This is a genomic window from Phyllobacterium zundukense (assembly GCF_002764115.1).
GTDB lineage: Bacteria > Pseudomonadota > Alphaproteobacteria > Rhizobiales > Rhizobiaceae > Phyllobacterium > Phyllobacterium zundukense.
The window spans coordinates 113,940-170,304 of the sequence record NZ_CP017940.1 but is presented as its reverse complement, the minus strand read 5'-3'; the positions used below and the strand labels follow the sequence as shown (position 1 = coordinate 170,304).

The window sequence follows — 56,365 nt, the reverse complement described above, 5'->3', positions numbered from 1 at the left end:
AAGAAGGTTATGTGCGCGGTCGAAGCTTCGTTCACCCGCTACTTGGCGTGAGCTTTACCGTCCCCGACGGGTTCGTCATCGACAATAGTGCTGATGCCGTCATGGCAACCGGACCGGGCGAAGTCGCGATCCGCTTCGATGGAACGCAAGTCTCCGGCAACCCTTCAATGACGGACTACATGCGCAGCGGCTGGGTAACGGGTCTTGATGAGGCGAGCGTCACGGCCACAACCTTTAATGGCATGCCTGCAGCAAGTGCCAAGGCCAGGGCTGACCGCTGGGAGTTCGACATATTTGTCGTCAATGCCGGCAATCGAATCTATCGCTTCCTTACCGCGGCGCCAACGGGCAGTACCGCGCTGACGCCTGCCTCGCAAACGGTCATCCAGAGCTTCCGACTGCTGACATCCCAGGAAAAGGCCAGCATCAAGCCTCTGCGCATCCGTGTTGTTACAGTAAAACCCGGAGATACCCTCGTTACCCTGTCGAGCCAGATCATGGGGACAGACCGCAAGCTTGATCTCTTCCGTCTGATCAACGCACTGCCGCCCGGCGGCACCGTTTCGGTCGGCGACAAAGTCAAGATTATCAGCGAATGACAGTAAAAAAGCCCGGCAATGCCGGGCTCTTTTATTGGATTGGATGAATCCGCTATTATGCGGCTTCTTCCTGCTCGTCTTCAATGACAACGTCGGCATCGGCTTCTGCGTCAGCCTCAGTCTTGGCACCGCGCTTCGGTCCCTTTGCAAGATTAACTTCGATCAGGCGTACAGCTTCGGTTTCTGACATCTTGTTGACGGCGGAAATTTCACGGGCCATACGGTCAAGCGCTGCTTCATAAAGCTGGCGTTCCGAATAGGATTGTTCCGGCTGATTGTCAGCGCGGAAAAGATCGCGGACAACTTCCGAAATCGAGATGAGGTCACCTGAATTGATCTTCGCATCATATTCCTGCGCACGGCGGGACCACATGGTGCGCTTGATACGGGCGCGACCCTGCACCACCTTCAATGCACGATCGACATAGTCTGTCTCGGAAAGTTTGCGCATACCAATGGCTGTTGCCTTGGCAACCGGAACCTTCAAGCGCATCTTGTCCTTCTGAAAATCAATAACGAACAGTTCCAGCTTGTGGCCCGCAACTTCCTGTTCTTCAATATTGACAATTTGACCTACGCCGTGTGCCGGATATACAATAAACTCGCCCGTCTTAAATCCAATACGCTGGGCGGTTTTTTTCTGCTGAACTGCTGTCATGCGCTTAATTACTCCTTGCTGCGCCCGGCAAAACGCACCGGCTAAACCAATCACTGGAAACCGGAACCCGGTTTGTCGGCCGCCAATATTTTCACGCAAAAGCAATCCGGACAAAGCAGCGGGATGGAAAAACAAACAACCATACCCTGAACTGATAGGTCCGAAAAAAATCTAGCCGATTGGTGATTTATGCTTTAGCGCCACGAAATTGACGTCCAATGATCAACATATCCCGGCACAATAACACGAAAAGTGATTAGAATCAACTTTTTGCTGCACTTGCTCAAAAATAGGCTGATTGCAAGACTTGCATATTGAGACAAATCAAGCTTGGCAATGTTCAGATTCGAAGAATATTTCAGTCGCCCTCACCAGGCGCCGGCGAAAAGAACTTTTCAAACTTGCCTTCGACACCGTCCATCTCCTTGGCATCGGCGGGCGCGTCGCGCTTTGCAGATATGTTCGGCCATTTTTCTGCATATTCCGAGTTCAACTGCAACCAGCTGTCGAGGCCCGGCTCGGTGTCCGGCTTGATAGCTTCGGCCGGGCATTCAGGTTCGCACACGCCGCAATCGATGCACTCATCCGGATGGATGACAAGCATGTTCTCACCTTCGTAAAAACAATCGACGGGACAGACCTCAACGCAATCCATATATTTGCAGCGGATGCAATTGTCGGTCACAACATAAGTCATTTACTGGCTCCTGAAGACACCACTATCAGCGTGTCAGCGGTTGAGGTAACGATTTGACGCCGGGCTGACAAGGGGGGAAAATAAGCTGCGGCACCAGAACGCGGCCTGCATCATGTCCAAACGCCGAAGTTGGTCTTCGTCACACCCGACATGGGCCATTACCCAAGTACTCACGGCGCCATTCATCGCATTGCGATGCCTGAGCGACAAGCAATCATTGTCCCTTGCTAGCGCATATTGTGAAATAATATTTTAGGCTGGTGGTCAATATTGGAGATTATTTCGACGAAAGCCCTGATTTTCGCAAACGCGCAATCTTAATCATCTGAATTGTCATCATCCCCCAGCATCAGACGATCTACCTGCCGCCGTTCACGCTTCGTCGGGCGGCCGCTGCCGGAGTCGCGCTTGGGCAACCCATCGAGGCGGTTCAGGTGGTCTTTCGGTGGAGGGGGAGGAGACATATCCTCATATAATGTCTGCGCCTCTTCAGCCGGACCGCGGCGCGTTCCGGCTGACAAGACTTTGTAAACCAGGATGCGCCGATCGAGGGTAATCGTCAGCACATCACCGGACTTCACACCCAGTGACGGCTGATCGATCTTGTCTTTGTTGAACCGGACGCTACCGCTTGACACAAGCTTGGCGGCCAAGGACCGGGATTTAACGACCCGCGCGAAGAACAGCCATTTGTCGATGCGCTGCCTTTCCGCTCCCGTCATTTAAGGCCGTTCCAGTTACTTCTTCAGTTGTTCCTTCAGCGCCAGCAACTTGGCGAAGGGCGAATCCATATCGATCTTGACCGGGCGTTCTTCACGTTCAGGACGCTTAGCCTGGATCTGCGGTTTGCCTGTGGGCTTGCTACCGTCTTGCTTGAACCGCTCGTTGCCACCTGGCTTGCCCTTGCCGCGAAAATGCTCCTTGCGCTCACCGCGTTCATTCTGCTGGTTTGCATTTCGCTCCGGCCGGGGTGCTCGCTGCTCGCCCTGAGTATTGCGTGCCTGACCGCCTCTCGGATGTTCGCGCTTTTCGTGATTGCCCCGATTGTTGCGGCCTTCAAAGCGCGCCTGGCGCCAGAGTAGTATCGGCTTTGGCGTGTCTTCAAGGACTTCGGGAGCAATAACGGCAGGTTCTTCCGTGGGCTCGCTGGTATCGACCACTCGTTCTGGCACGGCTCCAGCGGTTATTTCCGCAGTTTCCGGTACGGCCGGCGATACTTCGGATACTTCTGCACCAGCTTCCACAGACACCGTTTCCGTCGCGGCCTCATCGCTTTCCTGCTGAACGGCAGGCGCTGGTGCTATATCAAGTTCGGAGAGTTTCGCGGCAACGATCGCCGCATCGGTAGCTTCCTGGCGGTAGCCGAGATTTTTCAGGATCTCTTCCATATCGTCGGCAGTCGCACCGAGAATTGACATCATCGCCGGTGTGACCACAAAACGCGTGCCATCATAGGCACCATCCGGCCGAGTGCCCGTACCGGGCTTCCACGCGAGTGCGGACCGGATAAGATCCGCCAGGCGCTCGAGAATGTCGATACGTACCGCTCGCCGTCCAAGGAGCCGATAACCGGCCAGACGATAGAAAGCTGGATCAAAGCCCGGGTCAGTCACAACAGATGTACGGCCGGCCGACAGGACTTGCACCACATCGCCGTAGCCCGGACGATCTTTTGCATCTTCCTTGAGCGCCCACAAAAGCGTCAGCAGCGCCGCTGGAGCGGGTTTGAGCAATGCAGGCAGGAATACATGATACGCACCAAAACGGACGCCAAGGCGGCGGAGAGCCGCGCGAGAGTCCTGATCGAGATCGCGGACATCTTCCGCAACGTCCCGGCGTTGCAAGACACCGAAATTCTCGACCAGCTGGAAGGCCAAACCCTTGGTGATGCCGATGAGTGCGTCGGCATTGGCGAGATCGACAAGCGGCTTCAGCACGGATTCGATGTGATGTGCCAGGAAACGATCGACCCGCGCCGCAACCTTGTCGCGAGCCGGACCGGTCAGTTGCTCGTCGGCCAGCAACACCGCACGGGGCTTGAGTGCCTGTTCGCCCGAAACGACAGACGCAACCGGAGCGCCGATCCAGCGCAAGGTCCCGTCCGAGCCCAGAGCAAAATCGCCATTCGCCGAAGCGGCAAAGCGTTCTGCACGGGTTTCAAACTCCGTCGCCAGGGCTTTCTGTGCGGCCGCCTTAATGGCTTTCGCATCGGTTCCATCGACTTGGGCATCCGTCGTGAAACGGAACCCATCCAAACGTCCAACATGGTGCCCTTCGACAACAACGTCCCCGGCAGGGCTAATTTCGGCTTCTAGCATTGTATTCTCTCTCAGGCGCCTCATAAGCACGCTTGTCCTGCGGTCTACGAAGCGTTTCGTCAACCGTTCATGCAGTGCATCTGATAATCTGTCCTCTATTTCACGCGTCTTTTCTTGCCAATGTGCCTGATCTGCCAGCCATCCGGGCCGATGAGACACAAAAGTCCAGGTTCTGATCTGGGCGATGCGCCGCGACAACGCGTCAATATCGCCATCGGTGGAATCGGCCCTGCGGACCTCTTCGGCCATGTAGTTCTCATTCACATGCCCCGACTCAGCAAGATCGGTATAGATCGACGCGATGATATCCGCGTGCTGCGCCGGCGCGATTTTGCGATAGTCTGGTAGCGCGCAGGTGTCCCACAGCAGTGCCACACGTTCCGGCGTGCTGGCAAGTGGTGCCACGTCGGGATCACGCGACAAAAACTCAAGTGCCTGCTGATCGACAGCCGGGAGAGCCCGCGTTAGCCCTTCAATCGGTGCGGGTGTATCGATAGATCGCTTCAGCGCATCGAGGCTGGAATAGTCGAAACGTGCCGTTCGCCATTGCAGGATTTTGACGGAATCAAACGCATGTGTTTCGACGCGCTGTACCAGTTCGTCGGAGAAGCCAGACACCTGGCCGGTCACGCCGAATGTGCCATCACGCAAATGCCGGCCGGCGCGACCAGCGATCTGACCGATTTCTGCTGGCGACAGATCCCGAAACTGATAGCCATCGAACTTGCGGTCTTGAGCAAAGGCGACGTGATCCACATCGAGGTTAAGACCCATGCCGATAGCGTCAGTCGCAACCAGGTAGTCGACGTCACCCGATTGGTAGAGATCGACCTGGGCATTACGCGTGCGCGGACTAAGCGCACCCATCACAACGGCCGCACCGCCATTCTGCCGCCGAATAAGCTCGGCAATCGCATAAACCTCTTCAGCCGCAAAGGCGACAACAGCTGTACGCGGGGGCAGCCGGGTGATCTTCTTCGACCCTGCATAGGCCAGGTTTGATAATCTGGGGCGGGTTATGACTGAAATCCCCCGCAAAAGCTTCTCCAGAATTCCACGCATGGTAGCGGCGCCAAGCAGCAAGGTTTCCTGACGGCCGCGAAGATGCAAAATCCGGTCGGTGAAGATATGGCCACGCTCCAGATCATTCGCGAGCTGCACTTCATCGATCGCGATGAAGTCCATATCTGTCTGGCGCGGCATGGCTTCGACCGTGCAGACTGCGTAGCGGGCACCAGGCGGATTGATCTTTTCTTCGCCTGTGATCAGCGCAACATTCGCTACTCCCACCCGTTCCGCTACACGATTATAAACCTCGCGTGCCAAAAGCCGCAGCGGCAGGCCGATCATGCCTGTCTGGTGCGCCAGCATCCGCTCGATGGCGAGATGCGTTTTCCCTGTATTGGTCGGCCCCAGGACGGCTGTGACATCGCGGCCCGTCAAAACGAGGGGAAGTTCGGGAGTGGGCATAAGGTTCATCAATTACATTCCAATACCGGCGCGACGGCCTGACCAAACGAGCGAGGCGAGCCGGGCATGCGTTCCGAATAGCATTTTCAGCATCCGACAGAAAGTATGCGGGACCCTTCAGATAAACAATCGCGAACTGATTCACGGAGTGTTCCATTAGGAAATAGAACGCGAGCAGAACGAATCAGCTACGAATCAGCGTTAGGAGGAGATTCCTGATTTGTTCACGGCCATATGTAGCTTTTCACGACCGGAGTCGCACTACATGCTGAATCGCCGATTGGCATGCCGGTGTGATTATCTGGCCCATTTTAACCTTTGAAATTTTGATCTCGCAAAGTTGTTGCTGCTGACTGAGAAATTAATGAAATCGTAACGATTACTTATAGTTAGTTAACGGATGTTTGCTTTTGGCCATCAACTCCGTCAACATTTTGATCAAAACCGGAACGAATCGGCGACGAATCAGCGCCCGGTGAATTTTCATGCTTTGTTCACCGTCACATTTTGCATCGAAGCTCCAAGAATCATAGAAACCGGCTGGAGAGCGAGCCCGGCTAGGACAAGATTCATTTGATCCTTTACCAGCATTCCTCCCCAGATTTGGTAATTCAGGGTCAACAGAAAGTTAAAAGCGCCGCGCATCGTTGGGATGAGCGGCGCTTCATATCTGGTCTTCGATCAGCTGAAATATTGTCCGCCATTTGCCGAGATCGTCGAGCCAGTGATGAATCCCGCATCGTCGGAAGCGAGAAACACGACACAGCGCGCTACTTCCTCGGGCTCGCCCAGACGCCCGACCGGGATCTGTGGTATGATGCGCTCGTTAAGCACCTTCTCGTCGATCGCCCGCACCATTTCGGTTCCGATGTAACCGGGGCAAATGGCATTGACGGTAATTCCCGCGCGTGCGCCTTCCTGCGCCAGCGCCTTTGTAAACCCGATATCACCAGCCTTCGCCGCCGAATAGTTGACCTGTCCGGCCTGCCCCTTCTGCCCGTTGATGGAAGAGATGTTGATTACTCGCCCGAATTTACGATCGCGCATGCCGGTCCAAACCGGATGGGTCATGTTGAAGAGACCGGTCAAGTTGGTATTGATCACTTCGCTCCACTGACCCGGGGCCATCTTGTGGAACATCGCATCCCGGGTGATGCCGGCATTATTCACTAGCACGGCTACAGGGCCGAGATCGGCCTCTATTTTGGCAATCCCAGCAGCGCATTCCTCATAATTCGATACGTCCCATTTATAGGTAGCGATTCCCGTTTCCTTGCTGAATTTCTTCGCCGCGTCATCATTGCCGGCGTAGTTTGCCGCGACCTTGTAGCCAGCCGCTTTCAAAGCCACGCAAATGGCAGCGCCAATACCACGTGTTCCACCTGTCACGATTGCCGTTTTTGTCATTGTGCCCTCCCTTAAACGGATTTCTCTCAAACGAAGTGTGGTGATAAAAGGATAGAAGTGCACGGTATGGTTGCAATGCCACCACCCGCCGCTGAAAAACCGGCTCAACCATAATTGAGCCGGTTGAAATGATCATCAGTCCTTGATGCGCTCCACACAGAGCGCGACACCCATGCCGCCGCCGATGCAAAGCGTTGCGAGGCCCTTTGTCCCGTTACGGCGCTTCAATTCGAATAGCAGAGTATTGAGAACGCGGGCACCCGAGGCGCCAATGGGGTGACCGATGGCTATGGCGCCGCCGTTGACGTTGACGATATCCGGATTGAAGCCAAGGTCCTTGTTGACCGCGCAGGCCTGCGCAGCGAAAGCTTCATTTGCTTCAACGAGATCGAGATCCTCCGGCTTCCAACCGGCTTTTTCCAGCGCCTTGCGCGATGCGGGGATTGGGCCCGTTCCCATGATTGCCGGATCAACACCAGCCGTAGCCCAGGAAACGATTCGCGCCAGAGGCTTGATTCCACGGCGTTGGGCTTCTTCCTCGCTCATCAAGACGACGGCGGCAGCACCATCATTAAGACCCGATGCGTTACCAGCAGTCACCGTGCCATCCTTGTCGAAAGCGGGCCTCAGTTTTGCCAGTGAATCCAGTGTCGCGCCGTGCCGGATATATTCATCGTCGGCAACGACGACATCGCCTTTGCGTGTCTTGACCGTAAACGGGACAATTTCGTCCTTGAACTTTCCGGCTTTCTGCGCTGCCTCGGCCTTGTTTTGCGAGCCCAGGGCGAAATTATCCTGCTCTTCGCGGGTCAATTGCCACTTGCGTGCAATGTTCTCCGCCGTAATTCCCATGTGGTAGCCGTGGAATGCATCGGTCAGGCCATCCTTGATCATCGTATCGATCATCTTGAAATCACCCATCTTCACACCGCCGCGAAGATGCGAACAATGCGGCGCCATCGACATGGATTCCTGACCGCCCGCGACGATGATCTCCGCATCGCCTGTTGCGATCTGCTGCATGCCAAGTGCCACTGCGCGCAGACCCGAACCACAAAGCTGGTTGAGTCCCCACGCCGTAGCCTCCTGCGGAATACCTGCAGCCATCGCGGCCTGGCGAGCCGGATTCTGCCCCTCGCCCGCGCCCAGCACCTGACCCATGATCACTTCATCGACGTCTGCAGAATCGACACCCGCGCGATTGAGCACTTCCTTGATGACGGCGGCACCCAGTTCGTGTGCCGGGACATTGGCGAATGCGCCATTGAATGATCCAACAGGAGTGCGGGCGGCACTGACGATAACGATCGATTGGGTCATGGACGTTTCCTCATATTTGTCATGCTGAATTCATACAGCACATTCCCGGACAGAATTCCCTCCCAGCAACCGTTTGACAAGGCCCATTTAAGTCTAAGGCGAAATTATCCATTTCGCACTGCAGCATAGACGCCCATGCACTGCGTTGGATGCGCTGCACAAATCGCTTTGAATTGAAGCACTTTGCCCCTATCCTCCGAGGTCTATCCGTAAGCCGGCACGCAAATTCGGTAATAGGCATGAGGTTGGGGGAGTTGAGCAATGGCAAGTAAAACTGGCGATATCGTCATCAAGAAATACGCCAACCGGCGTCTCTACAACACCGGCACCAGCACCTATGTGACGCTCGAAGATTTGGCCGATATGGTGAAGCGGAATGAGGATTTTACGGTACAGGATGCAAAGACCGGCGAAGACATCACCCATTCAGTCCTGACCCAGATCATCTTTGAATTGGAGAACAAGGAGGGGCAGAACATGCTGCCAATCCCGTTCCTGCGTCAGTTGATTGCCTATTATGGCGATCAGATGCAAGTCGTGCTGCCAACATTCCTTGAACAATCCATGTCTGCCTTTGCCAAGGAGCAGGAGCGCATGCGCGAGCAGTTGACAGCAGCCTTTGGCAAGACACCAATGGATATGATGAATGTCAGCGCTCCGATAAAGCTTGTCGAGGAACAGGTTCGCCGAAATACGGAAATGCTGCAGCACGCGATGCGCATGTTCACACCTTTCCCGCTTGGCAAAACTGGCGGAGCGACAGAATCTGAAGACGCGCCCGTCTCTGAAAAGCCAACCAGGGATACCGGGCTGGATGAGTTGAAAGAACAGATCGCTGCCATGCAGCGCAAGCTCGACTCTCTCGACAAATAACGATCAAGCATCACCAGCGTGACACAAAACCCGGCGCCGCCTTCGGCAGCCGCGGGCAATAGAAAGCATGAAAGAGAACATCATGGCCCAGATTACACTTTCCAAAGCCAACACGATCATCAAGGCCGCCCTTGCCAAGGGAACGGAACTTGGGTTGCGCCCTTTATCGGTCGCCGTACTGGATGCAGGCGGTCACCTCAAGGCGTTCCAGAAACAGGATGGTGCGTCCATGCTGCGGTTTGAAATTGCCTTCGGCAAGGCCTTCGGCGCTCTCGCCATCGGCGCCGGTTCGCGCACTGTGGAAAAATTTGCCAAGGAGCGTCCGCATTTCGTGGAAGGTCTGGTTGCCGCGTCCGGCGGGCATGTTATTGCGGTGGCCGGGGGCGTTCTCGTGAAAAATGCCAAGGGCGAAATTCTTGGTGCCGTCGGCATTACTGGCGACACATCCGACAATGATGAAGTGGCAGCAATTGCTGGCATTGAGGCTGCGGGCTTTGTTGGAGATGGCGGCCAGAGCTGAATTTATTCATCGAGCGTTCCTTCGGATTGTCCGAGGGAACGCACCAGGCAAGGAACGAAAATGACGGGATCGGCCAAAGCTACAGTCTTCATTGACAATGATCGGGTCATCGTTACCGAGTATCGTTTTGGCGTTGGCGACAACACCGGCTGGCACCGACACGGACATGACTATGTCGTCGTCCCACTGACGGATGGCCGCGTGAAGCTCTTGACGAACGAAGGCGAAGCCTTCGCCGACATGAAGAAGGGCGTGCCGTATTTCCGCTCGGAAGGCGTCGAGCATGATGTCATCAACGCCAATGATGGCGAATATGCTTTCATCGAAATCGAGCTGAAATAGCTTCGCACAAAGAATCTCTGCAATTCGTGTCAAAATGCGTTCTGATAAGCCGTCATTGCATCGAGCGCATGTCTTTCGCGCTTTAAACCCGAAAGGAACTGCCATGAACTACACGATTTTGGCTTACGAAACAGCAGAACGCATACGCAGCCCGAACCGATCCCAGCAAGCAGGAAAACTATCGCGCCGGATGGATGGCTTATTCGCAAGTGCTCCGCGAAGCCGGTATAATGGTTACCGGCGCCGGGCTCCAGGCTCCCGACACCTCGACGACGGTGAAGTTGCATAATGGCCAGCGCATGGTTCAAGACGGACCATATGCCGACACGAAGGAGCAATTGGGCGGGTTCTACGTCATCAACGTCCCCGATCTCGACACAGCGCTTGGCTGGGCAGCCCGCTGCCCTGCAGCCATCGCTGGTGGCGTGGTCGAGGTGAGGCCCAATATTCAGATGCCAGGCTGATATGGAAGATAGTGACGCGCGCCGCGTTATCGAAATGGCGGCGCGTGACTCCTATGGCCGGTTGATCGCATTCCTCGCTGCTCGCTCGCATGACGTTGGAGCAGCCGAAGACGCGCTCGCCGACGCTTTTGCCTCGGCTCTGGAATCCTGGCCGCGCAATGGCATACCGGACAAGCCCGAGGCATGGCTTTTGACTGTCGCGCGTAATCGGATGACTGATGCCAGACGCCATGCCCGTGTAAGAACAGAAGCGTTGCCAGCCTTGCTCATGATAGCAGACGAGGCCCATGCTGTAGCAGACGCCAATATTTCATTTCCTGACGAGCGGCTGAAACTGCTGTTCATCAGCGCCCATCCAGCGATCGAACCCACTGCGCGCACGCCGCTCATGCTCCAGATATTGCTCGGACTGGATGCAGCACGCATAGGCTCCGCCTTTCTGATACAGCCCGCCGCCATGGGCCAGCGCCTGGCCCGGGCAAAGCGCAAGATCCGTGATGCAGGTATCGCTTTCGAAGTGCCTATGGCGAGGGATTTACCTGCGCGTCTTGAAGCTGTGCTGGAGGCCATATACGCCGCCTATGGTAGCAGTTGGGATGACGTGGCCGGTGCTGACCCACGCCGCAAGGGTCTGGCGCTTGAAGCAATCGACCTGTGCCGTATGCTTCTGCGGCTCATGCCCGATGAGGCGGAGATCCGGGGGCTCCTTGCACTTATGCTGCATTGTGAATCGCGACGTGAAGCGCGGCGCAATTCCACTGGAGCCTATGTACCACTCTCAGAGCAGGATACGGAGCACTGGGCGAAACCGATGATCAGCGAAGCCGAGCAATTGCTGAAGGTAGCTGCGCAATCGGGTTGCGTCGGGCGCTTTCAGCTGGAAGCAGCGATTCAGTCGGTGCATGCGCAGCGCGCAATAACGGGCCATACCAATTGGGAGGCGATTGCCCTGCTCCATGAGGGACTGGTTGTCCATACGCCAACGATTGGTGCCCTGGTTGGCCGGGCGGCCGCCCTAGCGGAAGCACGTAGCGCCGCTGCCAGTTGGGCTCAGCTTGAAGCGATTCCCGCCGAAGCTGTCAGGAATTACCAGCCCTATTGGGCACTTGCGGCGCATTTGCTCGCACGCCTGCGCCGCCTCGGCGAGGCTCGCATCGCCTATGGTCGCGCTATCGGTCTGTGCGAGGATCCGGCTATGCGTGACTTTCTTGCACAGCGGTTGCGAACGCTCCCGGATTAATCAAACAATCTGGATTTACCGGAAATTCACATCGCGGCCAGCGGAACGCAAGGAAACCGTAAACCCCGCCAAAATATCGAAGAATGCCATCGCCATAAGAATGAAGAACAGTGAGTGCGAGGCGCTGGGGACGAGCAGGAACTCCACGAGGAAGGCGACGAAGACGAATATCGACAGCAAATGATCGATAACCGATGCATCGCTGGTGCGTGCCGACTTCATGATCTCGAAGAACAGCAATGCTAGCGACAGAACCATCATCAGGTCGCCCAAAGTCATGCGCCAGGTGCCGCCGGACAGCATGTGCATTGAATAAAGCTCCGTCGCCCACGGGTCAGCGCCGCCGACACCCGCCAATCCGGCGATAACCAGATTGAAGACAACAAGCGGCACTATCATCAATGGAATGTTCGAAATCACTGCGTCTTCTCCCCAGCAAACCGTGTGCACAAATAAAAAAGACCGGCACAAGGGCCGGTCTTTTTATCACGAATTCGAAGAAGAGATCAGCCTTCTTTCGGCGTCAGAACCTGACGGCCGCGATACATGCCGGTCTTCAGATCGACATGATGCGGACGGCGCAGTTCGCCTGAATTCTTGTCTTCGACGTATGTCGGTGCCTTCAGCGCGTCGGCGGAACGGCGCATGCCGCGCTTCGACGGAGAAGTTTTTCGTTTAGGTACAGCCATTGTTCCAGCTCCAGTAATCAGTCAAAATCCGGCACTGGCCCGATCGAGCCTGTCACAATGGACAAAATTCCGGAAAGTTCGGCTGGGCTATACACGTCTTGAGACCTTTTGACCAGCAGGAGTCGTATATTTTTTGTCACGGCTGCCGTATCCCGCGAATTTATACCTTGGTCGCTGTTATTTGACACAGCCGATGTAGGCACCGGCACCGCGCGCCCGGCGCTCATTGACCCGTGCCAATGTCTGCATCCCCCGACCTGGCTTTGCCGGATTCCGTACGATTGGATTAGGCAAGGTTACGGCTAGGTAAGCAGCCTGACGCGGCGAAAGATTGGCAGCACTGACCTTGAAATGGTGCTGGGCGGCGGCTTCGATACCGTAGATTCCTGGTCCCCATTCGGCGATATTCAGATAGACTTCCATCAACCGCCGCTTAGGCAGGATAAGGTCTGTAATGACAGCGAGTGGCACTTCAAGACCTTTGCGGATGAAGGAGCGGCTGGTCCAGAGGAACAGATTCTTGGCCGTCTGCATTGTGATCGTCGACGCACCGCGCGTTTGTTCGCCATCGATTGCGTCGGAAACCACGGAATTCAGTGCATCCCAGTCAACACCCGAATGGAAACAGAACCTGGCATCTTCCGACATCATCACTGAATTGACGAGTGTCGGAGAAATTTGGTCCATGGATACCCAACGGCGGTCATAACCGGAAAACGTCGCGAGATCTTTCACCATCAACGTGGAAACCGGATGGACAAATGGCAGTCTGTAAAGACTGAGCAGGATGATCGGCAGCATGATCAGGATGATTCCGATCAGAATCAAATAACGCGTGATCCGGCCAAAAGGTGAACGGCCGGGATCAACCAGATAACCTCTGCCCCGCTTATTTCTGACCAGAACCCTCGTCACACATCCCGTCCGCTCTAAAAAACTCCCGTTGGACATAGAGCAAAGAGCCTCGGAAGGGAATTCTTTCTGTGATTTTCCGCACTCTACACACAGGGTCCGCCGCAAAATCATAATCACGACCCTATACGGCCATTGACCGGAGAGCCATTTTCCGGTCATTGCCATAACATGATGACAGATTCCGGTTTCTCATTGTTCCAGATCACACTGCAGCAACGCACAGCATCGGTCGAGACGCTGCTGTCTGAATTGCTGTCCGATCGGCCGCAAAGCGGCGAGATCAGCCGCCCGCCACGCCTGATGGCTGCGATGCGGCACGGTGTATTGAACGGGGGTAAGCGCCTGCGTCCGTTTCTGGTGATGGAAAGTGCCGCCCTCTTTGGCGCGGATAATCTTGCTGCCTTGCGCGTCGCCGCAGCACTCGAATGCGTGCACAGCTATTCGCTCGTCCACGACGATCTGCCTGCCATGGACAATGACGATATGCGGCGCGGCCAGCCGACCGTGCATCGCAAATTTGACGAAGCCGCCGCCATTCTCGCTGGGGACAGCCTCCTGACCTATGCGTTCGCACTGATCGCCAGCGAGGAGACTGAACTTGATGCACAAGCCCGCGTCGCGCTCATTGCGGCGCTTGCTCGCGCTTCCGGGATTGGTGGCATGACCGGCGGTCAGGCGCTTGACCTTGAAGCCGCGAATGTCAAGCCGGACGAAGAGGGCATCATCCGGTTGCAGGCAATGAAAACCGGGGCACTGATCCGCTTCGCGTGCGAGGCGGGCGCCATCATCGGTCATGCCGACACCAAGGATCGCGAACGGCTGGCGGAATATGGTTCGGCCATTGGCCTCGCCTTTCAGCTTGCCGATGACCTGCTCGATGTAACTGCGGACGCGAGCAACATGGGTAAAGCGACAGGCAAGGATGCTGCTGCCGGTAAAGCCACTCTCGTATCGATGCACAGTGTTGAATGGACCAAGCGCCAACTGGCGGGCTTGGTCGCGCAAGCCGAAGATCTTCTGGCACCTTTCGGTGAAAAGGCAGCGCTGCTCAAGGATGCAGCACACTTTATCGCTGAGCGGAAGAATTAGCGCGGACGATTATTCGGCCGCGTGCGAACCTGCGCCCTGTCCAAAACGGTTCTCGATGTAATCGGCCACCATCTTCTGGAATTCCTGGGCGATACCGGCGCCGCGCAGCGTCGCCACCTTCTTGCCATCGACAAAGACCGGTGCGGAGGGCGTTTCGCCGGTTCCCGGCAGTGAAATTCCGATATCGGCCATCTTGGATTCCCCAGGTCCATTGACGATGCAGCCCATGACGGCAACGTTCAGTGCCTCGACACCCGGGTATTTCTCTCGCCAGACCGGCATATTGGTACGGATGTCGCTCTGGATCGACTGCGCTAACTCCTGAAACACTGTCGACGTCGTACGTCCGCAGCCGGGGCACGCAGCGACAATCGGAATGAACTGGCGGAAACCCATGGTCTGCAACAATTCCTGCGCCACCTGCACTTCGCGCGTGCGATCGCCGCCCGGTTCCGGCGTCAGCGAAATGCGGATTGTATCGCCAATGCCCTGTTGCAACAGGATACCCATTGCGGCCGACGAGGCGACGATACCCTTCGAACCCATTCCGGCTTCGGTCAGGCCTAAATGCAGTGCATGGTCGCAACGCCGCGCAAGCTCGGCATAGACGGCGATCAGGTCCTGAACCTGGCTGACCTTGGCAGACAGGATGATCTTCGAGCGCGGCAAGCCGATCTCTTCGGCAAGTTGTGACGAAATAAGCGCTGACTGGACGATGGCCTCACGTGTCACCTGCTCCGCCGTCAGTGGCGCGCCTGCAGCGTGGTTCTGGTCCATCAGGACCGTCAGAAGTTCCTGATCGAGCGATCCCCAGTTGACCCCAATGCGTACGGGCTTGTCGTAGCGGATCGCCATTTCAATGATCGCACCGAATTGCGCATCCTTCTTGTCCTTGAAGCCGACATTGCCCGGATTGATGCGATATTTCGCCAATGCCTCAGCGCAAGCCGGATGATCGGCCAGAAGCTTGTGACCGATATAGTGAAAATCACCCACGAGCGGGACAGAAAGGCCAAGGCGGTCGAGCCGCTCTCGGATTTTGGGAACCGCCGCCGCAGATTCATCCCGGTCAACAGTAATGCGAACGATCTGCGAGCCTGCACGGGAAAGCGCCGCCACCTGTGCCACCGTACCGTCGATATCGGCGGTATCCGTATTGGTCATCGATTGAACAACAACGGGCGCGCCCCCACCAACCATGATACCACCCACGTCGACTCCAACCGAGGGCCGCCGGGCAAAGGGTTGCGAATAGTATTCAGACATCGTGAAGCTCCAGATATGCTGTTCACGTGGAGCAGCTATCGCTGTTTGTCAACTCCGTGCGACGTTGTAACAGGATGCTACGCCCATAACGCAGGCCTTACATGACAAAGTGTTCATGCTCCAAGCCTAGCAATTTTGCTGCAATGCAATATATTCCGGGAGCCCTCCGCACGCCCGGTTGATCAAACCAAAGGAAATTTTCGTCATGGCCAAGAAGACCGCAGTTGTTACAGGTTCCAATTCCGGCATCGGCCTAGGTTCTGCCCACGCGCTTGCAGCGGCAGGGTACAATGTCGTAATCAATTCGTTCACGGACCGGCCCGAGGACCATGCACTTGCCGGGGAGATCGCCGATAAGCACGGGGTTGGTGTCGCCTATATCAAGGCAGACATGTCGAATGGTGGCGAGTGCCGCGTCCTGATTGACAAGGCAGCCGAAACTTTTGGTAGCGTTGATGTGCTCGTGAACAATGCCGGCATTCAGTTTGTCGCGCCGGTAGACGAGTTCCCGACTGAAAAGTGGGATGCGATCATTGCGATCAATTTGACATCGGCTTTCCATACGACAGCCGCCGCCCTCCCCTACATGAAGCAAGCCGGCTGGGGCCGCATCATCAATATTGCATCGGCGCATGGTCTCAGGGCATCTCCATTCAAATCCGCCTATGTCTCGGCAAAACACGGCATTCTCGGTCTGACCAAGACCGTTGCACTGGAAGTTGCCGAAAAGCACATCACCTGCAATGCAATCTGCCCCGGTTACGTGCTGACGCCACTGGTTGAAGCACAGATTCCCGATCAGATGAAAGCACACAACATGGATCGTGAAACGGTCATTCGCGAAGTCATGCTCGACAAGCAGGCGACGAAGGAATTCGCCACGGTTGACCAGATCGGCGCAACGGTCGTCTTCCTCGCAAGCGACGCTGCCGCCCAGATAACGGGGACGTCCATATCGGTCGATGGCGGCTGGACGGCAACATAATGAGTACTAAACCCAAGGCGATCAATATCGCGCTGCAAGGCGGCGGTTCGCACGGCGCCTTCACCTGGGGCGTGCTTGACCGCATTCTCGAAGACGGACGACTGACGATCGAAGGCATATCCGGCACCAGTGCTGGCGCGATGAATGCCGTGGCGCTGGCTGATGGCTGGTCGCACAATGGTGCAGAGGGTGCGCGGGCAAAACTGCATGAATTCTGGCGCGCAGTCGGACGCACCGGCCAGTTCAGCCCCGTTCAACGCTCTCCGTGGGACAGGTTCTTTGGCAACTGGTCGGTCGAGAACGGTTTGGGATACAATCTCTTCGAGCAATTCTCGCGGATGTTCTCACCCTATGAACTCAATCCGTTCAACCTCAACCCCCTGCGGGATGTCGTTGAAAAGGAGATCGATTTCGAACGTGTGAGGTCCTGCTCAAAGCTTAAACTCTTCATTTCTGCGACGAATGTCGAAAGCGGGCGACTGCGCGTTTTCTCGCAATCGGAACTCAGTGCCGATGTCGTAATGGCCTCCACCTGTCTTCCCTATATTTTTCAGGCTGTGGAGATCGATGGCGAGCCCTATTGGGATGGCGGCTATGGCGGCAATCCCGCACTTTACCCGTTCTTCTATTCGAGTGAGAGCGAAGATGTCCTGCTGATACAGATCAATCCGATCGAACGGCGCGGCACGCCCAAGACGGCCCGTGAAATCACCGATCGTATCGACGAGATCACCTTCAATGCCGCGCTCCTGCGCGAGCTCCGTTCCATTGCTTTTGTCAATTCGCTGATCGACGCGGGCAGGCTTCAACATGGCGAATACCGCCATATCCGCATGCATCGCATCGACGCGGATGAAGCCCTTGCGGGTCTCGCTGCGTCATCCAAGATCAATGCGGAATGGGCCTTCCTCGAATACCTGCGCGATCTGGGGCGCGCCGCCGCGGAAGACTGGCTGGAGGAACATTTCGACGCGGTTGGCGAACACGCCACGCTCGACCTGTCGGGCGAGCTGGCGCCAGAGATGAATGTGGGCCTGAAATCGCACAAGCCTGGCAGACGAGTGACGGATTTCCTCATGCAACGCAAGAAGCCTGCCGTTGTAGCGCGGCGGGCTTAGTTCTGGTTCCTGTCGGCACTTTTCGCGAGATTGGCCATCAAAAACACGACGATCAACAGTCCGGCAAGCACCATATAGACCGGTCCGAAACCGGCCTTGCCGCCGACAAAACCGATGGCCGAGGGCGCAACGAGTATGCCCGAATAGCCCATCAGCGTGACCATGCTGAGCGCTACCCCCGAGGAAGTCCCCTCCTGATTGCCTGCTGCCGAAAAGGCAATGGGCACCATATTGGCAATACCGAGACCCGAAAAAGCAAAGGCTAGGATGGCTATCCAGGATGTCGGTGCAAGACTTGCCACCAACATGCCCGCTGCTCCAATGAGCGCCGAAACGCGTAAAGTGTTTACGGCGCCGAAGCGATCACGCACCCTATCTCCCAGAAAGCGCATGATCGACATCGTGCCGGAAAAGGCGGCAAAGGCGAAGCCGGCAGTGGCGATATCCGCGCCACGTTCCTGCTGCAGATAGAGGGCGGCCCAATCCAGCACGGAACCTTCGGGCACCATGGAAAACAGCGCCATCAGACCGATCAAATAAATCAGCGGATTGGTTGGAAACGCCAGCTTCTGCTTCTCATGCACGACCGGTGTTTCTTCGGTGATCATGAAGCGAAAAGCCGCAAGGCCAAGCACAATAGCGATGAGGGTAACGACCACAGCATGCGTGAGATAACCATGCGCCTCAATCAAAAGGCCGCCGAGGCCACCGCCGGCAAAACCACCAAGGCTCCAGAATCCGTGCGACGACGACATGACCGCACGCGACAGCTTTTTCTCCACCTCCACCGCATTGGCATTCATCGCGACATCCATGCCGCCAATCACAGCGCCGAAGAGAAACAGTGCGGGCGCTGCGGTCAGGACATTCGGAGCGAGGGCAACGAGCAACAGCGACAAGGAGCAGAACACCGCAAAGCCTTTCACGACGGCACGCGACCCATACCTTCCGATAAGATAGCCGCACCAGGGCATGGAGGACAAAGCCCCGACGCCGAACACCAGGATGAGGAGACCAAGCGTGAATTCACTGATCCCGAGACGCGTCATGAACACCGGGATTTGCGGCGCCCAACTACCGATCAGAAACCCGTTGAAAAAGAAAGCCCACGCCACAGCCCATCGGCCATAAACAGCTTTCCTGGCGTAAACAGAGGCATCCATGGTTTCATCACCTGTTGAACGTTGGTACTGGGTAGACATTCAGATCATCTGATAAAGGGCAGATCACGCAAGCTTGTCGCCTGCGACGATCACCTCGACGCCCGCCTCGCTTATACGCTCCAGGATTGAGCGATCTGCTGTCTTGTCGGTTACAAGCGTGGATACGATCGATATCGGACCTATGGCAAAGGGACCTTGTTTGAGAAGTTTTTCGCTCGTTGCCAGAAGAATGATCTCATTGCATGCCTGACCAAACGCCAGTTTCATACGGGCATCATCATAGTTCTCAGCGCGCAGCATCAGTCCTTCGTCGACGGCGCAGGCACCAAGTACACAATAGTCGACACGCATGGACTGGACTTCAGCCAGCGTGGATTGCCCGATAGCACTGCGCGTTAGCCGGTTCAGGCTTCCGCCCAGAAGGATGACCTCGCAGCAGGGATGGTCGAGTGCCGCCGCGGCGATATCGGGGGAACCGGTGATGATACATGTCTGAAGGTCTGTAGGAAGTGCACGAACGAATTCCAGCACCGTTGTGCTGGAGTCGAGAAGCATCGTAGCATTCGCCGGTATCCGGGCCGCCGCCGCAGCGGCAATTGCCTTTTTACCGGCGGTCTCATCCCGGGCACGCTGCTGAAAACTTCGAGGACCTAATCTGCTTCTCGCTGCCCCTCCATGGAACCGCTGAACAAGACCCTGCTCGGCCAGTTCCCGCAGATCCCGGCGGATAGAGTCTTCCGAGACGCCAAATTCGGACGCAACCGCGTTTGCCAGCACGCGACCGGACTCATTGATCCTCTTGAGGATCATGCTCTTTCTTTCGTCCGGCGACAAATCTTTCAACATTGAAGCAGCCCTTTGCGCATATCGTTCCTATAGCGGATATTGCCGATATCGGCAATATCAAATGCGTATATATGCATAAATAGGCAAATGGGGAAGTTGCGGCCTCGGCTTCCGCCACTGAATTGCTACCCGATTTCATAATGTGAGCGTGCCAGCTGAAACGACAAAAAGCCCCCGCATGCGGAGGCTTTTTCAATTGACGAGCTTGCTGATGCGAATATCCCTGTAAGCCTATTCGTAAACGATCAGCAGATCCTTGGCGTCGATCTGATCACCGGCACGGACAAGTACTTCGGCAATTGTACCGTCGCGTTCTGCACGCAGGGCGGTTTCCATCTTCATCGCTTCGATGGAAAGCAATACGTCACCTGCATTGACTTTCTGCCCGGTCGAAATCCCCACCGTCGAGACAATCCCTGGCATTGGCGCGCCGACATGCTTGTCGTTTCCAAGTTCAGCTTTGCGCCTGACGCCAGCGCCACTTCCGGCACGCGTACGGTCGGGCACTTTCACGCGGCGTGGCTGACCGTTCATCTCGAAGAACACCGTGCACATGCCCTTTTCGTCGGCCTCACCCACGGCTTGGTTGCGCACGACCAGTGTCTTGCCACGCTCGATATCGAGAAAGACTTCCTCTTCCTGGGCCAGACCATAGAAATAGACATGCGTCGGCAGGACGCTTGTCGGCCCGTAGGTTCCGTGCGTAACCGCGAAATCCGTGAAGACCTTCGGATACATCAGGTACGACGCGAATTCCTGGTCGCTGATCTTGCGTTCCAGCTTTGCCTCGATCTCCTTGCGCTCAGCATCGAGATCGGCCGGTTTCAATAAGGCGCCGGGACGTTCGGTGAACGGCTTTTCGTCCTTCAGAACCTTTTTCTGGATATCCTTGGGCCAGCCTTTTGGCGGTTGCCCGAGATCGCCGCGCATCATCGACACGACCGAATCCGGAAAGGCAATGTCCTTGTCCGGGTTCTTAACATCGGCAACAGAAAGATCCTGGCTCACCATCATCAACGCCATGTCGCCGACAACCTTGGAGGATGGCGTTACCTTGACGATATCGCCGAACATCTGATTGACGTCGGCATAGGCTTGCGCGACTTCATGCCAGCGGGTCTCAAGGCCAAGCGAGCGCGCCTGTTCCTTGAGATTGGTGAACTGGCCGCCTGGCATTTCATGCAAATAAACTTCTGACGCTGGTCCTTTCAGGTCGCTTTCGAAGGCCGCATATTGCGTGCGTACTGCTTCCCAATAGAAGGAAATGCGGCGGATCCATTCCGGATCGAGACCAGGATCACGCTCCGTACCCTTCAGCGCCTCGACAATCGAACCGAGGCAGGGCTGCGAGGTATTGCCGGAGAGCGCATCCATGGCGGCGTCCACGACATCCACGCCCGCATCCACGGCGGCAAGCACGGTCGCAGCCGAAATGCCTGACGTGTCATGCGTATGGAAGTGCAACGGCAGATCGGTCGCCTCACGCAACGCTTTGAACAGCACCTTGGCCGCACCTGGCTTCAACAGGCCTGCCATATCCTTGACGGCGATGATATGCGCGCCAGCCTTTTCCACTTGCTGGGCAAGATCGACATAATATTTCAGATCGTATTTCGGCCGGGCAGAATTCAGGATGTCGCCAGTATAGCAAATCGCAGCTTCGCAGAGCTTGTTCTCCTCCACGACCGCATCCATGGTGACACGCATGTTCTCGACCCAGTTCAGACTGTCGAACACGCGGAAAACATCGATGCCGCCCCGCGCAGCCTGCTGCACGAAATATTTCACGACGTTGTCAGGATAGCTCTTGTACCCGACACCATTGGCGCCGCGCAGCAGCATCTGCAGCAGAATGTTCGGCGCTTGCTCGCGGATTTCCGCAAGACGCTCCCACGGATCTTCTGTCAGGAACCGCATGGCCACATCGAACGTTGCCCCGCCCCAACACTCCAGTGAGAACAATTGCGGCAGCGCGCGAGCATAAGTGCCGGCAACACGGGCGATGTCATAGGTGCGCATGCGGGTCGCGAGCAGCGATTGGTGACCGTCGCGCATTGTCGTGTCAGTGAACAACACACGTTTCTCATCGCGCATCCACTCGGCAAACTTCTTCGGCCCAAGTTGATCGAGAAGCTGCTTGGTACCGTCTGGAATTGGCGTCTCGATGAACGGCACCCGTGGCAGCGCAGCTTCCTTGGGTGGCATGGCGCGGCCCTTGGTTTCGGGATGCCCGTTCACAGTCACGTCAGCCAGGTATGTGAGAAGTTTGGTGGCACGATCTTGCCGCTTCACCTGAGCGAATAGTTCCGGCGTCGTGTCGATGAATTTGGTTGTGTAGGAATGGTCCAGGAACTTCGGATGCGTGATGATGGCTTCAAGGAAGGTCAGGTTCGTGGCGACACCGCGGATGCGGAACTCGCGCAATGCCCGGTGCATCCTGTGGATCGTCTCGTCGGCCGTTGGCGACCACGCAGTGATCTTTTCCAGTAGAGGGTCGTAAAAACGTGTGATCACGGCACCCGAATAGGCCGTACCGCCGTCGAGCCGGATACCAAAGCCGGTTGCGCCGCGATAGGCGGTGATGCGACCGTAGTCCGGGATGAAATTCTGTTCCGGATCTTCCGTGGTGATACGACACTGCAGCGCATGGCCGTTCAGCTTGATATCTTTTTGCGCGGGTACACCTGATTCCGGCGTGCCGATTGTTGCGCCTTCAAGGATGCGGATCTGGGCCTTGACGATGTCTATACCGGTCACTTCTTCCGTTACGGTGTGTTCGACCTGGATACGCGGATTGACCTCGATGAAATAGAAATCGCCAGTATCGGCGTCCATCAGGAACTCGATCGTCCCGGCACCGATATAATTCGTCGCCTTGGCGATCTTCAGGCCGTAATCCGAGATTTCCTTGCGCTGGGCTTCATTGAGATAAGGAGCGGGAGCGCGCTCCACCACCTTTTGGTTACGCCGCTGGATCGAGCAGTCGCGCTCGAACAGATGCACCGCATTGCCATGTGTATCGCCGAGTATCTGCACTTCCACATGGCGTGCCCGTTGCACCAGCTTTTCGAGATAGACCTCATCCTTGCCGAAGGCCGCCTTGGCTTCACGCTTGCCTTCCGTGACTTCTCGGGCAACGTCATCCGGCGAGAAGATAGCACGCATGCCGCGCCCGCCGCCGCCCCATGACGCTTTCAACATGACCGGATAACCGATCTGCTCGGCCATGGCCTTGACCGCTTCCATGTCGTCAGGGAGTGGCTCGGTGGCAGGAACCACCGGAACACCGATCTCAATCGCCAGATTGCGTGCTGCAACCTTATTGCCAAGGCGGCGCATGGTCTCGGGCTTGGGGCCGATGAAGATGATACCAGCCCCGGCGCAAGCCTCGGCAAACTCCGGACTTTCCGAAAGAAGGCCGTAACCTGGATGAATGGCGTCGGCGCCGGAGAGCTTGGCGACGCGAATGATTTCTTCGATCGACAGATAACTCTCGATCGGGCCCATATCCTTGGCCAGATGAGGGCCACGCCCAACCTGATAGGATTCATCGGCCTTGAAGCGATGCAGCGCCAGCTTGTCCTCTTCCGCCCATATCGCCACAGTTTTCATGCCGAGCTCATTGGCAGCGCGAAACACCCGGATCGCGATTTCCGATCGGTTGGCGACGAGAATTTTCTTTATAGGCAAGGCGGAAACTCCGGATCGTGACGAAGGCAAAATCAATTGGCCGCGTTAACTGGCTTAAGATTGCTGCAGTGCAAACAACGCATATTGATCACAAGACAGTGAAATGTCCAATAGCAAAATGCCCGGCAGAAAACCGAGCATTTCACAGTTTAATTCAAATTGAAAACCTACTGCTGGAAGTAGCTGATCTTGCCGTCCGGTCCCTTTCTCCATTCATACATGACATAACCCGGGAACTTCGGATCGCCTTTTTCATCAAAAGCCAGATCGCCAAGGACTGTCTTGAATGGACCGTTTTGCTTCAAGGCCTTGGCCACCAGTTCCGGATCATTTGATTCAGCAGCGTTTGCCGCAGCTGCAAGAGCCTGGACAGCACCGTAGGAATAAAGTGTGAAGGCTTCCGGCTCGAATCCTTCGGCCCTGAACTTCTCGATGAGTTCCTTGTTAGCTGGGTTGTTGCGTGGGTCGGGACCGAACGTATTGAGCGTGCCAATGACTGCGTCGCCTGCGATTGAGGCAAGTTCGTTAGATACGATCGCCGCGCCAGAAATAAACTGCACTTTCAGGCCTTGATCGGCCAGTTGGCGCATAATCAGGCCCGCCTCGGTATGCACGCCGCCCCAGTAGAATACGGTAACTCCGGCTTCCTTAACCTTACTGATCAATGCGGAGAAGTCCTTGTCACCCGTATGGACGCCTTCGTTGAGTACTTCGGCAACGCCATTGGCATTCAGGGCTTTCTTGGTTTCATCGGCGAGACCCTGACCGTAGGGGGTTTTGTCGTTGACAATGGCAATCCTGGCGTTCTTGAAGTGCTCGGCAATATAGGCGCCGGCAATCTTGCCCTGCTGGTCATCGCGGCCACAGGTACGGAATGTGTTCCACAGGCCGCGCTCGGTATATTTCGGATTGGTTGACGCCGGCGTTATCTGGAGGATGCCATTCTCGGCATAAACATCCGATGCCGGGATCGATACGCCGGAATTGTAATGACCAATAACGAACTTCACGCCGTCGGCCGCAAACTTGTTGGCAACAGAAATACCCTGTTTCGGATCGGAAACGTCGTCCCCGAAAGCAAGCGCTATCTGCTCGCCATTGATCCCGCCAGCCGCATTTATTTCAGCCATTGCTGCCTCGGCGCCGCGCTTGATCTGGGCACCCATCGCCGCATTCGGACCGGTCAAAGGAGCACCAACACCAATCAGAATATCTGCACCGGCCGGTGCAGCAAGCATAAGCATTGCAGCCAGGGCAATCCCAGGGATAAGAGACTTCGTCATTCAAAAACTCCACTTTGAAAAATATTAAAACCCGTCATCTCAACAAGTCTGGCGTGCAAAGATTAAATCCAAACGAAATATTAGGTATCCAGCATCCGAACGGTGAGTTCGTTTAGTGCAGGAGCATGCCGCAACACAAAAAAGAATATTTATACAAGAAAACGATTTATCGGATTATGAAATGCCCGGCACCAGGCCGGGCATTCACTGATAGTATTAAATGGAAGGCTTACTGCTGGAAGTAGCTGTACTTGCCGTCTTCACCCTTCTTCCATTCGTACATGACGTAGCCTGGAAGCTTCGGATCGCCTTTTTCGTCGAAGGCAATGTCGCCAAGAACGGTCTTGAACGGACCCTTTTCCTTCATGGTCTTCGCAACGGCTTCTGGATCATTCGATCCGGCGGCCTTTGCTGCATCTGCGATAACCTGAGCTGCTGCATATGCATAAAGGGTATACGCTTCCGGCTCAAAGCCCTGTGCGCGGAACTTCTCAACGAGTTCCTTGTTGGCAGGGTTTTTGCTCGGATCCGGACCAAAGGTGTTGAGCGTGCCTGCGACAGCGTCACCAGCGATCGAAGCGAGTTCGTTCGAAACGATACCGTCGCCGGAGATGAAGGTGACCTTCAGACCCTGGTCAGCGAGCTGGCGGATGATCAGACCAGCTTCGGTATGCAGACCACCCCAATAGAGAACCGTAACACCGGCTTCCTTTGCCTTGGCGATCAGCGCGGAGAAGTCCTTGTCGCCGACGTTCACGCCTTCGTACATCGCTTCCTTGAGGCCTTTGGCGTTCAGCGTCTTCTTGGTTTCGTCAGCAAGACCCTGACCATATGGTGTCTTGTCATGAACGACCGCAACCTTGGCGTCCTTGAACTTCTCGGCAATGTATGTCCCGGCTACCACGCCCTGCTGGTCATCGCGACCGCAAGTACGGAAAGTGTTCCACAGACCGCGTTCGGTGAAGACCGGGTTTGTTGCAGCAGGAGTGATTTCGAGAATGCCGTTTTCAGCATAGACTTCCGATGCTGGAATCGACACGCCCGAGTTGAAGTGGCCGATTACAAACTTCACGCCGTCGGCAACGAACTTGTTGGCAACGGAAATGCCCTGCTTCGGATCGGAAACGTCATCGCCAAGCGAAAGCTTGACCTGCTCGCCATTGATGCCACCGGCAGCATTGATCTCAGCGATAGCAGCTTCTGCACCCTTCTGCAGCTGAGCGCCGAAAGCGGCGTTCGGGCCGGTCAGCGGACCACCGACACCGATCAAAAGATCAGCATAGGCATGACCACTCAACGCGAGCATTGCAGCAAGTGCAACGCCCGAAAACAGTGACTTCTTCATTTGAAAACTCCCATTTTCTAGGTACTTACCAAACCCCTCGCGATGACCCTTTTCATCGCTTGAAGAGCACATTTGCCGATTTCCCGGCGGTTGTCACGCTGATTCATTTCGCATCAGCGAGATTGATTAAGCTCTCGTTCTTTCCTTCCAGGAGAAAGGGGAAACTTTTTCATAGAGCCAATGATATTGCCGCACCATTTGCTTGGTACGGGTGTAGCGATAGCCAAGAGTACCGATGATAATCAGCACGATCGTATCGACGACATAGTAGTGAAGCGTCAGCATCGTGCCGCCAAACAGCGCGAAGTGGATAAAGCGGACGGCGATGCCGAGCAGCAGCATGTAGAATACAAGGATCGCGGTGGGCCGCCACGTTCTGGCGCACGCTCGCCCGGTCATCCATGCGGCCCAGCCGCCCATGATGCAGGTGACCAGCAGAAATAGCCAGATCGAAGGTTCTTCGTACAGTATGCCTTGCATGGCAATGTTCTCCTTGGCGCATTTCCGGATGGAAAATGGCACCTTGCTCTGGTTAGTGTCGACCGCCCTCAAGATAGGCTGCGCGCACTTCCGGATTGGCGAGAAGGTCTGCGCTCGATCCACTCATTTTCACAATCCCGTTGACCATCACATAACCACGGTCGGCAAGCTTCAACGCGCCGAAAGCGTTCTGTTCGACAAGGAATACGGTCAGCCCGGTATTCTTGTTCAGCGCCTTGATGGCTTCGAAAATATGCTTGATGATCAACGGCGCGAGACCCAGCGATGGCTCATCGAGCAGCAGCAGTCGTGGTCGCGCCATCAGCGCGCGGCCAATGGCGAGCATCTGTTGTTCACCGCCAGAAAGCGTTCCGCCGCGCTGATTAATACGCTCTTTCAAGCGCGGGAAGAGGTCGAACACCATGCGCGAATCTTCATCGAAAAATTGAAGATTATCGAGACTTGCCCCCATCTGCAGATTTTCCTGCACAGTCATGCGGGGGAAAATTCGGCGGCCTTCCGGCGATTGGGCGATGCGCAGACGCGCGATTTCATGCGTCGGCAATTTGGTGATGTCTTTGCCGTCGAAGATAATGCGGCCCGTGCGCGCGCGCGGCATGCCGAAGATCGTCATCATCAGCGTTGATTTGCCGGCGCCATTGGCACCGATCAGCGTGACAATCTCACCGGGATTGGCATGCACCGTCACGCCGCTCAGCGCGCGGATATTGCCATAATAGGTTTCGACGTTCTCAATGCTGAGAAGGGCTTGTGGTTGCGACATTACTTAGGCCCTCCGGTCTTTTTGGGCGCCGGTTTCTCCTGGCTTTCTTTCGCCAGTTTCTTCGCCTGGCCGATCCAGTCTTCGCGGGCGATCCGTCCGTCAAAAGCCAGATAGACTTCCGCTGCAATCACATCGGCTTTCTTCCACGCAGCAATCTGATCGAAGTGGAAAATGCCATGCTCATTGAGCTTGCGCTCATTGACCGGGCCGATACCTTTGATCAGGATCAACCGATCAGCCTTGCCGCCGCGCGGTTCCGCAAGGGCGTTCGACGTTGACCCGGCTTTGATCCCAGCCGTCACCGCCGATGCCTTTGGTGGCGCCTTCTTTGCGGCAAGCTTGCCAGCTGACGGTTTCGCTCTTGCAGGCTTTGCAGTGACAAGAGCGGCCGAAGAGATGAGTTCCACTGGCTTTGCGTCGGGGTGGGTTTCCACGATTTCGTGCAGCGCCTCGGTCGACAGCAAATCCACCGCAGCGGTGATGTCATCCACGCCGGCCGCTTCAGCCTGTTCGATCATCTCGACGACTTCCTCGTCTTCGACACCCAGATAGGCGGCGATGACCTTCGGATCGTTCTTTACTGTGTCAGGTGTGCCGTCGGAAATCTTCGTGCCATATTCGAGAACGACGACATGGTCGGAAATTTCCATCACCACCGACATATCGTGTTCGATAAGAAGGATCGACGTACCGGTTTCGGCGCGGATATCGAGCAGAAGCTTGTTCAGCTCGGCTGACTCACGCGCATTCAGACCTGCGGCCGGTTCGTCGAGGCAGAGTAGCTCAGGGCCCGTGCACATCGCGCGGGCAATCTCGAGCCGGCGCTGGGCACCATAAGGGAGATCCCCAGCCGGATCATCGGCACGATCGATCAAATTGATCTTCTCCAGCCAAAAGCGAGCTTTCTCGATAGAGTCGACAGCCGCCTTCTTATAGGTAGGGAAACCAAGCAGTCCGAGGACGGTAAATCCAGAGGCCAACATCAGCGGATTATGCTGGGCGACTAGCAGGTTTTCCAGCACGGTAAGACCCGAGAAAAGGCGAATATTCTGGAACGTGCGCGCAACCTTCGCCTTCTTTGTGATGACGAAATCAGCCATCCGTTCCAGGAGATATTCCTCACCATTCTGACGCGTCAAAGTCAGCATGCCTTCGGTCGGCTTATAGAAGCCGGTGATACAGTTGAAAACCGTCGTCTTGCCGGCACCGTTAGGACCGATAAGGGCGGTAATCGCACCACGCTTTGCTTCGAAGTTCAAATCGTTGATGGCGATAAGACCACCGAATTTCATGGAGAGGCGTTCAACGCGCAATATTGCGCTCGTATTCTTTTGCACTTCCGAAACCATCAGCCGTGCCCTTCTTTCGTAAACTCACCTGACACCGTCTTGCGTTTGTGCAGGAAGGCGCTTGGCTCCCGGCTGCCAACAAAACCTCGTGGCTTCCACACCATGACGACGATCATGGCGAGGCCAAATAATAGCATGCGGTAGAGTTCTGGCGTGAAATCATTGCCAAACACGCGCTTGAGGAATTCCAGTTCGCGCAAGAGTTCTGTACCGCCGATCATGACGGCAGCGGCGATGGCGATACCGACCAGTGATCCCATGCCACCCAAAACCACCATTGCGAGAATGATTGCAGATTCAAGGAAGACAAAGGATTCGGGACTGACGAACCCCTGGCGAGCTGCAAAGAACGAACCGGCAAATCCACCGAACATGGCGCCCGTGGCAAAGGCCGTCAGCTTTGTCGTCGTCGTGTTGATGCCAAGCGAGCGGCAGGCGATCTCATCCTCGCGCAAAGCTTCCCAGGCGCGGCCAATCGGCATGCGGCGCAGACGGATTGTGACCCATGCGGTAAGCAATGCCAGAAGAAGAATGAGATAGTAGAGGAAGATCTTGTAATAGACGCCGGAATTCGGCAGTCCAAGCAGCGCGGCGAAACCGGTCGGGCCAGGCGTGAACGGAATGCCGAACAGCGTTGCCTTGGCGATGCCAGAGATACCAAAGGTTCCCTTGGTGACAACGGTCCAGTTGATCAGGATCAAGCGGATGATTTCACCGAATGCCAGCGTGACGATAGCAAGATAGTCACCGCGCAAACGCAGGACAGGAAACCCAAGAATAACGCCCCACGTCGCGGCAAAAATACCCGCCATCGGCAACAACAGCCAGAACGAAAAACCGAAATGAGTTGAGAGCAGGGCGTATGAATAGGCGCCGACTGCATAGAAGGCGACATAACCGAGGTCGAGCAGCCCAGCAAGGCCAACGACAATATTCAAACCCCAGGCAAGCATCACATAGATCAGAATCTGGATACCGAAATTGTCGACATATTTGAGCGAACCCTGAAGGCCACCCATGATTGAGCCACTGGAGACGCTGAGGATCAGGATTACCAGAAACGGGTAAACAAAGAGCAGTCCAAGACCGATTTTCGGAAAGCTTTTTCGGAAAGCCGACGGCTCTTTCGCCTCGGCAACCACACGCCGGGTCTTTTTCCGCTCTTCTCTCCAGGGCGCTGTATAGGTGATGGTGAAACGAGCGATTGCTGCCACGAGTACGAAGATCGTCAGCAGACCCCAACGCTGAGTGAGAATAAGCTCATTACGGATGTTCTGTTCGGTGCGGAAACCGACCACCAGGGAGAACAACCCGAAAGCAAGCGCACCGGCAATAAGCCCTTCCTTCAACGCTTTCGCAAAGACGGAATCCCGTTCTGTTGATTGGATATCGGCCATGTGCTTAAACCTTTTCGACTTCGGGCCGACCAAGTATACCGGACGGCAGGAAAATCAGCACGATCGCCAGGATCGAGAATGCCGCAACGTCCTTGTAGTCGATGGAAAAGTATGCGGACCACAACGCCTCGATTAGGCCGATCAGCAAACCACCAACCACTGCGCCAGGTAACGATCCGATACCGCCGAGAACGGCCGCCGTGAATGCCTTGACGCCGGGTACAAAACCGTCGGTAAAGGAAATCACACCATAGAACATGAGGTAGAGCGTGCCAGCGACAGCAGCAAGCATCGCACCCATGACAAAGGTCATGGAAATCGTCTTGTCGACGTCCACTCCGAGCAGCGCCGCCATCTTGCGGTCTTGCTCACAGGAGCGCTGCGCTCTTCCGAGCGACGTCTTGTTGACGAGATACCAGAATGCAGCAAGCAGGATCGCCGTGACAATGATGATAACCATCTGCTTGTAGGCAATGGTGATGTTCGTGCCGTAAACCGTTATGCCGCCATTGACCAGCGGTGGGATTGGCTTGTTGCGAGGACCCTGCGTGACCTGCACGAAATTGGACAGCGCAATCGACATGCCGATCGCTGTGATCAACGGCGCAAGTCGGAATGAACCACGCAGAGGCCGGTAGGCCAGACGCTCGATGGTCCAGCTCCACAGCCCCGTCAGGAGCATGGCTACGATCATCATCAACAGCAGCGCCAGAACGACCGGCACACCGCCAATGAAAGTAGTCAAAGCAAGAAAAACAATCATCGCCATGAAGGCGCCAAGCATGAAAACATCGCCATGGGCGAAGTTGATCATGCCGATGATCCCGTAGACCATCGTATAGCCAATTGCGATCAGGCCGTAAATTGAACCAAGTGTCAGCCCATTGATCGATTGCTGGATGAAGTACTCCATCGCAACGATACCCCTCATTTTTATTGGGAAGTTTATTATCCGGTTTTTTTATCCGGTTCCCGTTTGCCCCAATATCTTTACACCTAGCGTCTGCGTTAAAGAAAGCAACTGCTTTTTTGGCGCACACAATAACGTTACATTTGCTCGCATAGATTTGCTGGAAATTTTCACCAAATTTTGCATGTAATGCAACGGAAATTCCGGCCTTTTCGATCCTATTAGACGAATTGCCTATGCGCGCCTTATTTCACCGGCTGTCCCCAACGGCTCACTTAACCACGAACCCATGAGCGAAGGGATCTCGGTCATCGATGAAAATCGTATTGTATCCTGTCATGCGTGCCCAGCCGGATATGGATGGAATAATGGCCGGCCTTTCCGCAACATTGACTGTTCTCTCGACCCTTCCATGAAACAGGGATCCGATGATTGATTCGTGTACGAAATCATCGCCCGGCTTGAGTTTCCCCTTGGCCGCCAGCTGCGCCATGCGGGCGGATGTTCCCGTGCCACAGGGCGAGCGATCGATAGCCTTTTCACCGTAAAATACGGCATTGCGTGCGTGCGCTTCCGCTTGGGTGGGCGCGCCCGTCCACAGGATGTGGCTAAGCACATTGATGTCCGGCTTTTCCGGATGCTGGAATGAATAGCGCTCGTTCAGGCGTTCGCGCAATACAGGGCTCCAGCCAATAAGATCGAGCGCGCGATAGTCAGCGAGATCAGAGAAATTCTTTTGGCGGTCGACGATCGCATAGAAATTTCCGCCATAGGCAACATCGACAACCAGTGTTCCGAGATCCGGACATTCCACTTCGAGTCCTTCGGCATAGAGAAAGGCCGGGACATTGGTGATGCGGACGCTGGTAACGTATTGCCCCTCCTGCGTATATTCTGCAACAACGAGCCCTGCGGGCGTGTCCAACTTGAGAACCCCTGGTGTCTTCGGGGTAATCAGCCCGTGTTCTATCGCCATGGTGACGGTCCCAATCGTCCCATGCCCACACATGGGAAGACAGCCGGAAGTCTCTATGAAGAGCACTGCGACATCGCAATCGTCACGCGTCGGCGGGTAGAGAATTGATCCCGACATCATATCGTGGCCCCGCGGCTCGAACATCAGGCCTGTGCGAATCCAGTCGAATTCGCCTAAGAAATGCGCGCGCTTTTCCATCATGGTCGCGCCGGAAAGATTTGGCCCTCCCCCCGCAACCAGGCGTACCGGATTGCCACAGGTATGACCGTCGACACAGAAGAAAGAATGGCGCGCCATGGTGCTCCTCAGAACCTTTGCGGATAAAATGGATCAATCGGGATCGGCGGTTCCTTTCCGACAATCAGATCGGTGATCAAACGGCCTGTCGCTGCCGACTGAGTCAGCCCGAGATGGCCATGACCGAAAGCATAGAGAACATTTTTGCTTGCTTTTGAATAGCCGATAACCGGCAAGGTGTCAGGCAAAGACGGACGATATCCCATCCATTGCCGTCCGCCGGTCGCCTTAAGGCCGGGCATGAATGTTTTTGCTTTCGTCAGCATGGCGTCGGAACGCTTGTAGTTCGGCGGCAAATTGAGTCCGCCAAGCTCGACAGCTCCGCCGATGCGAATGCCCGTTTCCAAAGGGGTGACGACGAAGCCGTGACCTGAGAAAATCAATTGGCGCTTGAGATCAAACGCCCCAACAGGCAAGGTCGTGTTATAGCCGCGCTCGGTTTCGAGGGGAATTGCATCGCCGAGGGTCTTTACCAGCCGATGCGACCATGCCCCAGCAGCGACAATCAGCTTTGCAGCATCGATCTTTCGGCCATCGCTCAGGAGAATTGCAGCACCAGCTTCACTTGTCGCAACAGACGCGACCTCGGCTTGCAGAAACATAGCCCCCAGGCTTGTCGCGTAGCTCCACAGACCCTTGCCAACATGCTGGGGGTCGCTGACCGTCTTCCAGCCAGGTACAAAGGTGCCCGCTATAAAACGCGATGCGAGCCCTGGCTGGTTGTCGGCAAGTTCCTCGCCGCGCAGATGCTCGAAGGCGACACCAGCCCTCTTGCGAGCGTCCCAGCCCGGCAAGGCGGCATTCAGTTCCTCTTCGCTTTCATAGAGCTCAAGCGACCCATCTTCGCGCACCATGTGGCGAATACCTGCCCGCTGCATCAATCCAAGCATTTCCGGTTCGGCAAGCCGCATCATCGCGCCTTGCGCTTGCGTGGTTTGCTCCAGCACAGCGGTGCGACTGGCACGCCAGAACCGATAAAGCCATGGCGTGAGTCTTGGCAGATAGGACGGCCGGATGCTAAACGGACCCAGGGGATCCATGAGCCAGCCGGGGACTTTGGCAATGACGCCCTTGGAGGCCATAGGGAGAATATCGGAAAAAGCCAAGGCTCCTGCATTGCCGGAGCTCGTTCCTTCACAAATACCCTGCCGGTCAACAACAAGAACCCGGCGTCCCGCCTCAGACAAGCAGGCGGCAATGGCGATGCCGACAATACCGGCACCGATGATGACTATATCCTGCTTACCCGCCTGCGCGTCCATCGATCAGCCGATCGGCTTTAGAGGACCGGCAGCTTCGGACGGGATGCAATCGCATCCTTGACCGTCTGCTCCACAGCGGCACGACGTTCGCCGCGCAGCGGCTGGCGTGGCAGGCGGACACGGTCATTCGTGCCGATTTCATGCACTTCCGCCAGCTTGATATTCTGCACCAGATAGGTGGAAACATCGAGATCGAGCAGCGGGCGGAACCAGCGATAGATTTCCAGCGCTTCCGCATAACGGCCAGCGAGAACCAGCTTGTAAATTGCGACAGTTTCCTTCGGGAAGGCAGTAACGAGGCCCGCTACCCAGCCGATGGCGCCAGCGGTCAGCGCTTCGAATGCCAGATTGTCGACGCCCGTAAACAGGTCGAAACGGGTACCAAAAGTATTGACGATATCCGTGGTGCGGCGGATATCATCCGAGGATTCCTTGATAGCAACAAAATGATTATCTGACGCCAGTTCAGCCAGGATATCGCTGGTCACATCCACACGGTAGGCAATGCGATTGGAATAGATCATGACCGGCAGGTCACCTGCAGCGGCAACAGCCTTCAATGTCGTAACCGTCTCTTCCGGATCGGTATGATAGATGGGACTTGGAACAAGCATCAATCCATCAGCGCCAGCCTTGGCGGCGCGCTTGGCAAGCGCTGCGCCATCACGCGTTGCTGCCTCATTGATCGTCAGGAGCACCGGCTTGCCTCTGGCCACGCCTTGCGCCGTCTTCAAAACCTCGATCTTCTCGTCATGGCTGAGCATCGGACCTTCTCCGAGAGAGCCAACGACGATCAGGCCATCACAACCTGCCTCCATGAGGAGAGAGAAGCAACGTTCCATTTCCCCGTGATCGAGATTATCATCTTGCGTGAATTTGCTGGTAACAGCCGGGAATACACCTGACCACATGTGTCTGCTCCTTCTTGATATATCAGAAATATATCTATAACATTCATTGCTGTCAATCGTGATAAATTGAAAGATTCGACGTATGTATCAAACTGCTGTCCACACCATTGCCCAGACGGGCGAAAGCCTGGCAGAACTTGCCTATCGCCAGATCGAGGAGATGATCGTAACGCTGAAGCTGGAACCCGGCGCGATCGTCAATGAGCGTGCATTGACAGACATTACGGCTATGGGTCGCACGCCCGTGCGCGAGGCAGTACAGAAGCTTGCTTGGGAAGGATTGATGGAAATCCGCCCTCGCTCAGGCATCGCAATTGCGGCGCTCAATCCCCAGGACTTCAGTAAGGTGCTTGATGCCCGCGAAGGCGTGGAACGGGTCCTCGCCCGTGACGCTGCGCATTACGGCGCGGCGCTGCACCATAAGCGTCTGAAGGAAGCGGCCGATGCAATGAGCGCAGCCCTGGCGGCCGACGATGTTGGCAGCTTTCTTATGGCCGACAAGATTTTTGATACTGTGCTCGGACAGGCGGCGGAAAACCCTTTCGCCGCCCGTCTCGCTTCGCCCCTGCAAACCCATAGCCGGCGTTTCTGGTTCCGCCTGCAGAGACCTGGCAGCCTGCAGCAATCGGCAGGCGCCCACAGGGCCTTGATCAACGCAATAGTAGCGCGGGAACCCGAACAGGCGGCGGATGAAGCCTCCAAACTGATCAATCATCTGCGCACACTTGCGCCGTGATCATGTTTTCAAACCTGCGGTGTCGGGCTTTTGTTCCCAGGAATCGCCTGCCGCAAGAATGCAGCTCTTGCCGGAAATATCTGTAAGGACAATAGTCCAGGTGACTCCTTCAGGCGCAAGAAATAGCTCGAGAATTGCCTTGTCTCCAACCAGGCCATAGGCACCTGGAAGTTCCTGGAACTCATCCTTCAAATATTCGACAATCTGGGCATGCGGTGCGCAGATAACAATCTGCGCATCAGCAGCCACGACGCTCGCGGCAAACAATGCCGCCGCGAATCCGGATACGATAATTCTGTCGATGTAAATGCGTTTCATAACGCACCTCCTTGGCCGCTCCGAGCCGGCAACAGAGGCGCGTTTCTGCGCTCAGTATACCGGAAGGATGACAGCTTGTCGTTTCGTACGCACCGTCTCGCTCCTTTCCGAGTTTCGGTTCCTGTCAACAAAACCGGCCAGAATGCCGATTCCATCTACATATATGACGTGGGGATGTTTCATCCGAACTTCAAGCAAAAGGGCCGTGGCATAACTGCTGCGGCCCCTTTTTTATACCGATATTCCGTTTGATATTACTTCATCGTCGGGATGACGAATTCCGCACCATCTTTCACACCGGAAGGCCAGCGTGACGTGACGGTCTTTGTCTTGGTGTAGAAACGGAATGCATCCGGGCCATGCTGATTGAGATCGCCGAAGCCGGAGCCTTTCCAGCCACCGAATGTGTAATAAGCAATCGGAACCGGGATCGGCACATTGATACCGACCATGCCTACCTGTACACGCGAAGCGAAATCGCGGGCTGCATCGCCGTCGCGGGTGAAGATGGCAACGCCATTGCCATATTCATGCTCATTTGGCAGGCGGATCGCATCTTCGTAAGTATCGGCACGCACGATGCCCAGAACCGGTCCGAAGATTTCTTCCTTGTAGATGCGCATATCTGGTGTCACATGGTCGAACAGGCAGCCGCCCATATAGTAACCGTTCTCGTAGCCCTGCATCTTGAAGCCGCGGCCGTCAACAACGAGTTTCGCACCTTCCTCTACGCCAAGATTGACATAGCCCTGGATGCGTTCCAACGCCTGCTTGGTGACGACTGGACCGTAATCAGCCGACATGTCGGTCGACGGACCGACCTTGAGGCTCTCGACGCGCGGAATCAGCTTCTCTACCAAACGGTCCGCCGTATCCTTGCCGACTGGTACTGCAACGGAAATCGCCATGCAGCGTTCGCCCGCTGAACCATAACCCGCGCCGATCAGCGCATCGACCGTCTGGTCCATGTCGGCGTCCGGCATGATAATCATGTGGTTCTTCGCGCCGCCGAAGCACTGGGCGCGCTTGCCGTTAGCAGAAGCGCGCGTGTAAATGTATTGGGCGATCGGCGTGGAACCGACAAAGCCGACGGCCTTGATGTCCGGATCGTCGAGAATCGCGTCGACTGCTTCCTTGTCGCCATTGACGACATTGAAGATACCAGCAGGAAGACCGGCTTCGATGAAGAGTTCCGCAAGCCGCATTGGCACGCCGGGGTCACGTTCCGATGGCTTCAGAATGAAGGCATTGCCGCAAATAATGGCAGGGCCGGCCTTCCACAGGGGGATCATCGCTGGAAAGTTGAAGGGCGTGATGCCTGCAACGACACCGAGCGGCTGACGCATCGAATAGACATCGATGCCGGTACCGGCACTGTCAGAAAACTCGCCCTTCAGCATGTGCGCGGCGCCGAGGCAGACCTCGACCACTTCCAGACCGCGCTGAATATCACCCTTGGCGTCGGGAATGGTCTTGCCGTGCTCGCGTGCCAAAAGCTCGGCCAGCGAGTCATACTCGGCTTCGACCAACTCGAGGAACTTGCGCATGACGCGAATGCGGCGCTGGGGATTGGTTGCAGCCCATTTCGGCTGTGCCGCCTTTGCGTCCTCGATGGCAGCACGCACTTCAGCTGGAGTTGCCAAGGCCACTGTCCCCTGGATCGTGCCGTCCATGGGCTGATAAATCTCGGTCGTGCGACCGCTTGTTCCGGCGACATGCTTGCCACCGATAAAATGACCAACTTCACGCATTGCGAGCAACCTCCCTGCAATTGATGGATTTCTATTGTCCTATCATCGCGCTTCAAAATCTTTATTGCAAGCCGAGCAAAAGCGTATCCGTTGTGCGAAAATTGAAGTACCACTATATCTGGAGGACACTCAATGAACTGGGATGACGTGCGTATTTTTCTGGCTGTGGCGCGCTCAGGGCAAATCCTCGGTGCAGCGAAGCGCCTTGGCGTCAACCACGCCACGGTAGCACGGCGGCTCACAGCGCTTGAGAACGATCTCAATACAAAACTCCTGACCCGGCGCACCAACGGATGCGAGCTTACCCACGCAGGCGAGGAGTTTCTGCTTTCGGCCGAACGTATGGAGGCCGAAATGCTTTCTATCCGCTCTTCGCTTGGTGACGCCGATGTATCGATTTCAGGCTCAGTCCGCATTGGTGCGCCGGATGGATTTGGCGTGACATTCCTCGCACCGCGCTTGGCATTGCTCACTGCCCGCTATCCTGATCTCAAGATCCAGCTGGTTCCTGTCCCCCGCTCCTTTTCGCTTTCGCGGCGCGAGGCGGATATCGCCATCACCGTCGATCGGCCCGATCAAGGTCGTCTCGTCGCACGCAAACTAGTCGATTACAGCCTGCGCCTCTATGCGAGCCGCTCCTATCTCGCCGAGCATCCCGCGCCACAGTCTGTGGATGAACTCTCGAAACATCGCCTCGTCGGTTATGTGGACGACCTCGTCATCAGTCAATCATTGAATTACGCACCAGAAATCACCCGCGACTGGCGCCCTGCATTCGAAATTTCCAGCGCCCTTGGGCAGGTCGAAGCGGTGCGGGCGGGTGCAGGGATTGGCATTTTGCACATGTTCATCGCACGTGAACACGACGACCTGGTCCCGGTATTGCCGGAACGTACGATCCGCCGGTCCTATTGGTTGGCCTATCACGAATCCGTCCGCACACTCCGTCGCATCACGGCCGTATCCAGCTTCATTTCCGATCTGGTGAACAGTGAGACCGGCCGATTTTCCTGAACACCGCTTGTGACAAATGAAAGCAAAAATTTGATTAACCAGCACGGAACAAATTTGACCCCTTCGGCTTCAAATAATGCACATAATGGTGGGCACGAATCATATCGGAGAGGAAAAATGTACCGATATATCCTGGCATTTGCGATTGCCCTTGGTGGCGCACAGTTCATATCGGAGCCTGCCCAGGCACAGAATGCCGTCAAATGTGAATCGCGCAAATTCAAATACAGGGAATGCGATACTGATATGCGCCGTCCGCGCATCACACGGCAGCTTTCGAAGTCTCCTTGCATTGCCGGCGATACTTGGGGATTTCAGCGAGGTACAATCTGGGTCGATCGAGGTTGCGCAGCAGTTTTCGCGGATTCAGGCGGCCGGCCACGTTGGCGCGACAGGGATAGTGGTTGGGATGACCGTTACCCACCACGCGGTGGCGACGATTACTATCCTCGGCGCAGACGAAACGATGGCGTTGAATTCGAACTGGACTTTTAATCCGCCTATTCGGAGCTGAGAGCAACTGCCGGCTGGAGCCTTGAAGCGTTTCGAGCCGGCAGATAGCCGAAAACCAATCCCGTCAGGAACGAGCAAGCGAATGCCAGCGCCACAGGTCCGACTGTGAAGCTGATCGGCGCGCCGAGGACCTTGGCAAGCACGCCCGTTCCAAGCCCTGCCACCACACCAATCGCGCCACCGATAGCAGAAACTACAAGCGCCTCTATAATGAACTGCAACAGGATATCGCGCTGGCGCGCGCCTGTCGCCATGCGGACACCGATTTCGCGGGTCCTTTCGCTGACGCTGACCAGCATGATGTTCATCACCCCAATACCGCCAACAAGCAGCGAAATTGCTGCCACAGCACCAAGGAAAAGCTTCAGCGTGTTGGATGTCTCTGTCACCGCCTCACGTATCGAGGCCATGTTGGTGATTTGCGTATCCTGCTTCTTGTGACGCCGATCAAGCAGCGCTTGGATCGTCTCCTGCGTTGCGTCGATGGCGCCGCCATCTTTCACCTGAACCGTGATGGAACGCACATTGCGCTGACCGAAAAGCCGCATGCTTCCGGTCGTCAACGGAACGACGATCGTATCGTCCTGATCATTGCCGCCTGGTCCAGCCCCCATTTCGCTCATCACACCGATGATCTGGAATGGAATCTTGTTCACCAGCACATATTTGCCGAGTGGACTTGTTCCGTCGGGAAAGAGGGTCTTCTCCACCGTCCGACCGAGCACGGCCACTGGCGCATACGCGTCCATATCATCCTGGTTGATGAACTCGCCTTTGCCGATTTTCCAGGATTTGGCCACCGGAAACTGCGGCACGGTGCCGTTGGCGGAGGTTTGATAATCGATATTGCCGTAGCGTACCGTTACAGTACTGGTCAATTCCGGCACCGCAAACGCAACATTCGGCAGCTCGAGAATGGCATCGGCGTCGGCCGGGATCAGCGTGACGACGCTACCGCCTGTGCCACCCCGGAAGTTGGCCATATTCGGTCGAACGACGAGGAGGTCCGAGCCCATCGACGAAATGCGATCCAGCACTGAATTCTGCGCCCCGGTACCGATGGCCAGCATGGCTACCACGGACCCCACGCCAATGACGATGCCGAGCAGAGTGAGTATCGTGCGGAATAAATTGGCGCGCAGTGCACGAATAGCCATCTTGATAGCTTCCGTTACATCGGCAATCGCTGCAACACCTTCAACCGCCTTTTGTTTAAGTCCTGAAGCGGCCTCCGGATTGCTTCTCCGCTTCTTGGTGCGGTCAGAAATGACGCGGCCATCGCGCAGCTCGATCAGCCGGTCGGCCTGTTCGGCAACTTCACGCGAATGCGTGATGACGATGATCGTATGGCCGCTTTCGTTCATGCTGCGCAAGAGCGCCATCACCTCTTCGCCGCTCTGGCTGTCAAGGGCGCCGGTTGGTTCGTCGGCAAGGATGATGCGCCCGCCATTCATCAGCGCCCGCGCAATGGAAACACGCTGTTGCTGACCGCCGGAAAGTTGATTGGGGCGATGGTCCAGCCTGTCGCCGAGCTTCAGCGAACTGAGAAGCGCCTCAGCCCGGTCGTGCCTGTCGCGCGCGGATGCACCCGCATAAACTGCAGGGACCTCGACATTTTCCTGCGCGCTGGCCGTCGGTATCAGATTATAGCTCTGGAAGACGAAACCAAAGGTGCGCCGCCTTAACCCCGCGAGTTCGTCTGGCTCAAAACCGGATACATGTTCGCCGTCGAGCAGATAGTTGCCACTGGTCGGCTTGTCGAGACAGCCAAGAATATTCATCAGCGTCGACTTGCCAGAGCCGGATTGCCCAATGATCGCGACGAACTCACCCGCCTCGATATCGAGCGAAATGCCATGCAGGACCTCAACGGCGAGATCGCCATTATAGTAGGTCTTGCTGATATCCTTGAGCGAAATAATAGCGGTCACGGCTTAGAACATCGGCGGCATGCGCATGCCGCGTTGCGAACGATTGCCGGTACCACGGGTCGTCGTTGTTGCATCGCCATCGCTCCCCGATCCAACGACAACCAGGTCGCCTTCTTTCAGACCGCTCTTGATCTCGGCATTGACGCGGTTGCGGATGCCAACCTCGACTTCCCGCATCTCAGTCGCACCGGAAGAGGTGACCACGGCAACTTCGGCCTTGCGCGGTGCACCATCGGCCGCTTCGCGACGCGAACCGCTCGTGGAGTGAATAGCGGCACTTGGCACGACCAGCACATTCTTAGCGGCCGATTGCACGAAGAACACCTGGGCACTCATCGAGATCATCAAATCACCGTCAGGATTGGGGACGTCAAACAGCGCGTAGTAAAGAACGACGTTGTTTTCGATATCCGGCGTTGGCTGTATCTGCCGCAACTTGCCGGTATAGCGCTTGCCCGGTTGACCCAGCAGCGTGAAATAGGCATCCATACCGATCTTGAGCTTGCTGACGTCCGCTTCCGAAACCTGCGCCTTGACCGTCATAGTCGAGAGATCGGCAATCGTGACGATGGTCGGCGCGGTCTGGCTCGCATTCAGCGTCTGGCCTTCCTTGACCGGAACTGCCGCAATGGTGCCGGCCATCGGTGCGTAGATCTTCGTGTAGCCGAGATCCACCTCATCGCCATCAAGCGTCGCCTTTTGTTTGCGGATCTGCGCCTCCAGGGCATTCACATCGGCCTCGGCTGCCGCAAGATCCGCGACGGCCTGATCAAGGGTCGACTGCGAAACACTGCGCGTCGCCACTAGGTTACGCTGCCGGTCGATGTTGGCCTGCTTCAGCACAAGCTGTGCTTTCTTGGAGACGAGCTGCGCCAGAAGATTGGCAAGTTCCGCCTGGTCGATTTCAATCCGGTTCTGGATAGTAGCGGGATCAATCTCGCCAATCAGCTGGTTCTGCGTGACCTTGTCACCGATAGCGACATGCAACACCTTCAACTGTCCGGAAACCTGCGCACCGGCATCAACTGACTTGATCGAATCGAGCGTCCCAACAGCAGTCACGGCGTTCTCGATGTCGCCGCGCACAACAGCCTGCGTTACCACCGCGGCGGTCGATATAGAGGCTTTGTATTGGCTCCACGCATAATAGCCAGTACCTGCCGCGACGAGGACAACAGGCAGCCATACCCATAGACGCGAGCGCCGTTTCTTTCGTCCTGGCGGAACAGCCCCCGGTATAAATGTGACATTGGACGTATCGGGCGACGCCTTGTCCGGCTTGGCTGTTCTGGCTGTCTCGTTCATCTAACCCGTTCCATCTTGTTGCGCAGACGATGAGCACTCATCTTGATGCATGTTATCAAGAAATAGAGATGAGGGGTTCGCCCGAAAAGCATTGAGATCATTATATTTTCGTAATGATCGTCAGATCGCTGTTATCGGTAGCCGGGTATGAACGAGGGCTGAATGAGCTCACACCCGGTGATAGGGATGTCCTGAGAGGATCGTCGTTGTGCGGTAAAGCTGTTCCGCAACAAGGATGCGGACGATCTGATGCGGCCATGTCATGGCGCCGAGCGCGAGAACAAGGTCGGCGCGGTCGCGCAGAGACGCGTCGTGTCCATCCGGTCCGCCGATGGCTACGAGAAGCTGGCGTTTGCCCGCGTCGCGAAATCGCGCAATAGCTTGGGCGAAAGCTTCGGAAGGCATCGTCTTGCCGCGCTCATCGAGCAGGACAAGAACTCCGCCCTGATCCAGCGCTTCGAGAACCTTGGAGGATTCTTCCTGCTTGCGTAATTCCGGCTGCTGAGCGCGGCTTTCAGAAATTTCAGTGACGGAGGAGAATTCGAGGCCAAGCGGGGTACCGGTCTTTTTCAGGCGGTCAAAATAGCGGCCTGCCAATTCCCGTTCGGGGCCAGATTTCATCCGGCCCACGGCAAAAACAGTGATACGCATGGCACTCTCCAGTATCCGGGACTGTTCGACCCGAAAACATTCGAACCGATCAGCCACCGGCCCAAGATATGTCAACGTTCAGAACGTTCACCAGCCTCCCGGCCCGAGCGTCCCGATCGTTCGATTAATGCACGGTCTCTCCGTCTAGTTCGGGAGCCTGCCACATCTTTTCGATGTTGTAGAACTCGCGTACTTCGGGGCGGAAAATATGGATGATGATATCGCCCGTGTCGATCAGCACCCAGTCACCGCTGGCTAGACCTTCGACCTTCACGCCATTGCCATGCCCGTTCTCTTTCAGAGCGCGCAAAAGCTGGTCCGCGACCGCCGTCACATGACGATGCGAACGTCCCGACGCGATAACCATATGGTCACCGATGACGGACTTGCCTCGAAGGTCGATGGGGACAATGTTTTCAGCCTTGGAGTCTTCGAGACTGGCAAGGACTGACTGGAGGGCAAGAGATACGGAATTGATTCCGTTCATCTCCGCCGTTGAAGGTGCCAAGGCATCCTTCTTCTGAAATGCTGTTCTCAGTGTATTTCCTTTCCCTTAAGAACAACGCGCCGCAGTCTGTATTCTTACTGCACGCTTTTAAGATAGGCAGAGTCGCATGACACTTTCAAGACGTCATATCGAAGTAAGTCATACGCAGCTTGTAACGCAATCGTTAGCCTTTGGGTTTCGCCGCTCCGTTGCGAATGTCGGTCGACGACAACGATGACCTTGGTCCATGAATGAATGTCCAGGCTGGCGCCTTCGAGCGGGCAAGCATCGGTGCGTCGGTCTCGTCGATCCGCGCGTAGTCGAATGTCTTTGCCATGCGCGACGAAAGGAACGCCAGTGTCGATCCTGGCCGGTCGATGACTGCAATGGGGAAAGTAAGCGCGATCTTCTGCCAACGCTGCCAGCGGTGAAAATCCGCGAGATTGTCAGCCCCCATGATCCAGACAAAATGCACGCCCGGATTACGCGCCTTTATCATTGCAAGCGTATCCGCGGTATAGCGAATTTGGTGGGCCGCCTCGAAAGCAGTGATCTTTATTCGCGGATCATGTATGAGGGCTTCACAGCGTACCAGGCGTTCGGCCAGAGGCGCCAGATGGCGTGTGTCCTTGAGCGGATTACCCGGGGTGACGATCCACCAGAGCTGGTCGAGCTTCAGGCGTCGCAGCGCGATTTCGGCAACAAGTGCATGACCCGCATGCGGTGGATTGAAGGAACCGCCAAACAAGCCGACCGTCATCCCCTTTTCAACGAAAGGCATGCGCAAATGCGCTTCGCTGACGCCGGGGAAGCTCGCTCGCAGCGCCTGTTTTATTATCACGGACGCGTCTGACCATTACCGCGTACGCGGTACTTGAATGAAGTCAATTGTTCAACACCGACGGGCCCCCGCGCATGCATCTTGCCTGTGGCAATGCCGATCTCGGCACCCATGCCAAATTCGCCGCCATCGGCAAATTGCGTCGAGGCATTGTGCAGGAGAATGGCCGAGTCGATCTCGTTGAAAAACCGCTCCACGACATGCAAATCCTCGGCGATCACGGCTTCCGTATGATGCGACGAATAGTGATTGATATGTCCGATCGCGCCGCCGATGCCGTCGACCAGCTTTACCGAGATGATCGCATCCAGATATTCCGTCGACCAATCTTCATCCGTAGCGCGTTTGGCGTCAGCAAAGAGCTCGGTCACTGCGCTGTCGCCGCGAATTTCGCAGCCTGCTGCACGCAGATCCTCGAGCAAGGGCACCAGATGCGATGGCGCGATGAGCCTATCGACGAGAAGTGTTTCGGCAGAGCCGCAAACCCCCGTCCGGCGCATTTTCGCGTTCACCGCGATCTTGCGTGCCATGGCAAGATCAGCAGAGGCATCTATGTAGAGATGGCAGAGCCCCTCCAGATGGGCAAAGACCGGCACTCGGGCTTCCGATTGTACACGCGCCACAAGGCTTTTGCCGCCGCGCGGAATGATCACATCGAGATTGCCCCCAAGACCTTTGAGCATTTCGCCAACCGCCGCACGATCCGTGGTCGGGACCAGTTGGATCGCATCCTTCGGCAGGCCAGAAACTTCAAGGCCTTCCAACAGAGCCTCGCAAATGGCATTCGACGAATGGATCGAATCCGAGCCGCCGCGCAGGATCACCGCATTGCCGGATTTGAGGCAAAGCGCACCTGCATCTGCCGTCACGTTTGGACGGCTCTCGTAAATCACCCCGATGACACCGAGCGGTGTGCGCACGCGCTCGATGTGCAGACCATTGGGGCGATCCCATTCGGCAATGATATCTCCAACTGGATCCTTAAGCTCGGCGATCGTGCGGATGCTTTCCGAAATGCCGGCGATACGCTTGTCGTCGAGCTTCAGCCGGTCGAGGAGGGAAGCAGCCATGCCCGCTTCCAAGCCGTTTGCCATATCGCGCTTGTTCGCCGTAAGGATTTCGGCGCTGCGGCGATCGATCGCGTCGGCCATGGCCAAGAGAGCCGCCGTTTTCTGGTCTGGAGGCGCGATGGATAGTGGCTGTGCAGCTGCGCGCGCCTTACGACCGATATCGGCCATCAATTCCGCAACGGATTGCTCTGCATCCACTCGTCTCAACATCGTTCACTCCTTGGCGGTGGCCACGCGCCTTGCCGCACGCACCACCAGATCGTCGCGATGAATGATCGCGGAACGCGCATCATAACCGAGAATTGTCGCAATCTCATTGGTCTTGCGCCCGGCAATTTTTGTAGCATCTGCTGCATCATAGGCAACAAGGCCGCGCGCCGCCTCGCGTCCATCGGGACCATAGACCGCAACGGTGTCGCCTCGCATGAACTGGCCGGCGACTTCGCGCACACCTGCGGCGAGCAGTGACTTCCCGGACTTCAGCGCAACCAGAGCGCCCTCGTCGATCACCAGCCGCCCTGATGGCTCAAGATTACCGGATATCCACGTCTTCCAGGCGTTAACTGGCGTCGAGCTTGCCTTGAAAAGTGTGGAGCGCTCACCTTTGTCGATCGCCGCCAGCGGATTGAAGCGCGTGCCCGATGCGATGATCATGGCCGTGCCCGCTGCATTGGCGATCTTGCCGGCGTCGAGCTTGGTCTTCATGCCACCGCGTGAATATTCCGACGCAGCCGCTCCAGCCATCGCCTCGATTTCCGGCGTGATCGCCTCGACGACAGGCAGGAATTGCGCATCAGGATTCTGGTGCGGTGGAGCCGTATAGAGCCCATCGATATCGGAAAGCAGGATCAACAGATCCGCACCCATCATGGTCGCGACGCGTGCCGCAAGCCGGTCATTGTCACCGTAACGAATTTCGGTGGTGGCTACTGTGTCATTTTCATTGATCACAGGCACGGCTTTCAGCCGCAGCAAGGTCCCGACTGTAGCGCGCGCATTGAGGTAGCGGCGGCGCTCTTCCGTATCGGCGAGAGTCAACAGGATTTGTCCGGCACGCAACTTGTGGTGACTGAGGACTTCCGCATAGGCCTTGGCCAGCTCGATCTGACCAGCGGCCGCCGCTGCCTGGCTTTCCTCAAGCCGCAACGCGCCTTTTGGCAAGCCCAAAACGGTCCGGCCCAGCGCAATCGCGCCTGACGAGACGATCATCATCTCTACGCCCGATGCACTAAGCGCAGCGACGTCCCTACCCAGGCTTTCAAGCCAGTCGCGCTTCAAGCCGCTGGCGCGATCCACGAGCAATGCCGACCCGATCTTCACGACAATCCGACGATAACTGGAAAGCTTCGGCAACAGGACTTGCCTTGCCTCGTCTTGCGCTTCGCGGATCTGTGCGGATTTCACGGACATTGCATCACTCGATGGTTACCATCACTCAATATTTGAATCGCGTATCGACCTCGACAGGCGCTTCGGATTCACGCGATTCCAAGATGATCGCAGACAGTGCTCGCAGCACCTGCTCCACGCCTTCGCGGCTGACGGCAGACAGGAGCATCGGCTCGCGCCCCGCAGCCTTTTTCAGTGCTGTAGCCTTCTTCTTGCGCGCTGCAGCGTCCAGCGTATCAATCTGGCTTAGCGCCACGATTTCCAGCTTGTCCGCAAGACCATGGCCATAGGCCTCGAGTTCAGCACGCACGGTCTTGTAGGCTTCTGCGACATTCTCTTCCTGCGCCGATACAAGGTGCAGGAGCACGCGTGTCCGCTCGACATGGCCGAGAAACCGGTCGCCAATCCCGACGCCCTCATGTGCGCCTTCGATCAGGCCCGGAATATCTGCAATTACGAATTCGCGGGCATCGATGCGTGCAACACCAAGATTGGGATGCAGCGTCGTGAACGGATAGTCGGCGATTTTCGGCTTGGCTGCTGTGACGCTAGCCAGGAAAGTCGACTTGCCAGCATTGGGTTTGCCGAGCAGCCCGGCATCGGCGATCAGCTTCAACCGTAGCCAGAGATTGCGTTCCTCACCCTCAAGTCCCGGATTGGCACGGCGCGGCGCCTGATTCGTCGACGTCTTGAAATGCAGATTGCCGAAACCGCCATTGCCACCTTTAGCGAGGCGATAACGCTGGCCGACAACGGTGAAATCGGCAATCAGCGTTTCATTGTCGTCTTCAAAAATCTGCGTGCCGACGGGCACTTTCAGCACGACATCGGCACCTTTGCCGCCGGTCATGTTGCGGCCCATGCCATGCATGCCGGTCTTGGCCTTGAAATGCTGCTGATAGCGATAGTCGATCAGCGTATTGAGGCCATCGACCGCTTCCGCCCAGACATCGCCGCCACGACCGCCATCGCCACCATCGGGACCACCGAATTCCAGAAATTTTTCACGGCGGAACGACACCGAGCCGGCACCACCGTCGCCGGAGCGGATATAGACTTTCGCCTGGTCGAGAAATTTCATGGAAGTTCAGTCCTTTTTGATGTTCCGAGGCATTACAGGAAAATCCCGGAGAAGAAAACTGGCCGCAGCAATCTCGAAGGCGGCCAATAGATAATCATGATGTCCAGCTGCGAAGGCCAATCCACGTGCGTCGGTCGAGCATGTAACGCTCGACGGGCACATTACCAGCCACCAGCGAATCCATCATGCCGGTGTTGGCATACTGGAATCCGCTCTTATAGATCACCCGGCGTGAAGCGATATTCGAAACGCGGCAGGAAGCGTGCAGCTTTTCCACCTGTGTCGCCCGGAATACCAGATCTACCAGCGCATGTGCAGCTTCCGTTGCATAGCCTTTGCCCCAATGGGGCTCGCCCAGCCAGTAACCAATCTCCAGCTCATCCTTGCGCGAGCCGCCATACTCATCCTTGTTGCGCCGGTAATTGATACCGCAGCAACCAATGAAGGTACCCGATTGCGCAAGGGTAATCGCGTAGACGCATTTGCCGATCTCGCCCGCATTGGCGCGGCGAACGAAATCCACCGCATGATCCTTCGTATAGGGGTGCGGCATGCGGGAAAGCATTTCGGCCACATGAAGGTTATCGGCGAGACGGGCAATTGCATCCACGTCCTCTTTACGAGGCGCGCGCAAAACAAGGCGTTCCGTAACGAGAACCGGACAGTCTATCAGATCCAGCCGTTCTTCATCGTCTTCCAGTATTTCAGCAACCATTTGTCGTTCCTCCAGATACGAAAGGGGAGATGGGTGGTAATCCCATCTCCCCTTTGATCTTTTGGCTTGGTTGCCATACACCGGGTCCGATGGGACGCCGGTGCTTCAAGCAGGACCGGCTATTCTGCTGCTTCGGCGATCGGGTTGACGATCGACACGTAGCTACGGCCGTTGGCTTTGGTGCGGAAGGAAACAGTGCCTGCTTCAAGTGCAAACAAAGTATGATCCTTGCCCAGGCCAACGTTGACGCCGGGATGCCATTTGGTGCCGCGTTGACGGACGAGGATGTTGCCAGCGAGCACGCGCTCGCCGCCGAACTTCTTCACGCCAAGGCGCTTCGATTCTGAATCACGACCGTTGCGTGACGAACCACCAGCTTTTTTATGTGCCATCGGATTGCTCCTTTAAACCTGTTCTTATTCGCCCGAAGCGGGCTTCTCAGCCTTGGCAGCAGCCTTCTTCGGCGCAGCCTTGGCCTTTGGGGCGGCTTTCGTCTCGGTTGCGGTTACGTCCGCAGCGGCAGCTTCTGCCTTCGGAGCAGCTTCCTTCTTGGCCGACTTTTCAGCGGCCTTCTTGGAAGGCTTCGCACCACCGGTGAGAATTTCCGAGATACGGATCGTCGTCAATTCCTGACGATGACCACGCGTACGCTTGGAATTCTGGCGGCGACGCTTCTTGAAGGCGATGACCTTGCGTGCACGGCCCTGCTCAACGACTTCGGCTGTGACCAGCGCGCCGCTTACAACAGGAGCACCGATCGTTGCATCAGCTCCGACGCCAACCATCAGAACTTCGGCAAATTCAACGATATCACCGGCATTGCCGGTAACTTTCTCGACCTTCAGGAGGTCATTGGCGGCAACGCGATACTGCTTACCACCGGTCTTGATGACTGCGAACATTTTTTCCCTTTCGGAGTTCGGTTCGGTTTTGTGCCGTTTTGCGGCAATAACCGTCTTTTTGTCAGTCGTGACAGATTGATCGAAAGGCGCCTTGACCCGTAAGAATAAAGGCACCCGAATTCAAAAACAAACGGCGCGGAGAATCCCCCCACGCCAGTCGTCGGGCGCTTATAAGATCAGCTTTGTCACAGAGTCAAGAAATTTAACGCAAAATTGCTCTTGTATCCTGAAGCTTTGCCCGCTATCTAGCACGCCGCACGCTCAAGCCAAGTCCTTCGGGGCATCGCGGCACCGGCAGGATATAACTTCCCGCCATTATTATAAGGGGTCTTTACAATTGATCCCACACGCGGAGAGGTGGCTGAGTGGTTGAAAGCACCGCACTCGAAATGCGGCATGGGGGCAACTCCATCGGGGGTTCAAATCCCTCCCTCTCCGCCAGTTCTTATTAGTTATTTATACATATCAGAAACTTAGCGACTGAACCAGCGGCCGCTGGAGTTTGTACGTGGATCATGGACGCAGTTGAAATGACCTGTACATTCTATTCTAAATCTGGCGAACAGCTGCTCGTAGATGACCTTTGAATTAATTTCCAGCATCGAGTGACGACTGAGGTCAGAAGCTGGCACTACGGGAATTCAGCCAAGGAGCGGACGAGAGAGGCGCGGCATTTCACTACTGAAGCGTAAAAACCGCGCACGGCGCCGCAATGCCGCGCAGCCTGTGCTCGCCGAGCGGGATCAATCGCTGCGTCGTTGCGGCCGCAAAGGTGCCGGAGAGCAACACCGTGTGGCCGAGCGGCTTGCACAGGCCCTCCAGTCGGCTCACCAGATTCACTGCAGAGCCGATCGCGGTGAAATCCAGCCGGTCGGCAGTGCCGATATTGCCCCACAGCATCTCGCCAAGATGCAGCGCCGTCCCGAACGACAGAGGCGGCTCGCCTTGTGCGGCGCGGGCGCGGTGAAGGTGGTCCATCCCGGCACGTGCGGCGGCGACCGCGCGCAGCGCCGCATCACATGCGCCGGCGGCGTCACGCTCTCCAATCGGGAAGATCGCCAGCACGCCGTCGCCAATGAATTTCAGTACCTCGCCGCCGAAGGCATGGACGGCACCGGCGATACGGTCGAACCAGGCGTCGAGTGCGGCAATCACTTTCCTTGCCTCAGTCGACTCTGACAACTCGGTGAATCCGCGTAGGTCGGCAAAAAGCAGGACCGCCTGGATGGTCTCACCGGGCTCGCGCCGCAAACGGCCGGCCAGCACCTGCGCCGCGCTGCGCCGACCGAGGTAGGTCGTTAACAGCGCAGCCATGGTTGACCGCGCGGCCAGCAGGTTAAGCGGCGCAGCGGCAAAGCGCGCAACCTCACGCAGCAGTTCCGATTCGGATCCGCTGAAGGGCCGGTTCGCGATCCAGCCAAGCACAGCACTGTCAGATGCGCCGCCGGCGAAATCCTCCTGTACAACACCTGTGCCGATGCTGGTCAGCCAGTTGCGAGCGACGTGGGTATGCTCGGGATCGGCAGGCATGGCCAAGTTCAGCGCCTCTATCACTCTCCCCGTATCGGCGCGCCACAGCCAAGTGCGCCGCTCGATGACCGGATGCGGCGCCGCTTGGGTGAGCGCACCGCCGGCCAGCGGCATGCCGTCGGCGATGAGCCCTGCTGCAAGCGCTGTGAGGAAGGCGTCGCCACCCGGCGCGTCGATCGCCTTGTCGACCAGGAAGGAAAGAGCGGAAGGCAGTCGCATAACCACCATCATGCAGCGATTTCTGGCGCCTGTCATGAGATTTTGTTTCTTGCGCGAAATCTCGATTGGCTTACATTGCGCCGATGCTGGAAATGACATTGCGTCCTGGGAGGGAATCGTCGATGACCGAGACGTTTCGCAGTGAGATCGAGATAGCAGCTCCACAAGCAACGGTATTCGCCTTCCTCACCGATCCCGACAAGATTTTGCGCTGGATGGGTACGAAAGCGACGGTCGAGCCATATCCAGGAGGCATCTATCTCCTCAGTATGAACGACACGCACACTGCCCGCGGCCAATTCACGGAGGTAATCCCGGTCCATCGCCTGGCCTACAGCTTCGGCTGGGAAGGACACGAGAATGTGCCGCCCGGGTCAGGCTTGATCGAGATCGATCTCGTGGAGAAGGATGGAGGCACGCTGGTGCGCTTCACCCACGGCGGACTGCCCGACGAGAAGGAACGCGCCAGCCACGAAAAGGGCTGGAACCACTATCTGCGCAGGCTGGCCGTAGCCGCGGCTGGCGGCGACCCGGGACCAGATACCCCTCCCGTTGCATGAGGGTTCAGAGACAATCGTGATCGTGCAGCGACCGGCGGCGGCCGAGCGACTGCTCGGTATGGCCTATCCGGGGCGCGCTGCAAACGGATCGTAGTTAAGCCTGCAGCAGTTTGACCAGCTCCATGGCCGCAGAGGCAGACGAGGCAGGGTTCTGGCCGGTGATCAGTCGCCCGTCGACAATGGTAAAATCAGCCCAATCGGCGGCCTTTTCAAAAATGCCGCCCAGACGCTTGAGCTCGTCCTCGACAAGGAATGGTACGACTTCTGTCAGGTGCACGGCTTCTTCTTCGGTGTTTGTAAAGCCGGTGACCCGCTTGCCCTTGACGATGGGCTGTCCTTGGTACGTGACTCTATGAAGGACACCCGGGGCGTGGCAGACCGCGGCGACCGGTTTGCCGGCATTGTAGAAGGCTTCGATCAAGGCAATCGACGTTGGATCTTCGGCCAGGTCCCACATCGGTCCATGACCACCCGGATAGAAAACGGTGTCATAATCATTAGCCCTGACCTCGGCGAGCCTGGCGGTACTGGCCAAGACTTTCTGAGCTTCCGCATCTTTCTTGAAACGCGCCATGGCCTCGGTCTGGTTGCCCGGTTCGTCGCTCTTCGGATCGATCGGTGGCTGGCCACCTTTCGGCGAGGCCAAGGTCACCTTGGCCCCTGCGTCCTTGAACACATAGTAGGGTGCAGCGAATTCCTCGAGCCAGAAGCCGGTCGGCTTGCCGGTGTTGCCAAGCTGGTTGTGCGAGGTAAGTACCATCAATATGTTCATTGTCAGTTTCCTTCATTACTGATGGCGCGTGACCGATAAGCGTTTGGCGCAGTTGTAGAATGACGATTGCAGCCGGCTCCGTCTATAATGGAAGCTCTTGTCCGGCCTGCTCCCGGACCATGTACTCGGCGTACCAGTTCGGCCAATTCTCGTCGTGCTTTCCGCCCTCCCGCTTCTCGTGCTCGCCGTGAGCAGTCGCGGCGCGGAGAAGCGCGGACGCGAGCTCTTTCGATGAGGTGAAGGTCGTTTCGTTCGCGTCCACGCGTCCGGGCAATCGCGCTGTGACCTCCTGGAACAGCCAGCCATTGCCGTCGGGATCGCTGAACGAGGCGAACGAGCGGTAGCTACCGCGCTCTGGCGCCAGACCGCCAGCCCGGACTCGTCCAAACAGATAGGGCTCGTCCGGGCCTGTATAAACGTCGCCTTCAGGGTGGAACACCTCGCTGACCTTGACGCCGCGGTCGAGCAGCTCTTTGCGGGCGGCCTCGATGTCGGACACGATCAGATACAGTCCTTGAGCGGAGCCCGGGGCGGCGGCTGTGACATTCTTGCCGAAGATGACCGAGCACCCGGAGCCAGGCGGAGTGAACTGCATCACGCGGAAGTCGGTGCTGGCGAAATCGGCGTCCAGCCTCCATCCGAGGCTCGCGTAGAATTCCTTCGAGCGATCGGCGTCCGAAACAGGGATGACGACGATTTCGAGCTTCATGTCGATTGTCCGCGAACTAGGTGTCTGTGCAGTTGGCATGGCATGGTCCTCCTTGATGCCTGTGAAGGTTGGCGCAGCGCGCCGTGTATTTCTCAAATCGACTTACGCAGCGACCTGAACGCTGCCCGGCGCTCGGCACTGAAGAGTTCTGGCTCTTCCCAGGCGGCAAAGTGGCCGCCATTGTCGACCCGGTTGAAGTAGAGCAGTTTGCTATAGTCGCGACGGCCTGAACAATTCAGGGCAATATTGGCTTGATCAATAACCGGCCCGGAGCTCTCGAGGTCAGTGTGGACTTCTTACCGGCAGCGATGGAATTGGTCTCGAAGTCGGCAATACGAAAGCAGCCGGCGTAGTCCACCTTGCGTTTCGGACCAAACAGAATTCCCGCTGTTCTAACTCGGGGGATGAGGATGGGCCTTTTCCCAGTCCCTTGCCTGCACGAGGATTCTTAACGAAAAAATAGCAATCATTCAAATGAAACTCCTGTTGCGATGCGGCAGAACGCACCACCCCCGGGCTGCCATTGCCGCTTGGGGCAACGGCAGCCGCAGTACGGGCTTAGTCGCCGCCCGCTGCAAGCCGCTTGCGGTATTCTGGCACCGGCAAGCCGCCCCAGCCCCAATTCTCCAGTTCAACCTCCTCGATGACGACGAAAGTCGCTTCGAGAGGCTTGTGAAGCACGTCGAGCAGGAGCTGGCTGACGCCGGCGATGAGTTTCGCCTTTTCTTCAGACGTGACGGAATCGCGGCCGGGACCGAAGCCTTCCTTGGTTACTTGGATTGTGACGATTGGCATGACAGCCTCCTTTAATGACCAGCACTCTGGCCGCCGTCGACATGAAGGATTTCGCCCGTCACGAAGCCGGCGGACTCCAAATAGAGAACGGCGTCAACGATGTCGCGAATTTCGCCCATGTGTTTTACTGGATGCAGCCCGGCAAGAAACTCGTGGGTCTCCGGGGCGTGCATAGGGGTACTGATGATGCCAGGCGAGACCGCATTCACGCGTATGCCCCTTGTAGCATATTCGATGGCGAGTGACTTGGTGGCCGAGTTGATGCCGCCCTTGGTAAGATTGGCGAGTACCGAAGGAACGCCTGCGACCGGATTATCGGTCAGGCTTGTTGTTATGCTGACGATGTGGCCGGACCCCTGCTTGAGCATTTCGGCAACCACACCCTGTGTGATGTGGAAGAAGCCTGCAACGTTGGTTGCAATTTTCGACGCGAAGTCCTCTGCTGTGTACTCGGTGAAAGGCTTGGCGATGAAGATACCGGCATTGTTGACAAGCGTGTCGATCCGGCCGAAACGCGAAATTGTCTCTTTCACCACACGCTCAGCTGTTTCAGGATCGCTGATGTCACCAGAGATGGCGAAAATATCAGGGTCGCCGCTCTGCTTGATCGAGCGGGAGGTCGCCACGACCCGATAGTTCCGATCGCGATAAGCTTTCACCAGACCGGCACCAATTCCCTGCGATCCACCGGTGATGATCGCTACTTTCCGTTCATTACTCATGATAGGCCTCTATTTATTCCGGCTGGCGGAATTGCTGCCGGCGGTCCGCATTGGGACAGGCCGTCAATTTAGGACCCACCATTGATTGATAGAATAGCCGTTATACGGCATTGATTGTTCCTTAAAGTGGAATAATCTGGGTTCGGCGGTGTTGACTTCGCAGGGTCGTACCCTTGCTGAAATCAATCGAATGTTCGATCATCGGCGTTCAGTGCTCCGTCCTGCGAAAGAATAAGTATGGATCGCATTGAAGCGATGAAGGTGTTCGTTGCGGCTATCGATGAGGGTAGCCTTGCCGGTGCGGGACGCCGTTTAGGCCGCTCGCCTGCCGCCGTCAGCCGGGCGATTGCATTTCTGGAGACCTATGTGGGAGCAGAGCTCCTGCACCGGACCACGCGTTCGATCAAACTCAGCGAGGCCGGCGAGCGCTATGCTTCGGCCTGCCGGCGGGTTCTGATCGATCTCGAAGAAGCGGACATGAGCGTCGCAGGCGAGCGTACCGCTCCGCGGGGGACACTCACCATAACGGCACCACCCATCAGCGGCGAAGAGATTTTGCGCCCAATCGTTGATGCTTATCTTGACGCTTTCCCTGCCGTCTCGGTGAACCTGATACTACTCGACCGCCACGCCAATCTTGTCGATGAGGGGATTGACGTTGCCCTCCGTGTCGCTCAACTCCCGGATTCCTCGATGGTTGCTGTTCGCGTTGGGGGCGACGTAAAGCGGGTCATCGTTGCGTCGCCGCGATACCTTGCCAAACACCCTCACATCAACGAGCCGTCCGACCTCGCCAAACACCAGATTGTGACCACCACGCACTTTGGCCAAGACACCTGGGTCTTCCCGCCGGCGGCTGGCAGCTCGATCGCGCGATCGGTCCACTTCAAGCCCCGGCTCGTCGTCAACAGCGTTCGGGCTGCTCTCGCGTCAGCAATCGACGGGCGCGGCGTTACTCGGCTTTATACCTACCACGTAGCCGAGAGTGTGCAGGACGGTTCGCTCAAACTTGTACTGCGAAATGCGGAGTCTGCTGCTCTGCCAGTTCACCTCGTAACGCCTCACGGTCGACTGTCAGTGCCGAAAGTGCGAGCTTTCATAGATTTTGCTGCCCCGCGCCTGCGCGCAGAGTTCGCTAGGCTGTCTGCGGAAGCCGATTCACTAAAGTGATGCACATTCCGTTGGAACAATGGTGAGCGTCTCTGATCAGGCCAGAGAATGCTGCTAGTTTTGTCCTATTCGTGCGCGGTATCGCCATGTCCATCACATAAGACGTAGTTCACCCATCCGGTCACCGCGTCGAAGTCGATCGGCGTCGTCGTATCGACGGCATGGTTTGGCCCAAGGCCAGTCGGTTCAGCCTTCTTGGAAAGCTCGATGAGTTCGGGAATGTAAGCCGCACCAGGATGACCGGCAGGCCGCTCGTGCAGCCGCGCAGCGTAACGTTCGGCAAGCACCTCTCCGGGCGCATGGCACCAGATCTCCGCAATATGTTCCACGCCCGCCGTCGCGAGGTGTTTTTGCAATAGAGCGAGAGGCTGAAACCCGAACCATGCGTCGACGATGAAAGTGGAACCGTCCGGCGCATCACGGACGATAGACCAGATCGCCTGATAGCTTGCCTTGCCAAGCGTCCGGTTAAATTCGCGATCCGCGCCGCCAAGCTGCTCCAGGAACGGGTTCTTGATCGT

General features: G+C 56.6%; 57 protein-coding genes, 1 tRNA gene and 1 pseudogene (2 of these 59 only partly in view). 16 read left to right on the top strand and 43 right to left on the bottom strand.

All coding sequences use genetic code 11. The features are described 5' to 3' along the window. Nucleotides 1–599, top strand: partial view of a M48 family metalloprotease gene (locus tag BLM14_RS00825; RefSeq protein WP_237143426.1) — the 3' portion only. Its footprint begins 913 nt before the window's first position; 599 of the gene's 1,512 nt are visible here — the last part of the coding sequence; its start codon lies beyond the left edge, outside the window; the stop codon is at nucleotides 597–599. Between the two features lie 55 nt (nucleotides 600–654). Here BLM14_RS00825 and BLM14_RS00820 read toward each other — a convergent pair whose 3' ends face one another. The 6 genes from BLM14_RS00820 to BLM14_RS00795 form a co-directional block, all read right to left on the bottom strand. Beyond that, a complete protein-coding gene (locus tag BLM14_RS00820; RefSeq protein WP_099997670.1) occupies nucleotides 655–1,257 on the bottom strand; it encodes a CarD family transcriptional regulator in 603 nt (200 codons plus the stop codon). Between the two features lie 358 nt (nucleotides 1,258–1,615). Further along, nucleotides 1,616–1,954, bottom strand: coding sequence for a ferredoxin FdxA (gene fdxA, locus BLM14_RS00815; RefSeq protein ID WP_099997669.1), 339 nt, complete (start codon nucleotides 1,952–1,954; stop codon nucleotides 1,616–1,618). A gap of 317 nt (nucleotides 1,955–2,271) precedes the next feature. Then, a complete protein-coding gene (locus BLM14_RS00810) occupies nucleotides 2,272–2,676 on the bottom strand; it encodes an RNA-binding S4 domain-containing protein (RefSeq protein ID WP_099997668.1) in 405 nt (134 codons plus the stop codon). Between the two features lie 15 nt (nucleotides 2,677–2,691). Continuing rightward, nucleotides 2,692–5,751 (bottom strand): helicase-related protein, encoded by a 3,060-nt coding sequence (locus BLM14_RS00805; RefSeq protein ID WP_099997667.1) that lies wholly within the window; start codon nucleotides 5,749–5,751, stop codon nucleotides 2,692–2,694. 672 nt (nucleotides 5,752–6,423) lie between these two features. After that, the gene (gene phbB, locus BLM14_RS00800) at nucleotides 6,424–7,149 is read right to left on the bottom strand and encodes a beta-ketoacyl-ACP reductase (protein WP_099997666.1); all 726 of its coding nucleotides are present in this window, start codon (nucleotides 7,147–7,149) and stop codon (nucleotides 6,424–6,426) included. A gap of 135 nt (nucleotides 7,150–7,284) precedes the next feature. Continuing rightward, nucleotides 7,285–8,469 (bottom strand): acetyl-CoA C-acetyltransferase, encoded by a 1,185-nt coding sequence (locus BLM14_RS00795; RefSeq protein WP_099997665.1) that lies wholly within the window; start codon nucleotides 8,467–8,469, stop codon nucleotides 7,285–7,287. Between the two features lie 261 nt (nucleotides 8,470–8,730). Here BLM14_RS00795 and phaR point away from each other — a divergent pair, with 261 nt between their 5' ends. The 5 genes from phaR to BLM14_RS00770 all read left to right on the top strand — a co-directional run bounded on the left by phaR (nucleotide 8,731) and on the right by BLM14_RS00770 (nucleotide 11,908). Next, nucleotides 8,731–9,342, top strand: a complete 612-nt coding sequence (gene phaR / locus BLM14_RS00790; RefSeq protein WP_099997664.1) for a polyhydroxyalkanoate synthesis repressor PhaR — start codon at nucleotides 8,731–8,733, stop codon at nucleotides 9,340–9,342. A gap of 82 nt (nucleotides 9,343–9,424) precedes the next feature. Then, a complete protein-coding gene (locus tag BLM14_RS00785; protein WP_100000957.1) occupies nucleotides 9,425–9,862 on the top strand; it encodes a GlcG/HbpS family heme-binding protein in 438 nt (145 codons plus the stop codon). A 60-nt stretch (nucleotides 9,863–9,922) separates the two neighbouring features. Next, nucleotides 9,923–10,204 (top strand): cupin domain-containing protein, encoded by a 282-nt coding sequence (locus BLM14_RS00780; RefSeq protein ID WP_099997663.1) that lies wholly within the window; start codon nucleotides 9,923–9,925, stop codon nucleotides 10,202–10,204. Nucleotides 10,205–10,398: 194 nt separating this feature from the next. After that, nucleotides 10,399–10,668: a YciI family protein gene (locus BLM14_RS00775; RefSeq protein ID WP_237143425.1), complete on the top strand. Its 270-nt coding sequence runs from the start codon at nucleotides 10,399–10,401 to the stop codon at nucleotides 10,666–10,668. A gap of 1 nt (nucleotide 10,669) precedes the next feature. Beyond that, nucleotides 10,670–11,908, top strand: a complete 1,239-nt coding sequence (locus BLM14_RS00770; RefSeq protein ID WP_099997662.1) for an RNA polymerase sigma factor — start codon at nucleotides 10,670–10,672, stop codon at nucleotides 11,906–11,908. A 15-nt stretch (nucleotides 11,909–11,923) separates the two neighbouring features. Here the strand turns inward: BLM14_RS00770 and BLM14_RS00765 are convergent, their stop codons facing one another. The 3 genes from BLM14_RS00765 to mtgA form a co-directional block, all read right to left on the bottom strand. Then, the gene (locus BLM14_RS00765) at nucleotides 11,924–12,328 is read right to left on the bottom strand and encodes a hypothetical protein (RefSeq protein WP_099997661.1); all 405 of its coding nucleotides are present in this window, start codon (nucleotides 12,326–12,328) and stop codon (nucleotides 11,924–11,926) included. Between the two features lie 86 nt (nucleotides 12,329–12,414). Beyond that, complete coding sequence (gene rpmF / locus BLM14_RS00760) at nucleotides 12,415–12,597, bottom strand: 50S ribosomal protein L32 (RefSeq protein ID WP_008121851.1); 183 nt, start codon at nucleotides 12,595–12,597, stop codon at nucleotides 12,415–12,417. Between the two features lie 177 nt (nucleotides 12,598–12,774). Further along, nucleotides 12,775–13,398, bottom strand: a complete 624-nt coding sequence (mtgA, locus tag BLM14_RS00755) for a monofunctional biosynthetic peptidoglycan transglycosylase (protein WP_237143576.1) — start codon at nucleotides 13,396–13,398, stop codon at nucleotides 12,775–12,777. A 285-nt stretch (nucleotides 13,399–13,683) separates the two neighbouring features. Here mtgA and BLM14_RS00750 point away from each other — a divergent pair, with 285 nt between their 5' ends. Then, entirely contained in the window at nucleotides 13,684–14,601 is a 918-nt protein-coding gene (locus tag BLM14_RS00750) for a polyprenyl synthetase family protein (protein ID WP_100000956.1), read from the top strand. Between the two features lie 9 nt (nucleotides 14,602–14,610). Here BLM14_RS00750 and ispG read toward each other — a convergent pair whose 3' ends face one another. Next, entirely contained in the window at nucleotides 14,611–15,867 is a 1,257-nt protein-coding gene (gene ispG, locus BLM14_RS00745; RefSeq protein WP_099997659.1) for a flavodoxin-dependent (E)-4-hydroxy-3-methylbut-2-enyl-diphosphate synthase, read from the bottom strand. 205 nt (nucleotides 15,868–16,072) lie between these two features. Here ispG and BLM14_RS00740 point away from each other — a divergent pair, with 205 nt between their 5' ends. Both BLM14_RS00740 and BLM14_RS00735 read left to right on the top strand, forming a co-directional pair. After that, nucleotides 16,073–16,852 carry a 3-hydroxybutyrate dehydrogenase gene (locus BLM14_RS00740; protein ID WP_099997658.1) on the top strand — a complete coding sequence of 260 codons (780 nt, stop codon included), beginning with the start codon at nucleotides 16,073–16,075 and terminating at the stop codon, nucleotides 16,850–16,852. Then, nucleotides 16,837–17,970 carry a patatin-like phospholipase family protein gene (locus BLM14_RS00735; RefSeq protein ID WP_418314249.1) on the top strand — a complete coding sequence of 378 codons (1,134 nt, stop codon included), beginning with the start codon at nucleotides 16,837–16,839 and terminating at the stop codon, nucleotides 17,968–17,970. Before BLM14_RS00740 ends, BLM14_RS00735 begins: the two co-directional genes overlap by 16 nt. On the opposite strand, the gene BLM14_RS00730 is transcribed toward BLM14_RS00735, so the two are convergent. The 13 genes from BLM14_RS00730 to BLM14_RS00670 form a co-directional block, all read right to left on the bottom strand. Beyond that, the gene (locus BLM14_RS00730; RefSeq protein ID WP_099997656.1) at nucleotides 17,967–19,133 is read right to left on the bottom strand and encodes an MFS transporter; all 1,167 of its coding nucleotides are present in this window, start codon (nucleotides 19,131–19,133) and stop codon (nucleotides 17,967–17,969) included. The genes BLM14_RS00735 and BLM14_RS00730 overlap by 4 nt on opposite strands. Before the next feature lie 63 nt (nucleotides 19,134–19,196). Further along, entirely contained in the window at nucleotides 19,197–19,943 is a 747-nt protein-coding gene (locus tag BLM14_RS00725) for a DeoR/GlpR family DNA-binding transcription regulator (RefSeq protein ID WP_237143424.1), read from the bottom strand. A 267-nt stretch (nucleotides 19,944–20,210) separates the two neighbouring features. Next, a complete protein-coding gene (pyc, locus tag BLM14_RS00720) occupies nucleotides 20,211–23,669 on the bottom strand; it encodes a pyruvate carboxylase (RefSeq protein ID WP_099997654.1) in 3,459 nt (1,152 codons plus the stop codon). Between the two features lie 167 nt (nucleotides 23,670–23,836). Next, nucleotides 23,837–24,952, bottom strand: a complete 1,116-nt coding sequence (locus BLM14_RS00715) for a branched-chain amino acid ABC transporter substrate-binding protein (protein ID WP_099997653.1) — start codon at nucleotides 24,950–24,952, stop codon at nucleotides 23,837–23,839. A gap of 229 nt (nucleotides 24,953–25,181) precedes the next feature. Then, a complete protein-coding gene (locus BLM14_RS00710) occupies nucleotides 25,182–26,297 on the bottom strand; it encodes a branched-chain amino acid ABC transporter substrate-binding protein (RefSeq protein WP_099997652.1) in 1,116 nt (371 codons plus the stop codon). A 126-nt stretch (nucleotides 26,298–26,423) separates the two neighbouring features. Continuing rightward, the gene (locus BLM14_RS00705) at nucleotides 26,424–26,777 is read right to left on the bottom strand and encodes a DUF6867 family protein (protein WP_099997651.1); all 354 of its coding nucleotides are present in this window, start codon (nucleotides 26,775–26,777) and stop codon (nucleotides 26,424–26,426) included. Nucleotides 26,778–26,829: 52 nt separating this feature from the next. After that, nucleotides 26,830–27,561, bottom strand: a complete 732-nt coding sequence (locus BLM14_RS00700) for an ABC transporter ATP-binding protein (RefSeq protein WP_099997650.1) — start codon at nucleotides 27,559–27,561, stop codon at nucleotides 26,830–26,832. Continuing rightward, complete coding sequence (locus tag BLM14_RS00695; protein ID WP_099997649.1) at nucleotides 27,561–28,910, bottom strand: ATP-binding cassette domain-containing protein; 1,350 nt, start codon at nucleotides 28,908–28,910, stop codon at nucleotides 27,561–27,563. The genes BLM14_RS00700 and BLM14_RS00695 overlap by 1 nt, the downstream gene beginning before the upstream one ends. Beyond that, complete coding sequence (livM, locus tag BLM14_RS00690) at nucleotides 28,910–30,307, bottom strand: high-affinity branched-chain amino acid ABC transporter permease LivM (RefSeq protein ID WP_099997648.1); 1,398 nt, start codon at nucleotides 30,305–30,307, stop codon at nucleotides 28,910–28,912. Before livM ends, BLM14_RS00695 begins: the two co-directional genes overlap by 1 nt. Nucleotides 30,308–30,311: 4 nt before the next feature. Continuing rightward, entirely contained in the window at nucleotides 30,312–31,220 is a 909-nt protein-coding gene (locus BLM14_RS00685) for a branched-chain amino acid ABC transporter permease (RefSeq protein WP_099997647.1), read from the bottom strand. Between the two features lie 268 nt (nucleotides 31,221–31,488). Next, nucleotides 31,489–32,490 (bottom strand): 4-hydroxyproline epimerase, encoded by a 1,002-nt coding sequence (locus tag BLM14_RS00680; RefSeq protein WP_099997646.1) that lies wholly within the window; start codon nucleotides 32,488–32,490, stop codon nucleotides 31,489–31,491. Between the two features lie 8 nt (nucleotides 32,491–32,498). Further along, on the bottom strand, nucleotides 32,499–33,752 hold the full coding sequence (locus BLM14_RS00675; RefSeq protein ID WP_099997645.1) for an NAD(P)/FAD-dependent oxidoreductase: 1,254 nt from the start codon (nucleotides 33,750–33,752) through the stop codon (nucleotides 32,499–32,501). A 17-nt stretch (nucleotides 33,753–33,769) separates the two neighbouring features. Beyond that, nucleotides 33,770–34,663 (bottom strand): dihydrodipicolinate synthase family protein, encoded by an 894-nt coding sequence (locus BLM14_RS00670; RefSeq protein ID WP_099997644.1) that lies wholly within the window; start codon nucleotides 34,661–34,663, stop codon nucleotides 33,770–33,772. A gap of 82 nt (nucleotides 34,664–34,745) precedes the next feature. Here BLM14_RS00670 and BLM14_RS00665 point away from each other — a divergent pair, with 82 nt between their 5' ends. Further along, the gene (locus tag BLM14_RS00665) at nucleotides 34,746–35,399 is read left to right on the top strand and encodes a GntR family transcriptional regulator (RefSeq protein WP_099997643.1); all 654 of its coding nucleotides are present in this window, start codon (nucleotides 34,746–34,748) and stop codon (nucleotides 35,397–35,399) included. Here BLM14_RS00665 and BLM14_RS00660 read toward each other — a convergent pair whose 3' ends face one another. Beyond that, nucleotides 35,400–35,717, bottom strand: a complete 318-nt coding sequence (locus BLM14_RS00660) for a hypothetical protein (RefSeq protein ID WP_099997642.1) — start codon at nucleotides 35,715–35,717, stop codon at nucleotides 35,400–35,402. Between the two features lie 254 nt (nucleotides 35,718–35,971). Next, nucleotides 35,972–37,468, bottom strand: a complete 1,497-nt coding sequence (locus BLM14_RS00655) for a CoA-acylating methylmalonate-semialdehyde dehydrogenase (protein ID WP_099997641.1) — start codon at nucleotides 37,466–37,468, stop codon at nucleotides 35,972–35,974. Between the two features lie 132 nt (nucleotides 37,469–37,600). On the opposite strand from BLM14_RS00655, the gene BLM14_RS00650 reads away from it, so the two are divergent. Together BLM14_RS00650 and BLM14_RS32595 are read left to right on the top strand one after the other, a co-directional pair. Further along, nucleotides 37,601–38,482, top strand: a complete 882-nt coding sequence (locus BLM14_RS00650) for a LysR family transcriptional regulator (RefSeq protein WP_099997640.1) — start codon at nucleotides 37,601–37,603, stop codon at nucleotides 38,480–38,482. Between the two features lie 117 nt (nucleotides 38,483–38,599). Beyond that, entirely contained in the window at nucleotides 38,600–38,977 is a 378-nt protein-coding gene (locus BLM14_RS32595) for a DUF3011 domain-containing protein (protein ID WP_099997639.1), read from the top strand. Nucleotides 38,978–38,982: 5 nt separating this feature from the next. Here BLM14_RS32595 and BLM14_RS00640 read toward each other — a convergent pair whose 3' ends face one another. From BLM14_RS00640 to rplU, 11 genes are all read right to left on the bottom strand, one after another. After that, nucleotides 38,983–40,926, bottom strand: a complete 1,944-nt coding sequence (locus tag BLM14_RS00640; protein WP_099997638.1) for a MacB family efflux pump subunit — start codon at nucleotides 40,924–40,926, stop codon at nucleotides 38,983–38,985. 3 nt (nucleotides 40,927–40,929) lie between these two features. After that, the gene (gene macA / locus BLM14_RS00635; protein ID WP_099997637.1) at nucleotides 40,930–42,231 is read right to left on the bottom strand and encodes a macrolide transporter subunit MacA; all 1,302 of its coding nucleotides are present in this window, start codon (nucleotides 42,229–42,231) and stop codon (nucleotides 40,930–40,932) included. A gap of 168 nt (nucleotides 42,232–42,399) precedes the next feature. Continuing rightward, nucleotides 42,400–42,882, bottom strand: a complete 483-nt coding sequence (rlmH, locus tag BLM14_RS00630; protein ID WP_099997636.1) for a 23S rRNA (pseudouridine(1915)-N(3))-methyltransferase RlmH — start codon at nucleotides 42,880–42,882, stop codon at nucleotides 42,400–42,402. Nucleotides 42,883–43,006: 124 nt separating this feature from the next. Further along, a complete protein-coding gene (rsfS, locus tag BLM14_RS00625; protein ID WP_418314194.1) occupies nucleotides 43,007–43,390 on the bottom strand; it encodes a ribosome silencing factor in 384 nt (127 codons plus the stop codon). Nucleotides 43,391–43,553: 163 nt separating this feature from the next. Further along, on the bottom strand, nucleotides 43,554–44,150 hold the full coding sequence (locus BLM14_RS00620; protein WP_100000955.1) for a nicotinate-nucleotide adenylyltransferase: 597 nt from the start codon (nucleotides 44,148–44,150) through the stop codon (nucleotides 43,554–43,556). A 56-nt stretch (nucleotides 44,151–44,206) separates the two neighbouring features. After that, the gene (locus BLM14_RS00615) at nucleotides 44,207–45,490 is read right to left on the bottom strand and encodes a glutamate-5-semialdehyde dehydrogenase (RefSeq protein WP_099997634.1); all 1,284 of its coding nucleotides are present in this window, start codon (nucleotides 45,488–45,490) and stop codon (nucleotides 44,207–44,209) included. 3 nt (nucleotides 45,491–45,493) lie between these two features. Further along, nucleotides 45,494–46,636 (bottom strand): glutamate 5-kinase, encoded by a 1,143-nt coding sequence (proB, locus tag BLM14_RS00610; RefSeq protein ID WP_100000954.1) that lies wholly within the window; start codon nucleotides 46,634–46,636, stop codon nucleotides 45,494–45,496. Between the two features lie 79 nt (nucleotides 46,637–46,715). Beyond that, a complete protein-coding gene (obgE, locus tag BLM14_RS00605) occupies nucleotides 46,716–47,750 on the bottom strand; it encodes a GTPase ObgE (RefSeq protein WP_099997633.1) in 1,035 nt (344 codons plus the stop codon). Between the two features lie 94 nt (nucleotides 47,751–47,844). Continuing rightward, on the bottom strand, nucleotides 47,845–48,465 hold the full coding sequence (locus BLM14_RS00600; RefSeq protein ID WP_099997632.1) for a GNAT family N-acetyltransferase: 621 nt from the start codon (nucleotides 48,463–48,465) through the stop codon (nucleotides 47,845–47,847). Between the two features lie 119 nt (nucleotides 48,466–48,584). Beyond that, nucleotides 48,585–48,857, bottom strand: a complete 273-nt coding sequence (gene rpmA / locus BLM14_RS00595; RefSeq protein ID WP_099997631.1) for a 50S ribosomal protein L27 — start codon at nucleotides 48,855–48,857, stop codon at nucleotides 48,585–48,587. A gap of 24 nt (nucleotides 48,858–48,881) precedes the next feature. Beyond that, nucleotides 48,882–49,367, bottom strand: a complete 486-nt coding sequence (rplU, locus tag BLM14_RS00590) for a 50S ribosomal protein L21 (RefSeq protein WP_099997630.1) — start codon at nucleotides 49,365–49,367, stop codon at nucleotides 48,882–48,884. A gap of 351 nt (nucleotides 49,368–49,718) precedes the next feature. On the opposite strand from rplU, the gene BLM14_RS00585 reads away from it, so the two are divergent. Together BLM14_RS00585 and BLM14_RS32590 are read left to right on the top strand one after the other, a co-directional pair. Further along, a tRNA-Ser gene (locus BLM14_RS00585) sits at nucleotides 49,719–49,808 on the top strand. Nucleotides 49,809–49,882: 74 nt separating this feature from the next. After that, nucleotides 49,883–49,954 carry a hypothetical protein gene (locus BLM14_RS32590; protein WP_100000953.1) on the top strand — a complete coding sequence of 24 codons (72 nt, stop codon included), beginning with the start codon at nucleotides 49,883–49,885 and terminating at the stop codon, nucleotides 49,952–49,954. A gap of 91 nt (nucleotides 49,955–50,045) precedes the next feature. Here BLM14_RS32590 and BLM14_RS00575 read toward each other — a convergent pair whose 3' ends face one another. Continuing rightward, complete coding sequence (locus tag BLM14_RS00575) at nucleotides 50,046–51,116, bottom strand: adenylate/guanylate cyclase domain-containing protein (RefSeq protein WP_100000952.1); 1,071 nt, start codon at nucleotides 51,114–51,116, stop codon at nucleotides 50,046–50,048. A 122-nt stretch (nucleotides 51,117–51,238) separates the two neighbouring features. Between BLM14_RS00575 and BLM14_RS00570 the strand changes: the two genes are divergently transcribed. Next, a complete protein-coding gene (locus BLM14_RS00570) occupies nucleotides 51,239–51,676 on the top strand; it encodes an SRPBCC family protein (RefSeq protein ID WP_099997629.1) in 438 nt (145 codons plus the stop codon). 94 nt (nucleotides 51,677–51,770) lie between these two features. Here the strand turns inward: BLM14_RS00570 and BLM14_RS00565 are convergent, their stop codons facing one another. The 5 genes and pseudogenes from BLM14_RS00565 to BLM14_RS00545 all read right to left on the bottom strand — a co-directional run bounded on the left by BLM14_RS00565 (nucleotide 51,771) and on the right by BLM14_RS00545 (nucleotide 54,674). Then, nucleotides 51,771–52,448: a type 1 glutamine amidotransferase domain-containing protein gene (locus BLM14_RS00565; RefSeq protein ID WP_099997628.1), complete on the bottom strand. Its 678-nt coding sequence runs from the start codon at nucleotides 52,446–52,448 to the stop codon at nucleotides 51,771–51,773. Between the two features lie 82 nt (nucleotides 52,449–52,530). Further along, entirely contained in the window at nucleotides 52,531–53,196 is a 666-nt protein-coding gene (locus BLM14_RS00560; protein WP_099997627.1) for a VOC family protein, read from the bottom strand. Nucleotides 53,197–53,249: 53 nt separating this feature from the next. Then, a pseudogene (locus BLM14_RS31660) lies at nucleotides 53,250–53,381 on the bottom strand (epoxide hydrolase); the annotation flags it as partial. 334 nt (nucleotides 53,382–53,715) lie between these two features. Beyond that, on the bottom strand, nucleotides 53,716–53,952 hold the full coding sequence (locus BLM14_RS00550) for a tautomerase family protein (protein ID WP_099997626.1): 237 nt from the start codon (nucleotides 53,950–53,952) through the stop codon (nucleotides 53,716–53,718). An 11-nt stretch (nucleotides 53,953–53,963) separates the two neighbouring features. Beyond that, the gene (locus tag BLM14_RS00545) at nucleotides 53,964–54,674 is read right to left on the bottom strand and encodes an SDR family NAD(P)-dependent oxidoreductase (RefSeq protein ID WP_099997625.1); all 711 of its coding nucleotides are present in this window, start codon (nucleotides 54,672–54,674) and stop codon (nucleotides 53,964–53,966) included. A 237-nt stretch (nucleotides 54,675–54,911) separates the two neighbouring features. Between BLM14_RS00545 and BLM14_RS00540 the strand changes: the two genes are divergently transcribed. Next, entirely contained in the window at nucleotides 54,912–55,844 is a 933-nt protein-coding gene (locus BLM14_RS00540) for a LysR family transcriptional regulator (protein WP_099997624.1), read from the top strand. A 65-nt stretch (nucleotides 55,845–55,909) separates the two neighbouring features. Here the strand turns inward: BLM14_RS00540 and BLM14_RS00535 are convergent, their stop codons facing one another. Next, a protein-coding gene (locus BLM14_RS00535; RefSeq protein ID WP_237143423.1) for an ROK family protein crosses the window boundary here: on the bottom strand, nucleotides 55,910–56,365 show its end. The gene runs 1,002 nt beyond the window's last position; the window shows 456 of its 1,458 coding nt (coding positions 1,003–1,458); its start codon lies off the right edge, out of view — the gene reads right to left on this strand; the stop codon is at nucleotides 55,910–55,912.

Excerpts from the sequence above, each read along its gene's own strand:
- BLM14_RS00820 (WP_099997670.1), bottom strand. The coding sequence starts at position 1,257 with ATGACAGCAGTTCAGCAGAAAAAAACCGCCCAGCGTATTGGATTTAAG.
- fdxA (WP_099997669.1), bottom strand. The coding sequence starts at position 1,954 with ATGACTTATGTTGTGACCGACAATTGCATCCGCTGCAAATATATGGAT.
- BLM14_RS00810 (WP_099997668.1), bottom strand. The coding sequence starts at position 2,676 with ATGACGGGAGCGGAAAGGCAGCGCATCGACAAATGGCTGTTCTTCGCG.
- BLM14_RS00805 (WP_099997667.1), bottom strand. The coding sequence starts at position 5,751 with ATGAACCTTATGCCCACTCCCGAACTTCCCCTCGTTTTGACGGGCCGC.
- phbB (WP_099997666.1), bottom strand. The coding sequence starts at position 7,149 with ATGACAAAAACGGCAATCGTGACAGGTGGAACACGTGGTATTGGCGCT.
- BLM14_RS00795 (WP_099997665.1), bottom strand. The coding sequence starts at position 8,469 with ATGACCCAATCGATCGTTATCGTCAGTGCCGCCCGCACTCCTGTTGGA.
- phaR (WP_099997664.1), top strand. The coding sequence starts at position 8,731 with ATGGCAAGTAAAACTGGCGATATCGTCATCAAGAAATACGCCAACCGG.
- BLM14_RS00785 (WP_100000957.1), top strand. The coding sequence starts at position 9,425 with ATGGCCCAGATTACACTTTCCAAAGCCAACACGATCATCAAGGCCGCC.
- BLM14_RS00780 (WP_099997663.1), top strand. The coding sequence starts at position 9,923 with ATGACGGGATCGGCCAAAGCTACAGTCTTCATTGACAATGATCGGGTC.
- BLM14_RS00775 (WP_237143425.1), top strand. The coding sequence starts at position 10,399 with ATGGCTTATTCGCAAGTGCTCCGCGAAGCCGGTATAATGGTTACCGGC.
- BLM14_RS00770 (WP_099997662.1), top strand. The coding sequence starts at position 10,670 with ATGGAAGATAGTGACGCGCGCCGCGTTATCGAAATGGCGGCGCGTGAC.
- rpmF (WP_008121851.1), bottom strand. The coding sequence starts at position 12,597 with ATGGCTGTACCTAAACGAAAAACTTCTCCGTCGAAGCGCGGCATGCGC.
- mtgA (WP_237143576.1), bottom strand. The coding sequence starts at position 13,398 with ATGCTGCCGATCATCCTGCTCAGTCTTTACAGACTGCCATTTGTCCAT.
- BLM14_RS00750 (WP_100000956.1), top strand. The coding sequence starts at position 13,684 with ATGACAGATTCCGGTTTCTCATTGTTCCAGATCACACTGCAGCAACGC.
- ispG (WP_099997659.1), bottom strand. The coding sequence starts at position 15,867 with ATGTCTGAATACTATTCGCAACCCTTTGCCCGGCGGCCCTCGGTTGGA.
- BLM14_RS00740 (WP_099997658.1), top strand. The coding sequence starts at position 16,073 with ATGGCCAAGAAGACCGCAGTTGTTACAGGTTCCAATTCCGGCATCGGC.
- BLM14_RS00730 (WP_099997656.1), bottom strand. The coding sequence starts at position 19,133 with ATGGATGCCTCTGTTTACGCCAGGAAAGCTGTTTATGGCCGATGGGCT.
- BLM14_RS00725 (WP_237143424.1), bottom strand. The coding sequence starts at position 19,943 with ATGATCCTCAAGAGGATCAATGAGTCCGGTCGCGTGCTGGCAAACGCG.
- BLM14_RS00715 (WP_099997653.1), bottom strand. The coding sequence starts at position 24,952 with ATGACGAAGTCTCTTATCCCTGGGATTGCCCTGGCTGCAATGCTTATG.
- BLM14_RS00710 (WP_099997652.1), bottom strand. The coding sequence starts at position 26,297 with ATGAAGAAGTCACTGTTTTCGGGCGTTGCACTTGCTGCAATGCTCGCG.
- BLM14_RS00705 (WP_099997651.1), bottom strand. The coding sequence starts at position 26,777 with ATGCAAGGCATACTGTACGAAGAACCTTCGATCTGGCTATTTCTGCTG.
- BLM14_RS00700 (WP_099997650.1), bottom strand. The coding sequence starts at position 27,561 with ATGTCGCAACCACAAGCCCTTCTCAGCATTGAGAACGTCGAAACCTAT.
- BLM14_RS00695 (WP_099997649.1), bottom strand. The coding sequence starts at position 28,910 with ATGGTTTCGGAAGTGCAAAAGAATACGAGCGCAATATTGCGCGTTGAA.
- livM (WP_099997648.1), bottom strand. The coding sequence starts at position 30,307 with ATGGCCGATATCCAATCAACAGAACGGGATTCCGTCTTTGCGAAAGCG.
- BLM14_RS00685 (WP_099997647.1), bottom strand. The coding sequence starts at position 31,220 with ATGGAGTACTTCATCCAGCAATCGATCAATGGGCTGACACTTGGTTCA.
- BLM14_RS00680 (WP_099997646.1), bottom strand. The coding sequence starts at position 32,490 with ATGGCGCGCCATTCTTTCTTCTGTGTCGACGGTCATACCTGTGGCAAT.
- BLM14_RS00675 (WP_099997645.1), bottom strand. The coding sequence starts at position 33,752 with ATGGACGCGCAGGCGGGTAAGCAGGATATAGTCATCATCGGTGCCGGT.
- BLM14_RS00670 (WP_099997644.1), bottom strand. The coding sequence starts at position 34,663 with ATGTGGTCAGGTGTATTCCCGGCTGTTACCAGCAAATTCACGCAAGAT.
- BLM14_RS00665 (WP_099997643.1), top strand. The coding sequence starts at position 34,746 with ATGTATCAAACTGCTGTCCACACCATTGCCCAGACGGGCGAAAGCCTG.
- BLM14_RS00660 (WP_099997642.1), bottom strand. The coding sequence starts at position 35,717 with ATGAAACGCATTTACATCGACAGAATTATCGTATCCGGATTCGCGGCG.
- BLM14_RS00655 (WP_099997641.1), bottom strand. The coding sequence starts at position 37,468 with ATGCGTGAAGTTGGTCATTTTATCGGTGGCAAGCATGTCGCCGGAACA.
- BLM14_RS00650 (WP_099997640.1), top strand. The coding sequence starts at position 37,601 with ATGAACTGGGATGACGTGCGTATTTTTCTGGCTGTGGCGCGCTCAGGG.
- BLM14_RS32595 (WP_099997639.1), top strand. The coding sequence starts at position 38,600 with ATGTACCGATATATCCTGGCATTTGCGATTGCCCTTGGTGGCGCACAG.
- macA (WP_099997637.1), bottom strand. The coding sequence starts at position 42,231 with ATGAACGAGACAGCCAGAACAGCCAAGCCGGACAAGGCGTCGCCCGAT.
- rlmH (WP_099997636.1), bottom strand. The coding sequence starts at position 42,882 with ATGCGTATCACTGTTTTTGCCGTGGGCCGGATGAAATCTGGCCCCGAA.
- BLM14_RS00620 (WP_100000955.1), bottom strand. The coding sequence starts at position 44,150 with ATGCCTTTCGTTGAAAAGGGGATGACGGTCGGCTTGTTTGGCGGTTCC.
- BLM14_RS00615 (WP_099997634.1), bottom strand. The coding sequence starts at position 45,490 with ATGTTGAGACGAGTGGATGCAGAGCAATCCGTTGCGGAATTGATGGCC.
- obgE (WP_099997633.1), bottom strand. The coding sequence starts at position 47,750 with ATGAAATTTCTCGACCAGGCGAAAGTCTATATCCGCTCCGGCGACGGT.
- BLM14_RS00600 (WP_099997632.1), bottom strand. The coding sequence starts at position 48,465 with ATGGTTGCTGAAATACTGGAAGACGATGAAGAACGGCTGGATCTGATA.
- rpmA (WP_099997631.1), bottom strand. The coding sequence starts at position 48,857 with ATGGCACATAAAAAAGCTGGTGGTTCGTCACGCAACGGTCGTGATTCA.
- rplU (WP_099997630.1), bottom strand. The coding sequence starts at position 49,367 with ATGTTCGCAGTCATCAAGACCGGTGGTAAGCAGTATCGCGTTGCCGCC.
- BLM14_RS00575 (WP_100000952.1), bottom strand. The coding sequence starts at position 51,116 with ATGCGACTGCCTTCCGCTCTTTCCTTCCTGGTCGACAAGGCGATCGAC.
- BLM14_RS00570 (WP_099997629.1), top strand. The coding sequence starts at position 51,239 with ATGACCGAGACGTTTCGCAGTGAGATCGAGATAGCAGCTCCACAAGCA.
- BLM14_RS00565 (WP_099997628.1), bottom strand. The coding sequence starts at position 52,448 with ATGAACATATTGATGGTACTTACCTCGCACAACCAGCTTGGCAACACC.
- BLM14_RS00560 (WP_099997627.1), bottom strand. The coding sequence starts at position 53,196 with ATGCCAACTGCACAGACACCTAGTTCGCGGACAATCGACATGAAGCTC.
- BLM14_RS00550 (WP_099997626.1), bottom strand. The coding sequence starts at position 53,952 with ATGCCAATCGTCACAATCCAAGTAACCAAGGAAGGCTTCGGTCCCGGC.
- BLM14_RS00545 (WP_099997625.1), bottom strand. The coding sequence starts at position 54,674 with ATGAGTAATGAACGGAAAGTAGCGATCATCACCGGTGGATCGCAGGGA.
- BLM14_RS00540 (WP_099997624.1), top strand. The coding sequence starts at position 54,912 with ATGGATCGCATTGAAGCGATGAAGGTGTTCGTTGCGGCTATCGATGAG.